Raw genomic sequence first — 57,671 nt, forward strand, 5'->3', positions numbered from 1 at the left:
ATTTATTTGTTTGTTTGTTTGTTTGAAAAACTATCTGGTCGTTTTCGATTTGATAATAAAACTCACACTTTTTTTAAGTGTGTTCTAAGAAGTGAATGATGGAGTAGTAATGAATATTCTAAAAATAAAGAAAAACAGTTCAGGTTTTATTGTGGCTGGAGGTATTGCTTTTTTGTGTTCTGTCCCTGCGCAAGCAATGGATTTTAAAGTTGGTAATACTGAAGCCAGCGCATATGGTTACGTCAAGCTCGATATGACGTATGACGTTGATAGTAAACTTGGAAATTCATCTGGTCTTGGTGCGGCAGCAAGATTAGATAACGTTGATGGTCAGGATGGCCACTTTCAAACACATGTCTATCAAAGCAGGATTGGTTTAAAAACTGTTTCCCCAGTAGAGGGCGGCAACTTGAAGACTGTATTGGAAGGAGATTTCTACGGCAGCGGTGGCGTATTTAGACTACGACATGCGTATGGTGAGTGGAATAACGTTCTAGCCGGTCAAACATGGTCAAACTTCGGTGGTTTCGTAGCAGGTACTCCTCTTGTAGATTTTTCAGGGCCTAGTGGTCGTCCAGTGGCTCATCGTCAACCCCAATTGCGATATACGCAGGGTAATGCATCATTTGCATTGGAAGACTCCAGTGATAAAGGTGGAGTGGTTTCGGGCGCAGGAGCTCAATCCAAGCTACCGGATTTTACAATGCGTTATACTGATAAGTCACAAGCGTTAAAATACTCCGTTTCAGGTGTATTACGCCACTTGAAATTTGATGATAACGTCAATGAGGACAGTGCCTTGGGTTGGGGTGCCGCGTTAGAAACCTCATTAGCGGTCAGTGATTCTTTGACGCTTCGCGCGGGTATTGCGCATGGTAAAGGTGTTGGTGGCTACTTAGATGGTAACCCTAAGAAAAACCCAGCCTACTTTGATACTACTACTAGTAGCTTGGAAACAATTAAAACATCCACAGGTACTATCGGTGCCAGTCTAAAAGTTGGTCCTGGAGCAATTAATGCGGCTTATAGTCAAATTGTAGCTGATCTAGACCCTTCTGCTTTTGCGGCGAGTGATAATGATAAGTTAGCAAACCTTTGGGTTAATTATATTTGGTCTCCGGCTGATAAATTAACGTTTGGTGTTGAGGCTGGGTATCATCAGCGCCGTACTGTGGGTGATGATGAAGGTAAAGCACTTCGTTTACAAGGCATGGTGCAGTATGCATTTTAATCGTTGATGCAATACCGTAGGTGATCTGGCTCTGATATCAGTGCAGAGGAAATAATATTTCCTGATATATCTTATTTGTTAAGAAGAGAACCCCCTTCTTCTCTTTATTAATGAATAGTTATACAGGTCGCCTACAGCCACTTTAATACACTGAAGTTGAATCGACCAGCTTTTCGTAGACGTTTTACTACTTGTTTAACTGCTGTTTTTCAATGTCGATTGGAGACAGGTTGCTAGTGTAACCATGTTTCCTAACTGAGTTATAAAACATTTCAATGTAATCGAAAACGTCTTGTCGTGCTTCTGAGCGTGTTGAGTAACCCCGTCGTTTGATGAGTTCGCGTTTAAGCAGCTGAAAAAATCTTTCAGCTACAGCATTATCATGGCAGTTACCTCGTCGACTCGTGCTAGTCTGAAGATTATGCTGCACACAAAAACGTAAACAAGGATCACTACTGTACTGTGAACCTTTATCTGAATGTATCAGTACCCTTTGCATAGGCCGACGACACCAGACAGCCATCAATAATGCATCTAAGACAATCTCGCTACACAGACGAGGAAAGGTGCGAAAAAATCCAGTTGTCAGCTTTGTAGCTACCTAACTATACGGTCTGTAGAGCACTGATAAGTACTTATTCGCTGGTTCCCTAGTCTCTTCGTAGATTTGCTAAAGACCTCGTGGCGTTGTCTCGCTCTTAACTAATCACTCACTGAGTAAACCTAAACAATGCAGGTTGTGGGCCTAAGATTTTAGTAGCTGGTCCAACTAGTTTTCATAAATCAAGAATAATGGATAAGCGTGAAGAGCCTTATATTGATTGGGTATTACGGACTAGTTTTAACTGTAAGAAATAAAATGCGAACCACTGGTCTAACCAGCGATGAAGTGGACTGATTAAGCTTCAAGATAATTTTCAATTTGTTGACGGTATTTAACAATAGGTCTACAGTGCACTTAACTCTGACACTTTGTGCCTCATTCGGTGTTGTAGAAGAAGGTAAGTGATTGATTAAAAGCCACGAAATAAGTGGGTTCGAATCCCTCCCTCACCGCCATCATTTATAACGAAAGAGCCTGGTCTAACGACTGGGCTTTTTTGTGTCTGAAATTTGAGGGGGAGGGTGAGTTCCCTCGTGGTTCGAGCCGAGCGAAGCGAGACAACGTCGTAGCCCGCTACAACAGCCCGAAGGTAGAGGAGTGAAATGACGAATAATCCTCCCTCACCGCTATCATTTATAACGAAAGAGCCTGATCTAACGATCGGGCTTTTTTGTGGCTGAAATTTGAGGGGAGGGTGTTTACAACAAAAGATACTCGGGGTTCCAGCTGGTCGATTTACTCGTTGCTAATCAGCTATGTACTAGACGGAACTGCATAATGAGGTAAAGGCTCCGGTGAATCTGAATCTTGTATGGGGGAAGAGCAGTCTATTAGGGACGGGAAATTGAAATAATATCTCCAAACGTCATATATTCTGAGCCTCCTAAGCGTGTAATCGGGTCGATTTTATCAGCAGCGATCTTCATGCGACCTTTAGAATCAAGTTCAACCGCACTGTCATCAATATAGAGGTTCTTGATTCGACCAAACACTAGATGATGAGGTGCATTGCCGATCTCTTTTACATCGTAAAGTTCACAGTTCATAGCGATGCGTGCTCCCTCGATTCGGGGTAGCGAACTATTATTGAAAGGTACGAGTGACAGCCCCGCGTGTCCTACTTCGGATTCGTTTGCAGGTAACTCTTGCGACGTCAGAGTTACTTGTTGTGCTTGTTCTCTATGGGCTAAATGAACAACAAAATTCTTGCGTGAAATTATATTGTTATAGGTATCTTTCATAGCCCCATTGGTCTTGCTACCTATAGAGAACATTAGAATGGGAGGGTCATTGCAAACCGCGGTAAAAAAAGAAAACGGCGCAAGGTTGTGGCCCCCATCGACGTTTTCGCTCAGTACCCAGGCAACAGGACGGGGTAAAATTGATTGAGTCATGGTGAAATATGCTTTGTTAGCAGACAACTCAGAAAAATCAATATCCATGAAAGAATCTCTGTTTATGGCTGGTCAGGAAGACTGAGTAGTCAAAGATACAGTAAATAGATGAGGTTTGGTGTTACAGATCAGTGCTTATGTAAAGAATACATAATTATGCTTCAAGTGGGGAATCTTATCTTAGGCTCTTATTTGGTAAGTAGTTCAGTATTTATCTGAATTCCTTCTTTAGCGATAATGCGCCACAGTCCGATCTATGGAAGACCCTTGCTCAGAGGTGGTGGGTTTCGCTGATCGCTATACCGTTAAGTACGAAGCTAATGATTGGCTTTACCCTTGATCGACAATGACACGAGCATCGACCACCGCATAGCCATCGTCGTAAGCAATAACAGGGTTAAGGTCTAGTTCGGATATTTCCGGATGGGCATCGACAATAGCGGAGACTTTCAGCAGCAGTTCCGCTAGTGCTTCTTTATCAATCGCCGCTCCACCCCGGGTGCCTTCCAGAATCTTACGGGCCTTGATCTGATCAATCATGGAAAGGGCGTCATTTCGATTAAGGGGAATAGCACGGAAGGCAACATCTTTGAGGATCTCAACGAAGATTCCACCGAGGCCAAACATCAGTACCGGACCAAAGATCGGGTCGCGGCTCATACCTACGATCACTTCGATACCTTTGCGAGCCATTGGTGTCACTAATACGCCTTCGATCTCCGCTTCGGCATTGTATTGACGACAGGATTCGAGGATATTCAGCCGGGCCTGTTGCATCGCTTCGCTGCCCCTAATATCCAGCTTTACGCCTCCAGCATCAGATTTATGCAGGATATCTTTGGATATGACTTTCATAGCTAATGGGGTATTGCCGAAGGTCTCTGCGGTAGTTTTGATATCGGCATCCTGGCGGATAATCAATTCCACAGGCACATCTACGCCGTAGCTTCGCAGTAGGGATTTAGCTTCAAATTCAAATAGATCTCGGTTTTGATCACAGGCCTGACTGAACAACTGGCTGCATTCTGGAATAACCGTTAGAGCTATTGTTTGTTCTACGCCTGAACATTGCTGGAGATATTCACCTCGTTCGCTCAGTGCGGCCATAATTTTCACCGCATGTTCGATGGAGTCGTAGACTGGTAGGTCTGCTTTGCGTAGTCGTTCCAGCGGCTCAGGCTTAACATGGGCGTATAGGCTGTAGATCACTAATGGTTTATCGGTCATGCTGGCTAGATTGGCGATAGCGTTGGCACAGTTCAGCTCTTCCTGCTGTAGCTCTTTGGCAAAGCGGATTCCGTAGCCACCGAACATGCCTACCAGAAACACTATATCGACATTATCGTCGTTACTCAGGATCTCCATACAGTCAACCAGAAGGCCTGGATTGGCATCGGTACTGCCTGCAACATCAATCGGGTTAACCAGTGAAGCCTGAGGGAATAAAATATCACGCAGGGCATCACGAGTAGCATCACTCAGTTCTACCAGTTCCATACCGGCTTCGGATATACGATCGGATGCGATAGTGGCTTGGCCACCCCCGTCGGCGAGTACGGCTATTTTTTTGCCTTTGGCCTGTTGCAGCAACCCCAGGCCTTCAGCGACCGGCAGAATCTCATCTGAGTTTTCCACCACAGTAACTCCTACCTGGCGTAGCAGGTCGACGGTCATATGGTAGCTGCCAGCCAGAGATCCGGTATGGGAGCTGGCGGCTTTCTGTCCGGCTTCGGTGCTGCCGGATTTATAGACAACGACGGGTTTGAATCTAGATGTTTCGCGAGCTACATCGAGGAAGCGGCGACCGTCCTTAAAGCCTTCCACATAGAAGGTGGCGACTCGTGTGTTCTTTTCTTCACCGAGATATTGTAGATAGTCGGCAAAACCAATATCGATCTGATTACCCGGGCCAACATAGGTACTGAAACCGATATGACCGTTGCTTTCCGCTTCAAGGGCGAGTGCCAGGAGTATATTGCCGGACTGAGAGATAATACCGATGTCACCGGCCTGAACATTATCCAGAGCCAGCAGGTTAACCTTCTTATGCAGATTAAACATACCGGAGGTATTTGGGCCGACCAGGCGTACTCCCGCGTGTTGTGCAGCGCTCAGCACTTCCTGTTCAAGTTGAGCGCCGTCTTCGTCCACCTCACCAAAGCCGCTGGCCAGGATAATAGCGCCTTTGACTCCGTTTTCACCGCACTGTTTCAGCAGGGAAGGGATAGTGTTTGCGGGGGTGCAGATCAGCGCCATATCCGCCGCAGCCGGTAGGGCGGTAACCGATGGATAGGCCTTGATCCCCATGATTTCAGAGGCTCTCGGGTGGATCGGGTAGATGCTACCGGCATAGCCATCATTCAGCAGGCCGGTCATCGCCTTGAAACCGCGTTTGGTTGGATCAGCAGAAGCGCCGATAATAGCGATGGAGTCCGGTGCCAAGATCTTATGCAGTAAGCTTGGCATGCTCAGCACCCCTTAAATTCGGGTAAACGTTTTTCGCGAAAGGCATCAACGCCTTCCTGCCAATCTTGGGTGGTGGTACACATGAATACACCGTCTAGCTCGTGCTGTAACTGAGCATCGATATCATTATAGGAGGAGTTATTGAGCAGCTTCTTCACAAGCTGCATTGAGATAGGTGCTTTGCTAGCCAGTTCAGCGATAAAGGTAGCGGCTTCATTCTGTAGCTGTTCATCGGTAACCGCACGGCTAACCAGCCCGATACGCTCAGCTTCTCTGCCATCAATTTTATTACCTAGGAAAATTAGTTCACGGGCTTTGGCAAGGCCTACCATGCGTGGCAGAAACTGGGTCACGCCACCGCCAACACAGGTGCCGATGCTGACTTCAGGGAAGCCGATCTGGGCCGATTCTGCCATCAGTAGGAAGTCGCAGGAGCAGGCTATCTCAGCTCCGGCACCCAGCGCGTAGCCGTTGATAGCACCAACGACCGGTTTAGTGGATCGGAAAATCGCCTCACAGACGTCATTTCCCAGTTGTAGATACAGGCGACGTTGGTACTGCGTACGCTCGCCTGCACCATGCTCTTTCATATCGGCACCGACGCAAAAAGCGCGACCTTCACCGGTAAGTAAGATGGCCCGAACATCAGTATCAGCTTCTGCCTGTGCCAGGGCCGCCAGCAGCTCGCGATAGAACTGTTCAATGACTGCATTAAGGCGGTGTGGGCGGTTAAAACGGATTTCCACATAACGATTTTTACGATGATAGAGAAGTGTTTCATAGCGGGTTGGTGACATGGGAAAGCTCCGGTTTGTTTTTGAAGGGGGCGTTCAAAATAGAGCGGATATCGCTTGTGAGACAGATGTATCAATACTTGAATAAGAAAACGTTTGAGTCGTTATTTAAGATTAGATGACACAAATGTATCGCGCAACACAAATGTGTCATTAGTGTTTTATTATGTGCTACTCGGTTAAAATTGGCTCATAGCGATCCTGTGTAACAAGATAGCAACAGGCCTGAATGTTGAGGTTTTGTAATAGCTTCTATTGGCAGGTGTATCAGCGTCAAACGAGATCCAAAAAATGAATTCACCTATTCCAGATGCCAGCAGTGTTCTTAAAGAGATCTCTGCGAAATATTCCACGCTTTCCACACAGCTGAAGAAAGCTGCTGACTATGTATTGGAACAACCGGTTAATGTGGCACTGTTATCTATTCGTAAGAGCGCTGTAGAGGCAGGTGTGACGCCATCAACACTGACCCGTTTGGCAAAATCAGCAGGGTTTGACCGGTACGACAGCTTTAGACAACTCTTTAAGGAGGCTGTTAATGCTCGTCAACCAGGGTCCTATTTCAGTGATCGTGTGCAGTATCTGCAGGAGAGGGCGAGTAATAATAATGCAGATAATCAGGTCTTTGTGGAGTTTGCTGATTCAGCCTTTAAAAATCTGGAGCAGCTATTTCAGGATGATATTCACAATAAGCTGCAGGATGCCGCTCATCTGGTAATCGATGCCCGGAAGGTCTTTGCATTAGGATTTCGGGATACTTTTACTTGTGCTTATCATTTCAGCTATGTGGGCAATATCGCTTTCCCCCATATTCAGTTGATCAGGGGTTATCAGGGAACTTTGCTGAGTGAGCTGGGTGAGATTTGCGCAGATGATGTCGTTGTCGCATTCTGCTTCGAGCCCTATACCACAGAAACAGTGCAGGCGATCAGAGTCGCCAGAGATGCCGGTGCTAAGATTATTGCGATTACTGACAGTTTACGGTCACCTATTGCCTTAGGGTCAGACATTGTTTTCAGTTTGAAAAACGACACCCCACATTTCTTTCCATCACTGACATCGTCAATTACTCTTGCGGAAGCTCTATTAGCAGAGTGTGTCTCCATCGGGAGTAAAGAGATGGTCAGTAATATTAACCGTTTTGAAGAGACTCTTCATCGGCTGGGGGGGTATTACGAAGACTGATACAAGCACTACAAAAATGGCAAAGAAACCGGAACTTTAGTGCGTGAGAGAGTCTTAACGGGTCACCAATACCGAACACTCTGCCGCCTGAACAACTTTGGCAGTGACTGATCCCATCATCATATTTTCCATTCGGCCATGCTTCGCTGCACGGATCAGTATCAGGTCAGCATCTATTTCTTTTGCCCGAGCGATAATTCGCTTTGGGGCTTTGCCTGCTGTCACCCATATGGAGACATCAAGCTCTTTTGGAAGGTTAGTGTCAGCAAGCTGGGTGAGTTCAGCCCGCATAGCATCGAGTGCCTCCTGCATAATATTTTCCGGGAGGTAGGATGCCACTAATGGCATCTGGATGTCCGGTACCACCGACAGTAATTCAACCTCCATGCCTGGCGTTATATATTCGTTAAGCGATTGCAGGGTGGCTTCGCTGCCGGGGGTGTCCTGAAGGTCTAGAGCGACCAATATTTTATTATACATAGAGACCTATCCTTGCTCGCGGCGGCGAACCTGTAGCCAACCCAGCAGAAACAGCAGGGCCAGCGTCGGAATGTAAATCAGTTGTTTAGGGGGACGGTCAGTTTTAACTTCAATCCCCGTAATTTCCCAATCAAAGTCGATACCTGCAGCTTCTGCATTACTGCCGAAACCTACCTGATCGACCACGACTCTGCCATTGTCATCCCTTAGGAACAGGCCTGCCGCTTCCACGCGGCCGCTGGTGTTATCTGAATCTGGAAAAGGTAGTTCGATGACCTTGCTCACAAAATCGCCATCAATCGTTTCACCGCTGACCGATAGGCGTAATTTTTCATCAGGCTGCAGGCCCTCAACAACAGCTATCATCTCAGTAGGGGCAATATTTTCTATCGGAGGGTATACCTCATCCCACCAAAAACCAGGCCTGAACATGGAGAAGGCGATCAACAGCAGCATGAGGGTTTCATACCAGCGGGTTCTTACAAGCCAGAACCCCTGAGTTGCCGCCGCAAAAACCAGGATTGCGATTACTGAGCTTACAATGACGATTAGCAGGTGAAAAATTCCCTGTATATCTATCAACAACAACTCGGTGTTGAAAATAAACATAAAGGGCAGAATGGCCGTCCGGATATCGTAGGTAAATCCTTGAATACCCGTCTTGATTGGATCACTTCGGGCGATGGCCGCCGCAGCAAAGGCGGCTAACCCCACGGGAGGGGTATCATCCGCCAGGATGCCGAAGTAGAACACAAACAGGTGGACTGCAATCAGTGGAACAATAAGACCGCTCTGTGCCCCCAGTGTAACGATGACGGGTGCCATTAAAGTCGATACAACAATGTAATTGGCCGTGGTGGGTAACCCCATACCCAGAATCAGGCTGATGATTGCCGTAAAGATAAGCATCAGCATGATGTTCCCGCCGGATATGAATTCTACAAACTCAGTCATTACCAAGCCGATGCCCGTCAGGGTGACCGTGCCTACGATAATGCCTGCAGCCGCTGTGGCGACGCCAATGCCTATCATGTTTCTGGAGCCGGTTACCAAACCCTCAAACAGATCTTCTATCCCCTCTTTGATGCTTAAACTTAGCTGAGTATGGCCCCGAAAATAAGCCTTAATGGGTCTATGGGTCAGGACGATGAATATCATAAACACAGTTGCCCAAAAAGCAGAAAGCCCAGGGGAAAGCCGTTCAACGGTCAGACACCAAACCAGCACGACCACTGGCAACAAGAAATAGAGACCGGATTTTACTGTAGGCCCAGGTTCAGGTAGTTCTAGCACCGGGGAGTCGGGGTCGTCCAGCTCGAGTTCAGGGTAGCCTGAACAGAATTTAAGTAAGCCTAGATAAGCAGCCAGAATAACAACAGCCAGTACGGGGCTGGCCCAGACGCCTAGTGAGTCCTTAGTCCAGCCGACACCGTAATAGACGGCCATTGATAGTATGCAGACCCCTAAAATAATCCCTGTCCAGGTTAATAGGCCTTGTGCCAATGTGGGCTTATAGCGACGTGGTAGTCCCATCATGCCCGCTTTCATCGCTTCCAAATGTACAATATAGATCAATGCAATATATGAGATTAGGGCGGGTAAGATTGCGTGGCGTATGACATCGATATAAGGGATGCCCACATACTCAACCATAAGAAAGGCGGCGGCTCCCATGATCGGTGGTGTTAACTGACCGTTAGTGGATGCCGCTACTTCTACCGCGCCAGCCTTGCTAGCGGGAAATCCCACCCGTTTCATCAGAGGGATGGTAAAGGTGCCTGTTGTTACAACGTTGGCAATGGATGACCCTGAAATAAGCCCACTAAGCCCAGAGGATACAACGGCTGCTTTTGCCGGCCCCCCGCGCATATGCCCCAAGAGGGAGAAAGATACTTTAGTGAAGTAGTTTCCGGCACCGGCTTTTTCCAGTAAGGCACCAAACAGCACAAACAGAAATACGAAGCTGGTGGATACGCCCAGAGCAACACCAAATACCCCTTCAGTCGTGAGCCACTGATGGGACATGGTTTTGTTCAGACTAGCCCCTTTATGGGCGATTACATCGGGCATATATGGACCGCCAAAGGTATACGCCAGAAATACAATGGCGACCACCATGAGTGGTGGCCCCAATGCTCTACGGGTTGCTTCGAGAAGGAGCACCATACCGGTGACGGCAAAGATTAAGTCGCCCGTCGTGGGTGCACCGGCCCTGTTTGCTAGTTCAGTATGAAAAATAACCAGGTATGAGGCGCTAAAAGCACCGAGTAGGGCGAAAATCCAGTCCTGAATCGGTATAGAGTCCCTTGGCGATCGTGATAGGGCAGGATAAGCGGTATAGGCCAGGAAGATGGCAAAGCTCAAGTGAATAGCGCGAGCCTGAGTGTCATTGATCACGCCAAAGTTAAAAACAAAGGGCAGCGGAGAGGCATACCATAGCTGAAACAAAGCCCAGAAAAGGGCGGCTGCCCAAAGTAGGGTTTTAGCAGCCCCTTGGGGAACCCGGGCACCGCTATCTACTTGAGCAACAATATCCTCAGCGGACGACTGCGGCGAGTTGCTATCGGTCTGAATATTTCTATCTGACAAAATATATCTCCACTGCAGTGATGGAAAGTACAACGGTGATCTCAGTTGTTTCCTATTAGAAGAAGGGCCGACTGTTTCAACAGGAGTGTCGGTAATCAAACAAACCTAACAGTGGCCCTAAATGCAGTTGATGTAAGCGCCTGGCTTACATCAGACCGGCTTCTTTGTAGTATTTAGCAGCACCGGGGTGCAGCGGAGCGGACAAACCATCTTTGATCATCTCTTCTTTCTTAAGATTAGAGAAAGCAGGGTGTAGTTTGCGGAATGAGTCGAAGTTCTCAAATACAGCCTTAACGACGGCATAGATAACATTGTCAGGAACATCAGTTGATGTGACAAAAGTTGCACCGACACCAAAGGTTTGAGTGTCAGCGTCATTTCCACGGTACATACCACCCGGGATAGTGGCGGTACGGTAGTAGCTGTTATCAGCAACAAGTGCATCGACGACAGAGCCAGTTACGTTAACGAGCGTACTATCGCAAGAGGTGGTTGCTTCCTTGATAGCGCCGCTAGGGTGGCCCACAGTGTAGATCATGACATCAATTTTATTATCACACAGTGCACTGGCCTGCTCAGACGCTTTCAATTCAGATGCCAGAGAAAAGTCTGCATTCGTCCAGCCAAGAGCGCCCATTAGGACTTCCATGGTGCCGCGCTGACCGGAGCCAGGGTTACCGATGTTTACTCTTTTTCCTTTGATATCTTCAAAGCTTTTGATGCCACTGTCTCCACGGGCAACGACAGTGAAAGGCTCAGGGTGTATGGAGAAAACTGCACGTAATTTTTTATTAGCGCCAGCATCTGTAAACTTACTAGTACCGTTATAAGCGTGGAACTGCCAATCGGACTGAGCAACCCCCATATCCAGTTCACCTGCTCGAATAGTGTTTAAGTTGTACACTGATCCACCGGTACTTTCAGTTGAGCAACGAACCCCGTGTTCTTTGCGGCTCTTATTAACAAGGCGACAGATTGCACCACCAGTTGGATAGTAAACACCTGTAACCCCACCTGTACCGATGGTTATAAATTGCTGGTCAGCTGCTTGAGTGATAACCGGAGCCGTTAGGCCAAGAGTAATAGAGCACGCAAGCGTCACCGCCTTGATCGATTTATTCATTTGAAACACCTATTATTTTTAGGTTTTATTGTTTTTCTAATAGTGCTGAAGCTACGTGCCTATCCTGAACGGCTTAAAACAGAGGTAAGTGGTTCGCTTCTACAAACTACATAGAGTCTATTTTAGCGTAGTACATTATGAGCAATACATATGTATCAATCTGTTAGAAATTTAATTAATTTGTTTTATTTTTCTTTGTAGACATTTTTATGAGTACAAATATTTTAGTTAGAGACACAGCTTCACGCTTCTACTCTGCGGAATTTTTGCCTCGTAAATTGGGCATGTAGATACCTCGTTAAAGTAGATTGTCTACTCTTAACTAGGTGTCCGAAAAATGGGGGTAAAACCAGTGCCAGACTCAGAGATTTCTGAGTGTTCATGGGGTTGTTTATAACTTTTTAAATCTTGGTAGGGGGGGGCAGCATCGAACAATTGGAATATCAGGGGCGGTGGGTTTAATGAATGAAGAGAAGCTACGGCTTAAGGCTGTTCGCTTGAAGATGATTTTGTTGCTGAAGTTAACTTGACGGTACCTTAATCGTATTTTTCTTAGCCAGGTTTCTACAAAAATGTTAAATGGATGCGAGTGAAATACTCAAGCGCAAGCACTGCATTGTTCTTTAAACTTTGATAACTTGGCTGTTCTGCTTTTTTGGCCAACTGCTCAGAATGTTTGTGCATTTTTATAGAGATCAGGAGTCACGATGACTGTTTATGAAAATATAAAATTCGAGATCAGTGATGGTGTGGCGACTGTTACCCTTAATCGCCCGGATGATGCCAATGGTATCAATATCCCTCTTGCAAAGGAGCTGCTAAATGCCGCTATTCTATGTGAGAGTTCAGAGGCGGTTCGGGTGGTCATTATCACCGGACAGGGGCGGTTTTTCTGTGGCGGCGGCGATGTAAATAGTTTAGCCGAATCACGTGACAATATCGGTGAAATGCTTACCGAGCTTACCGGCTATCTACACTCTGCTATTGCCCGCTTTCGGCATATGAGAGCGCCTGTGATTGTGGCGGTTAATGGCACTGCAGCGGGAGCTGGCCTGAGTCTGTCGATGATTGGCGATTACGTAGTGGCTTCTGAAAAGGCTAAGTTCACAATGGCTTATACAGGTATTGGCCTGTCACCGGATGGCAGTGCCAGTCACTTTCTACCTCGTCTTATCGGTTTACGTAAGACTCAGGAGCTGATGATTACTAATCGATTACTCTCTGCCCAAGAGGCATTAGACTGGGGGATGGTGAATAAACTGGTTGCGCCTGAGAGTGTCTTGGATGAAGCCCAGTCGCTGGCAGCGGGTCTTGCTAAAGGGCCAACCAATGCCTACGGCGCTATTAAGGAACTGTTGAATCAGACCTATCTCAATGGCCTGGAAACTCAGATGGATCTGGAGACACGTCTCATTGCTAAGATGGGGCGTTCAGAGGATGGCTTAGAGGGCGTTGCCGCTTATCTAGAAAATCGTCCACCAGAGTATAAAGGTTAACTTGGTAAACAATCTGATCAGCACAGTAACGAGTCATATGATGAACATCCTCTTGCCTTTGTCAAAAGGGGAATGGGGTAGAATCCGATAGCCTTTAGCATTGCTGCGTATATCAGTAGTACTTACATCACGATCGATATAGTGTCATCGTTCTAGCTTAATACCGCGATCATATATGATTGCGATGTTTGTGTTTCAGTAAGGAGTATAAATGACAAACTTGGGTATCCTTGGTGTCGGCCATCTGGCAGGCTATTGTGTTAAAGGATTGCGAAATGGTGGCGACCAGCGGCCTATAATGCTCTCTTCCAGAGGCCGGGAAATGGCTCGCCAACTGGCTTCAGAGTGTGGCTGTAGCATTGTCGATAGCAACCAGCTGTTGGTAGATCAGTGCGATATTATTTTACTGGCAGTTCGTCCAGCTCACCTTGACGAATTACTCCAAACTATCAACTTTAGGCCCGGGCAGACAGTTATATCAGTTATCGCAGGGGTCAGCCTGAAACAGCTTAGGCAGCATCCGGAATTACGACAGACCGAACTGGTACGCGCACTCCCATCTACTAGCGCAGAGGTGAATGCAGGACCGATTCCGCTCTTTCCAAGCAATCCAATCGCTGAGGGGTTATTTGCCCCGCTTGGCCAGGTTGTAACCCTGTCATCTGAAGAGCTATTTGATACAGCACTGGCTCATGCCTGTTTACACGGCTGGAGCTACTTTTTGATTCAAGCTTTAATTGATTGGAGTGCTGAACAAGGTATGGACCCAACCACCGCCCGGCAGATGGTCGCTCATTCCATCGGCAGCGCCATCACATTTGCTGAAGCAAATCCGAAACTAAGTTATAAAGAGATCGGTGACTCCATTGCTACCGAAGGAACCTTTACCCAAAAAGGAATTCAGCAGATTGAGTCTGGTAATGGCATCCAGAGTTGGATAGATGCAATGGAATCTATAAAATAATTAAGCCAAGCGAATAGGTGATCCCTTCGGGGGGACTGGCACTTTGTGCATCGTGTTACTTAGCTCGGGATGTTCCCAAGACTTATTATTAGCCTAGTAACAAGTTTCTGTTCCCGGCTATTCTTCTGACTAAAGCGCCGTAGTCTGCAGCGGCATCTCCATCAGGACGAAACTCAAAGATGGTTTTGCCATGGGATGGAATCTTGCTCAGTTCTTCGTCGTAACGAATTGGCGTACAGACTTTATCACCATAAATACCCTGCAGTTTTCTGTAGATATCTTTAGGTTGTTCAACCCGGGTATCCATAAATGTGGGTAGAACATATTTAAGATCTATCTCTTTATACTTCTTGATGGCGTGCAGATTCTTAGTGAACTCAGCAAGGCCATGAAGCGATAAAACCTCTAATGAAACAGGCGTCAGTATCTCATCAGCATAGAAGAGAACATTCACGGTTAGCTGGTCCCAGCCTGGTGAGGTATCTATAATGACAAAGTCATAATCTTTATCGACCTTCTCCAGCGCTTCAGACAAGGTCCATTCAGAGCCAAAACTTTTCTTATCAATAATTCGTTTAGCGCCAGCGAGCGAACGACCTCCACTTAGCAGGTCAAGATTTGGTCTTGCTTGAGTGATAGTTTCTCTCGGAGGAAGCTCTCCGGTCAGTAACTCTGTCAGACCGGCAGCGGGTCTTTTTCCTAAGAGAAAAGAGGACTGACCCTGTGTGTCAGTATCGATAAGTAGGACTTTGAAGCCTGACATCGCCAGCCCGGCGCTTAGGTTCACCGCCGTTGTTGTTTTACCGACACCTCCTTTGCTGAGAGTGACGCAGATCTTACGCGGGGTTTTAGTACCGCTTGTCTGGACTACAGAGGGAGTCTGCACTTCTGGCTGAGGAGGCGTAACCGGCTGAGCCGCCTCGCCATTATCAAGGTTTACTACAAATTTATGCTCACAGGCTTTACAGCGCACGAGAAATTTTTTCTTGGCTACTATCCGGCTGGTATCTGCTCGATGTTTTTTGGAGCATTTTGGGCAAACAATAATAGTCATGGTTTAGCCTTCTCTAGATCTTCCAGAATCGCTTTTAAAGCAACCTTTGCTAATCTTTCTACAGAGCAGTCAGAATGAGGTTTAGGGATAAATTTTAAACTGACTTTTCCTTTGATTTTCCATACATGAATCGCAAATTTGTCATTGTCAGTTTGCCATATGAGCTTTCCCTTATTTTGCTCAGTACCATTCATAGGCAGATTTTCTGTATCACAGAAAATGATGTCGTTGAGTTGTTGTAACTCTTCTATGTTGTCGGTGACCTCTTCACTCAACAATAAACTCATGAGGTCTATGTTTTCGCTATTAGACATTTTCAAAAAACTCTCTCCGAAGATGAGCTAACATCTCTTCTAAATCCGGGTGAATCTGCTGATCGATTAAAGTCCACTTTATCCCGCTGATCCAGTTTCCATCGCCATCGACCGACATGTGAACGATTTCACCCTCAAGATTATCAAAACTCCTATCACCTAAGATAAGCTCACAGCCTTTAAGAATTGCGTCTTGGGGGAACTCAGTATCGGCTTGTACTTCGATACAAATACCGCTATCACTGATATCAACTAATGGAAAACAGCGCTCATCTATCTTTAGAAAGAACTGCTTTTTGTGTTTAACTGGCAACCGGTATGACTTACGGGTTACTTGCTCCGACTCTGAGTCACTAGGGATCTCCTCGAGTTCTATGGAGTCATCACTAATTATTTCCATGTACCAGCCTCATTGAGCATTGCTTCGCTTACCCTTCATGATGGAGTAAAACAGGCTGTTTCACCATTTTTTGGCAAAGAAAAATGATCGTATGCCATTGGATATTTTCAACCTTGGTTCTTATTAAAACAGCTGTTCCACCCAAAGCTCAATGATCTACCTCTTATAATGGGTAATAAAGATCTAACAAAGGGGAATTTAACTATATAGCTGTAGAGCCAACTGGCCACTGACAAGTTAATTTCAACACTCAAATCAGAATTAATCGAGAAACTTTAAGCAGTGGTTTATCCCTATCTGTTAAATACTCTTTATCTGAAATTAGTTTCTAGCTGTAACTCGAGTCACAAAAACTATGTAAATTACTGTAAAGTTTTCCAGCATAAAAATTGGTTACTATATACTGCTAATAGTGACTTATTTATCCTCCTGTCTGGACTTCATCCATGAAATCACTCTTTCAAAAACCGTTGATCTTTTTTGTAGTTATCGCACTGGCTGCGCTTATTGTTGCAATGATGATGCGTAATCAAGCGCCAGTAGAGCATCAGAAGATCGGATTGGTACCCAAACAGGTGGGCGTGATTGAGGTTGTCTCGCAAAAAATACACCCGACGACGACGGCTTATGGCAGCGTTGAGCACGGGGTGGCATTGCAAAATAGGGCCGAGGTGAGTGGCAAAATAAGCTACATGCATCCAGATTTGAAGCAGGGTGGCAGTATTGCTGCCGGGGTATTGGTGTTGCGAATTGATCCTGAGGATGTGGAGGTCTCTCTGAAGCAGAGTGAAGCTGATCTACAATCTAACATGTCGTCACTGCAGCAGTTAGATGAAGAGGAAAAAACCAGCCGACGTTCACTGCGATTGGCTCAGGACAGTCTAAATGTTGGCCGAAAGGAGCTGCAGCGGATCCAGGATATGTGGGATAAACGCCTGATAGCCCGCTCTGTATTAGATACAGAAAAACAGAGTTTGTTACAGTTGCAACAGACTGTCTCTGATCTGCAGGGGCAGCTAAATACCTACGTTAGCCGCAGGGCATCAGCACAGGCTCAGATTGAACGGGCATCACAACAGGTGCGTAGTCAGCAAACCAGTCTGGGCCGTACCGAACTTTATATGCCGTTTGATGCGCGAATTGGCTCTGTACCTGTGGATAAAGGGGAGTATGTTTCTGTCGGTACTGCACTATTTGAAGCGTTGGCAACCGATCGGGTTGAGATCACTGCACAGCTGCCGATTCAGCAGATGGCAAAGTTGGTCAGTGGGGCATCATTGTCGACGGCAAAAATGGGGGAGGTGCTGCAACAACTCGGTTTGAAAGCAAAAGTCAGCCTGGTTGGTGGGCAGAAGCAGGCTGTTTGGCAGGCTGAAGTAATACGTTTTTCTGAAGCGATCGATCCGGTACGCAGAACGTTGGGCATTGTGGTTGCAGTAGACAACCCGTACGAAAAAATCATTCCGGGCAAGCGGCCACCCCTGATTAAGGGAATGTATACCGCAGTGGATCTGTATGCTCCGGCCATTGATGCGCTGGTGATTCCCCGTAAAGCCATCCATGAAGGACGGGTTTATCTGGTAGGTGTTGAGCAGAAGTTGGAAATAAGGGCAGTAGAAGTATTATTTACCCAGGGAGATTTTGCGCTTATTTCAGAGGGGCTGTCAGTGGGTGACAAGGTGATCGTGAATGATCTGATTCCGGTCATAAAAGGTATGCCACTGGCCCCGGTAACGGATCAGCAATATCAGGATGAGCTTAAAGCAGTCTCCTTTGATGCTGACCTGGTGTTTAGCGGGAGTGCTGAATAATGATTCGCTTCTTTGCCGGCCATCCAACCGCTGGAAACATCCTTATGGTGGCGATTATCTTGCTGGGGCTGGTAGCACTACCAACGCTTAAGAAAGAGACATTCCCCGAAGTAGATCTGAACCGGGTTAGTGTTACGGTAGCCTATCCGGGGGCTAGTCCGTCCGATGTGGAAGATGGCATATGTAATCGACTCGAAGATGCTACCGATGGCATCAGCTTCATGGATGAGCAGCAGTGCGAAGCCCGCGATAACTTAGGTACGCTAACGCTGGATATGCAAGAGTCGGGTGACATTAAACAGTTTGTTGATGATGTGACTGCAGCGGTTGATGCGATAACGGATTTCCCCTCTGACGCTGAAGATGCCGTTATTAAGGAATTGGGTCGTACCGAGCCGGTGGTTAGCGTGGCGATCTCTTCGGATGCCACCATGGTGGAGCTGAAAGCACTGGCCGAATACTACCGCAATAAGCTGCTGGCACTGCCGGGCGTTCCAATTGCCACCGTGACCGGGTTTTCTGAACACGAACTTAGCGTCAGTGTAAAACCCTATGCCCTGCGGCAATATAAACTCAGTATCGATGATATCGCTAACCTTATTCGAACCCAGGCGCTGGACCTGCCCGCGGGAGATATCGACGCACGGCATGGTACTTATCAGGTTCGAATTGAAAATGCCCGCCGTAGCGTATCCGAGCTGGAAGACCTGGTTATTCTCACCACTGAGCAGGGTGGGCAACTACGGTTGGGAGATATCGCGACGGTAGAAGACCTGTTTGAGGTACCGGAACAGCGTATAGAGCTTAATGGTCTTCCGGCTGCGCTAATTGAGATAAGTAAGAATAGCAGTGATGATTCGCTCACTGTCTTTAATGCAGTTAAACAATTTACCGATCAGGAAAACAGCCGTTTACCGGAAGGCACTTCCCTGGTGATTACCCAGGATTCGGCTTCTATTGTAAAAGACCGTTTATCGCTGCTGTTAACTAATGGCTGGCAAGGGCTGCTATTGGCAACTCTGGCACTGTTTATGTTTTTTGGCTGGCGCTACACCTTCTGGGTCGCGATGGGGTTACCGATCTCGTTCCTCGGTGGCTTGGTGGTGATGTCAGCGTTCGGCATTAGTATCAATATGATATCGCTGGTTGCTCTGCTGATGGCGATCGGCATCCTGATGGATGATGCGATCGTATTGTCTGAAAGTATCGAAACCGAGTTTCGCAAGGGGAAAACCCCTTTTCAGGCAGCGGTTGATGGCATCCAGAAAGTCGCCCGGGGAATCGCTTCTTCTTTTATAACATCGGCCATTCTGTTTGGTAGTTTGCTATTTTTAAAAGGGGATATGGGGCAAATTCTTGGCGTATTGCCGGTGGTATTACTGGCGGTACTCACGGTTAGTCTGATTGAGGCTTTTTTGATATTACCGCACCACCTGCATCACTCGCTGAGCCGTCAGTCTGAGTCCGATGAAGCGGGTTGGCGGAATCGATTTGAAGTTGGCTTTGCAAAGCTCACAGAACGAGTGGGTAAGATGGCGGACTGGTCGATTCGCTATCGCTATTTTAGTGTTGGATTAGCGATCTTTATGCTGATCATTTCTATCGGCATGATGGCGGCCGGCGTCGTTAAATTTAAAGGCTTCCCCGATATTGAAGGTAATCAGTTACAGGCGCGTATTTTGCTGCCTCAGGGAACGCCGTTTCAACGTACGGAAGAGGTAGTGAGTCAGCTATTAGTCAGTCTCGATCAATCACTGGCCAGCCTTCCGCCTGAAACGGATGGTAAGCTGGTGCGCAATACCTTAGTGACCTTCAGCAGTAATGCGGATGCCCATGAAGAGGGTGAGCATCTGGCAACGATCAGCCTGGATCTGCTGGATGCCGAGAAGCGTCATACGTCACTGGTAGAGTTGAAACGATTGTGGCTGGAAAATTCACCAGAGTTTAGCGACGCGATTGCTGTGCAGTTTAAGGAGCCTTCCATGGGGCCGGCTGGGCAGGCGATTTCCATCCGTTTGCAGGGTGAAGACCTTGATCAACTGTACCAGGCATCATGGCAATTACAGGGCTGGATAACCGGTTATACCGGTGTCAGTAATGTGATGTCAGATCTGCGCCCGGGTAAACCTCAATTACGGGTCGAATTACAGGCGGGGGCGCTTAATTCAGGTTTGAATGCCCAACAACTTGCGTCTCAGCTTCGGGCAGCTTACCAAGGCGTGAAAGTCAGTGATGTGTACCGTGGTAATGAAGCGTATGAGATTAGTGTCAAACTGGATAATGATGCGTCTCAGGCGTTGTCTGAGTTTGAAAATCTGACTATTTTTAATTCAGCCGGTGAAGATATCCCGTTAACGGCCATTGCTAATGTGACGTCACAGCGAGAGTACTCCCGTATTGTCCGGGTGAATCATCAGCGAACGGTGACAGTAACCGGCGATGTTGATTCGACGCTGGCGAATACCTCTGCAGTCATTAATGATATTAAACTTAACTACCTAACACTCCTGACAGAACGCTACCCTGGTATCAGCTTTAGCCTCGAAGGAGAGGTAAAGAATGATCAGGAAACCAGTGGTTCTGTTGTTAGCGGTTTTTTATTGGGGCTTGCCGGTGTCTATTTACTGTTGAGCTTTCAGTTTGCCAATTACAAAGAGCCGGTAATTGTATTGCTGAATATTCCATTAGCACTTATCGGTGTGGTATGGGGGCATATGCTGATGGGGCTGGACCTGAGTTTGCCCAGTATGATTGGCTTTGTAGCGCTGGCTGGCGTAGTGGTTAATGATTCGATCTTGCTGGTGGAGTTTGTAAAAAGCCGCAGCCTGGAAGGGATGAGCTTGCATGATGCTGCGGGCCAAGCTGTGCGGGACCGGTTTCGAGCGATTTTCCTGACGTCAGTAACGACGGTGGCGGGTATGTTGCCGTTACTATCTGAAACGAGTCTTCAGGCGCAGGTACTGGTACCACTGGTTTGTAGCCTGGTGTTTGGCATGATGACGGCGACGGTGCTGTTGTTGATGGTGTTGCCTGCGGCGTACAGCATCCTGGAAGATTTTGGCTTTACAGAACTCGAAACTTTACCTGATGAGCCATCGGGAAGTCTGCCTGTACTGGAGGCTAGAGTGTAAAAATGGCTGATAGCCCGGTTGAAATGATAATGAATAAGGATGCCGGCGAAGGGGTCGACATCTTTATTCAGCGGAAGTATTAAGTGTTAGAACTTATACATCGTCATTAGTTCTATCTGGGCGCCTGCTGGGCGGATTGAGCTGCCTGCTGAAGCAGGTGGCAGTGAGTTAGGTGTATGATTACCTTAGCCAGGGCGCTTAAGCATTAGGGAGAATACGAATAAGGCCCTGTTGTGAAAGAATTTGGCATGATCATTGATTAGGTGAGAATATGGAAGTTATTAGCATCTTTCTTAGGCTACTCAGTACCCAACTTTAAATCTTATCTTCATTGTCTCGGTAAATTCTTACCTTTTCGTAATTTACCTGAAAAAGGTCAATGTCATAACCAAGAAAATAAATCTCGCCTTTCAAGATGTCTAGATTGATGTTTTCGCCGTATTCGTCTGTTCGTAAGGCGGAGCCGTGTTTTACTATAGAGAGCATAAGGAGCATATCTATGCCCTTCACATTCCGATATTCGTTATTAAATGAATACCTAAACGTATGAATGTTCTTGTGAGCTCTGTTTGGCATTCGTCGTTACCAGTTGGCATGAAAAGCAATATATGTCAGAGCAAAAACGAGCAGTCGCTGCCACCTCAGCTTATTTCTTCGATGTCATCCCTTTCATACCGCCCTAAGGTGATTCATTCAAATGATCCTTAAACGTAGTTCAAGAGAAAATCAGAATAACTTATTTTTAAGATCTATACTGTGGGTGTTTATTCTGGATCGTAGTTGTTTCTATACCTAATTTTTCTTAGCAAAATTCAAGTGTAATGCATTCTAAGCGCCATTTTTAGATTAATGGTGAAAGACGAAAATTAGTTGTTTCGAGGTCTTTAATTGATGTGCGAAAGAGGTAGTTCAGTGCGACTGATCACCTGACGCATGACAAAGCTGGTTCTAATGCTGGACACGCCTTCTATCTGATTCAGTTCTTTGAGCAGGAATTTTTCATAGTAAGACATATCCGGCATTAGTACTTTAAGAAGATAATCGGCGTCGCTGCCGGTAATGAGCGCACACTCTAATACTTCATTATAGCCAGAGATACTGTGCTCAAAGTTATCCAGGGTTTTAGGGAGTTGTTTCTCTAGACTAACATGGATATAAACGGTTAAAGGCAGGCCCAAAGCATCCTGATTAAGTAGTGTTACCTGTCGGTCTATAATCCCCGCATCTTGCAGTTGGCGCACGCGACGGGAGCAGGGAGAGGGAGATAGATTAACCTTCTCTGCCAGCTCTAGATTACTTATGTTGCCGTTACGTTGAATTTCCTCGAGTATTTTTCGATCTATTCGGTCTAATTTCTTTATTGGCATAATTCACTACTTTTTTTGTATTTTTTAAGTTTCTGTACCATTTATTCTATTTAAAGTATTTATAAAGAACATTTTGGCTACCCATTAGTAGCTATTCTAACCATGTGATTTTTTTTAATTCAACTGTTTTATTCCGAACCCTTAAGGCGCTAGGTCTCGATATAAAACGTACATGCTTGTTAGGGCAGTTCTAAGTGGAGAAAACAATGAACAAAAATAAGAGCCAGTCATTTTCAACCCGTGCTATTCATTTGGGATACAATGCCGCCGAAAATGAGGGAGCGCTTAACCCCCCTGTGTATATGACCTCCACCTTCTGTTTTGACAGTGTAGAGCAGGGGGCTGCTCGTTTCGCTGGCGAAGAAAGTGGTCATTTTTATAGCCGTATTTCTAATCCTACTCAAGAGTTACTTGAAGTACGGCTAGCAGACCTTGAAGAAGGTGAAGCTTGCCTAGCGACCGCTTCTGGAATAGGGGCGATCACGGCCACAATGTGGACATTGCTGGCACAGGGGGACAAGGTAGTTGCTGATAAAACGTTGTATGGCTGTACCTTTGCTTATCTGCAACACGGTTTGAAGAAGTTTGGTGTTGAGGTTGAGTTTGTTGATTGTACGGATATTGTTGCGGTTAAGGCGGCGCTTACAAAGAATACTCGAGTTGTGTATTTCGAAAGCCCGGTAAACCCTAATATGCGGGTTATGGATATAGCAGCGATCAGCCAGTTAGCACATGACTATAACCCAGAGATTAAAGTTATCGTGGATAACACTTATTGCACACCGGCTCTACAGCGTCCTCTAACACTGGGTGCTGATCTGGTTGTGCATTCTGCAACAAAGTATTTGGGTGGGCATGGTGACCTGATTGCCGGAGCAGTCGTTGGTAGTAAGGCCGTTATTGATCAAGTGCGAGTGTTTGGTCTGAAAGATATGACGGGTGCGGTTATTGCACCACTGACCGCATTTCTTATCTTAAGGGGCTTGAAAACACTGGAGCTGAGAATGGAGCGGCACTGTAAAAATGCTACTGAACTGGCTCAGCGTATACAGCAACATACAGCGGTTGAATCGGTCTACTATCCAGGTCTTAAAGACAATCCATTTCATGTGTTAGCTAAAGCGCAGATGAGTGACAGTGGTGGCATGATCGCGTTTGAATTAAAAGGGGGTTATCAGTCAGCAGTTATATTCATGAATAAACTAGAGATGATCAAACGTGCCGTGAGTCTGGGCGATGCTGAAACGCTATGTCAGCATCCGGCGAGCATGACCCACGCGACGTATACACCTGAAGAGCGCGCAAAGCATGGGATTAGTGAAGGTCTTGTAAGAATTTCGGTAGGACTTGAGTCGATAGAAGATATCTTTGCCGATGTATCGCAGGCTCTGCAGCATGTTTAGTCGGCACGATCTTAAGATACTGTCTATGTGTTAATACGTGGCTTAGTGCGGCGTATTATTCTAATGTGATGCCGTATTTCTTGAGCTTAATGGCGATAGTGTTGTGTGAAACCGATAAGCGTTGAGCTAATTTTCGAGATGAAGAGTAGCGGGGATACAGTGACTCAAGAAGATTTTTTTCAAAATCTTCTTGAGCCGCTTTCCAGCTGTCGAAGGATTGCTCTGAAGTGCTATCAGTATGGGAGTCAGGGTTTAGATCAATAGGAATGTGATGCTGTTCTAGTACCGCATCGTCTGACATTGCTACGCTTCTGAAGAGCACGTTTTGTAGTTCCCGAATATTTCCCGGCCAGTTGTAACTCATCAACATATCCATGCCCGATTCTGATATTTGCGGCGTGGGACGATTGACCTGTTCAGCTGCGCGGGTAGTGAAATGCTTACTCAGTGCCGGAATATCGGCGCGGCGTTGGCGTAGAGCAGGGACTTGAAGATTCAGCACATTCAGTCGATAGAACAAGTCTTCACGAAATAACTTCTCTTCCACCATGGTTAATAAGTCTCGATGAGTAGCGCTGATGATTCTTACGTTGACTGATATCTCCTTCTCACCACCAATTCTGCGAAAGCTATATTCCTGTAAAAAACGCAATAACTTGGCTTGCAGATAAGTCGACATTTCGCCAATTTCATCCAATAAAATTGAGCCGCCATCTGCAAGTTCAAATAGGCCTGGTTTTCCACTTTTTCGTGCACCAGAAAAGGCTCCAGGGGCATAACCAAAGAGCTCACTTTCTAGTAGGTTTTCTGGCAATGCGGCGCAGTTTATCGCCATAAAGGGCGCTTTCCCGCGGCTGCCATTGTCGTGAAGAACATGTGCTAATAGTTCTTTGCCTGTTCCAGTTTCACCCTGAATAAGTACCGGCATATCGAGTTGTGAGAAACGTTGGGTGTTCTTAAGAAGCACCTGCATTACCTCAGATGAGCCAATTAACGAGGTTATGTTATCGGTGGGTGTGTGGCTGACAGCCGAAATTTGCTGGCCTAAGCGGCGCAGACTTTGAAGAAGTAGAACCGAACCGGTGATAGATTTTTCACCTCTGTTGTAAGAAAAAACAGGGGTTATATCGGCAAGAAAAGATTGCCCCGCACAGTTTAGATCAATTGTTGTAGGGGTTTCAGGTAGAAGTGATTGTAGGGGACGGTCAACAAATTGGGTTAGGGACAGGCCTTGTAGGGAGGCTTTGTCCTGTCCCAGTAACGCTGCCGAAGCGCTATTGGCAAGGAGAATATGACCGCCACTATCGATGTCTAGTATGGGGTCCTGCAGCTTAGATAAGACAGCATCAAGATGCTGGCTTCGACGTTCACCTGGCAGCAGATCAATTTCTATAATTTCGGTGACGTTTGCAATATTTAGTAAGGTTGCTTTTAGCTCATCCAATGTGGCGGTTGTGTTTTCATCGAGCTGAACGAATGTATGGTAAAGGTGCATTTCTACTGCAGCAAGGCTTAGGCGTTGTTGCGATAGCGCCGTAAGAATTTCCTGGGTAATACCGATCCTGTCTTTATCAGATCTTATATCAAATCGCATAGCGCAGCCGTGTGTGTATTTATTTCATTACAGTGTAATTTTTATATTACATCATGTATATATTACTGTTTTATAGATGATTTACTAGAAAAATAAGCATTTAGCGGTGATCTGCTGTAATAAAATAATTACAACATTGCTGCTTTATTTACAAGAAGGTACAAGTTTTTAAATGTAACCATATGATTTAAAAAGAATTTTGAATAGTTGGTTCGCCATTTGCTATCCCTGTACAGACAATAAAAATGTAACAGGGCATAAGAATGACAAAAGAACATGGGTTAATAAAAGGTGACTCTGTCGGGCAGAGTGCACTTGCGCCAGACATGCGCTGGACTTCAGAGCTCAAGCGTACGCGCCAAGCTGGACCTTCACAAATACATAAAGATTGGTCTGCAGCCGGTTTCTCTACTGCGGCGGTGCATGCTGGTACAACCGATGATCCTATTTCAGGCGCTGTGGGCACACCAATCTATCAAACGTCCACCTTTCTGCTAGACGATGAGCAATATCGTTCAGTGGAAGAAGGTTATGCCCGGGACCGGTTCATCTATACCCGATATGGTAATCCAAACCAGTGGGCACTACAGACTAAACTAGCAGCGCTAGAAGGCGCTGAATCTGCACTGGTGTTTAGCTCAGGCATGGCTGCAATTACTGCAACAGTGATGGCTATGATGGATAAAGGCGCGCACATAGTCGCATCGAATGAGCTCTATGGAGGCACCTACAATCTGTTTAATCAAGAGTTGCCGACATTGAATATGAGTGTCAGCTATGTTGATCCAAGGGATTATGAAGCAATAGAAGCAGCCATTCAGCCAAACACTCAGATATTGTATTTCGAAGCACTAACCAATCCTTTGCTCAAGCTGGTAGATATAAAACGACTATCTCAAATTGCCAAGCGCAATAAAATTAGATTGATCATTGACGGCACTTTCCTGACACCAATTAGCTGTCGCATCGTTGAGATGGGGGCAGATCTAGTTATTCATTCTGCGTCTAAATATCTGAACGGACATAGTGACCTTATTGCCGGTGCTGTAATGGGTAGTCGCAAGTTGGTGGATATGGTTTGGCCTCGTTTGCTGGCTTATGGTGGAAGTTTAGATCCTCATGCATGTTTTCTGTTTGAACGTGGTTTAAAAACGCTGGCAATTCGTATGGCAGCGCATGAAAACTCTGCATTGCAGCTAGCTCAATACCTTGAGCAGCATCCGACAGTTAAGCGTGTTTTTTACCCATTATTGGAAAGTCATCCTGATAACTCACTCGCCGTAAGTGTCTTGAAAAACGGTGGAGGCATGATTTCTTTTGAAATTATGGGAGGAGACAAGGCTGCCCTTAAGCTACTTAAATGCTTAAACATTCCAAAACAGGCAACTAGCCTAGGGGGAGTGGAATCTCTGGTTAGTTTGCCATTTAACACCTCTCACGCCGGTTATACCTCCAAGCAGCGCCAAGACATGGGTATTAACCCAGGTTGTATCCGTTTGTCTGTCGGTATTGAAGATGCGGCAGACTTAATTAACGACTTCGAACAAGCACTAAATTCAATTTAACTGGAGATAATAATGCGTAATGGAATTGCTGTTTCAGCACTGAGTGAATTTGTAAATGAGATCAAAAATGATCCTGCAGAAGGTATTGCCCAATACGGTGTAGAGCTTAATTGGCAAAGTGGCACTCGTTCAAAAGTAACGGCGTTACCGATGAGTGTGGGGCCCCATACAGTAAGCCGGGACTTTAGCTGGGAAATTGATGAGCCAAGGCAGTTGCTGGGTTGTAATCATGCTCCGAATCCACAGGAATACCTTTTGTCGGGTGTGGGCGCCTGCATTTTAGTTGGATTTGCGGTTGGTGCTTCAGTAATGGAGATTCAGCTGGAAATGCTGAAAGTGACGGTACGAGGAGAACTGAATTTGTCGGGATTCTTAGATATTGATCCTGAAGCGTCAGTTCCATTTACTGAGATTCAATACTGCATTGAGGTGACGGGTGATGGTACTGAAGAGCAGTTTGAAACTCTGCGTCAGACTGCGTTACGACAAAGCCCAAATGCGATGACCATTATGAAAGGTGCAGCAGTAGAGGGTGAGTTGATTATCAATAACTGAATGCTTATTGGGGCTTGCTAATAGTGTGTTTATTAGCAGGTTTCCATCGTTGATGTTTAGGTAAAAGTAAGAACATTTATAAATGATGAACCGCGTTAATTTAATTATAAATATAAAAGGCGAAATGCGATGAAAAAACTAAATAGATTGTTCACCAGTATTATTTTAATGGTTGCCAGTTCGTTAACATTCGCTAGCTCTTCTGAGCTGTGGGAGCAGTCAACGCTGAATAAAATTATCAATGATAATGAGTTGCGAGTGTGTTTTGAGGCCGGCTACATGCCGTTCGAAATGAAAGCAAAAAATGGCGACTACATAGGGTTTGATATTGATATTGCTAAGTTGCTTGCAAAATCAATGGGCGTTAAACATACCCCAGTCAATACCGCATGGGATGGAATTATTCCTGCGTTACTGACTGATAAATGTGACATTCTTATTGGTGGTATGACTATCACTTCACAGCGAAACTTGAAAGTTAACTTTGCTGATCCATATATTGTTGTAGGCCAGTCACTCCTTATTAAACCAGAACATAAGGGTGTGATTAACAGCTATCGGGATCTCAATGATCCAAAATATGTTATTGCGGCTAAGTTAGGTACTACCGGTGAAATTTCGGCTAAAAAATTGATACCTAATGCGACTATCCGTTTATTTGAATCGGAAGCTGAAGGCGCTCTTGAAGTTGCGAATGGTAATGCTGATGCTCTGGTTTATGACCTGCCATCGAATGCTATTTTCTTTTCTCAGAATAAGGCTCGTGTAGCTCATCTGGACACTGCGTTCACCTATGAGCCACTGGGTTGGGCAATTCGTAAAGGTGATCCAGATTTTACAAGCTTCCTAAACACTTTCTTGCGTCAGATTAAGGGCGATGGCACATATGATCGCATCTATGACAAGTGGTTCAACAACGACTCCTGGTTAAAGAAAATCCAATAACAATAAAGTAACTAATTTAGGCAGGTGCGAATTAAGTTCAATGCACTCTCTGAAGGTTATTGGATGACCAATACGCAAAGATAGCGTAAATGCAAAGGACTCACTCGCATCTTCCCTACAGGGGTTGAGTAAAAATGGAAAAAACATCGAGTAATCTGTTATGGCACGGCGTGCTGTTAGCGGTTTTGTTGAGTTTTGGCTATTCCATTGTTTTGGCTAGTCAAAGCATTGAGTACAACTGGAGATGGGAGCGTGTTGTTCCATATTTAGTGAATATGGAACCCAAGTCTGCGGTTGCTCCTTTTGATGGTGTCGCCAAAGTAAGCGCAGATGGTTTATCTGTTGTGGTTACATCTGACAACGGTGAGCCCGATCGAGCGTATCAGGAGTTTTCTCATTTAATCGTGGGGGATGGTGATCTGGTATTTGAAGGTGATGTCATTGTTACCCGTGAAGATTGGCGTATGGGGCCAATTATGAATGGTTTGGTAGTGACATTGAAAATCTCGATCGTTTCACTGTTTTTTGCTGTCATTATTGGTTTATTTGTCGGGCTGGCAAGGATCTCCTCAAATCCGTTACTGAAGCACCTATCTTTGCTTTATGTAGAGATTGTGCGAGGTACGCCATTGCTGGTGCAGATCTTTATCTTCTACTTCTTTATCGGGACAGTTCTCGGGCTTGATAGGTTTACTGCAGGGGCAGCAGCCTTGTCGATATTTGCGGCGGCCTATGTTGCTGAAATTATACGATCTGGTATTCAGTCTATTCCTGCGGGGCAGATGGAAGCCGCCCGAAGCCTCGGTATGAACTATTCTAAGGCGATGATTCATATCATCTTACCGCAAGCTTTTAAGCGTACTTTACCGCCGATGGCGGGCCAGTTTATCAATCTTATTAAAGATTCATCGTTGGTTTCTGTTATCTCAATAACCGATTTGACGAAAGCAGGCCGTGAAGTTGTCAGTGGTACTTTTGCTCCATTTGAAGTGTGGTTCACCGTTGCATTGTTGTATCTCGTCCTGACTGGCACTTTGTCCTGGATGGTGAAGCTATTAGAAAAGAGGTTAGCGACCAGTGATTAAAGAATATCAAGGCAACGATATGATCGTTGCAACGCAGATAGACAAATTTTATGGCAACGGCTGCCATGCTTTGAAAGCCGTATCAGCGATAGTTCATCGTGCAGAAGTGGTTGTTGTTATTGGGCCATCAGGGTCGGGTAAGTCAACTTTTCTACGCACCTTGAACCAGCTTGAAACTATCAGTAGCGGATCAATTTCCATCGATGGAACTGATATGTATGACAAAGACACTGATATTAACAAGCTTCGTGAAGAAGTGGGGATGGTGTTCCAGGGTTTCAACCTGTTTCCGCATATGAGTGTGCTTGAAAATGTGATGCTAGCACCGTTGAAAGTCTCTAAGCGCAATCGCCAGGAAGTGGAAAGCCATGCTCGCCAGTTACTTTGTAAGGTAGGGCTGGAGACACGTATAGATAATTATCCATCACAACTCTCAGGTGGTCAGATGCAGCGTGTGGCAATCGCCCGAGCGTTGGCAATGAAACCTAATATTATGCTGTTTGATGAGCCTACATCTGCCCTGGATCCCGAAATGGTCGGTGAAGTGTTGGATGTAATGAAAGGTCTCGCTGAGGACGGTATGACGATGGTGGTGGTAACACACGAGATGGGGTTCGCTCGGGAAGTTGCTGATCGAGTGCTCTTTATGGAAGAAGGACAGTTGCTGGTTGATGATACACCAACTACTTTTTTTGATAATCCTCCCCACTCTAGATTGGCTGAATTCTTGTCTCAGGTGTTGTAAGGGTTAGCGATTAAATCCCTAATTATTATGAATAATTGAATGCTGGGTTAGTGCTGCCAATTGTGGGTTTTAATTTAGCTAAGTTCACTAAGAAATCAGTTTTTTTCAAAAGAAATAGCAATTTGTAACTCATTGTTAGGTGCTAAATTATTTAAAAAAACGAATGAAGGGTGAGCTGTATCTTTCGTTAGATATCGGCTCACACAACCACTTTTATCGTCCTCATTGGGACTTAATATAGTGGTAGTAGGGGAGTTTTGATAATCCTGCCTTCTAGTCCTTTGGGAAAGATATTATGAATACCATCAATAAAATGACTGAGTCTATAAATAGTGAAGATCTGACTCAGGAGAATCAAGAGTGGACTGAAGCTCTGCAGGATATATTAAGTTCCCAGGGTGGTCAGCGTGGGCGGGATGTTTTGCGTATGCTGCAGAATTATCTTTTGAGTAAGAACATTGACCTTACCGAAGCGACATTAAATACCCCATACAGAAATACTATCTCGATTAATGACCAGCCTGCTTATCCGAGTAATCACGGATTAGAACAAGAGCTTGAAAATATTATTCGCTGGAATGCCTTGGCAATGGTGCTAAGGGCAAATGACAAGGGTACTGGGGTAGGCGGTCATATTGCGACATATCAGTCAGCAGCGACAATGCTTGAAGTGGGATTCAACCATTTTTTCAAAAAGAAATCTGCAGGCTATGGGGGGGATCAATTGTTGGTTCAGGCGCATGCTGCGCCAGGGCTTTATGCCCGCGCTTATGTTGAAGGGCGTCTTTCTGATCAACAGTTAGAAAACTTCAGACGAGAGCTGCAGTCTGGTGGTGGTCTGAGTTCTTATCCTCACCCACGACGGATGCCTGATTTCTGGCAGGGGCCAACCGCGTCTATGGGGTTATCTACCCCATCTGCGATCTATCAGGCCCGGTTTATGAAATACCTGGAAAACCGGGGCCTTAAAGATCCGGATGGTGGAAAGATCTGGTGCTTTATCGGTGATGGTGAGTCGGATGAGCCGGAGGTGCTAGGCACCATCAATATGGCCACTCGGGATAATCTGGATAACTTAGTGATGGTTATCAACTGTAATCTGCAGCGTTTGGATGGCCCGGTACGAGGTAACGGAAAAATCATTCAAGAGCTGGAAAGTAGTTATCGCGGTGCTGGTTGGAATGTTATTAAGGTGATTTGGGGCAGTGAATGGGATGAGCTGTTTTCTCGTGATCAGGATGGTGTCTTACAGGCTCGGATGGATCGTGCTGTTGATGGTGATTATCAGTTTTATACAGTCTCTGATGGCCCCGCAGTACGTGATCATTGGACTGAAGGCGATCCAAAACTTGAAGCGCTGATGAAAACGCTGAGTGACGAACAGATCCGCTGCATTAAGCGCGGAGGGCAGGATCGTCGCAAGATCTTTGCGGCCTTTAATCAGGCGCTACAGAATACCGGTAAACCTACTGTGATCTTAATGAAAACAGTTAAAGGTGATGGTATGGGGGCTTCAGCTGAAGGGCAGAATACGAGTCACCAGAAAAAGCAATTTACCGCAGAGGAACGGATTGAAATTGGCCGTCGTTTCGGAATTCCCCTGAGTGACGAAGCCTTAGCTGAAGGGCAGTTGTATAAGCCTGCAGATGACAGCCCGGCAATGAAGTATATGCATCTACAACGTCAGCAATTGGGCGGATATCTTCCTTCGCGTAAGGTGGAATTCCCGGCAATTGTCGCACCTGAACTCGCGCTGTTTAAAGAAGCGATTAATGGTACTACGCGTGAACAGTCGACCACTATGTCATTTGTTCGAATGTTATCGCGGTTGTTGAAGGATGCTGAATTAGGCAAGTATATCGTGCCGATCGTACCGGATGAAGCGCGTACATTTGGTATGGAATCGCTGTTTAAGCAGTTTGGTATCTATTCAAGTGTTGGGCAGAAATACAATCCGGTAGATTCCAGCAGCTTACTGCCTTACAACGAAGCGAAAGATGGCCAGTTACTACAGGAAGGAATCTGTGAAACCGGTGCTATGGCGTCTTTCCTGGCGGCAGGTACGTCTTACGCAAATTACGGAGTGCCAACCATTCCGTTCTATATATTCTATTCCATATTCGGCTTCCAGCGAGTCGGCGATATGATTTGGGCTTGTGCTGACAGTTTGGCAAAAGGCTTTTTGCTGGGGGGCACTGCGGGCCGTACCACTCTTAATGGTGAAGGACTGCAACATCAGGATGGCCACTCACATGCCGTGGCGGCAACAGTACCTAATATGTACAGCTATGATCCGGCTTTCGCTTATGAACTGGCGGTGATTGTCCGTGATGGTATCAAACGGATGTATCAGCAGAATGAAAATATTTTCTACTACATCACTCTCTATAACGAAAACTATCTGATGCCGGCCATGCCTGAAGGGGTAGAAGAGGGCGTTTTACAAGGGATGTACCGCTTCAAACAAAACCCTAGTGAGGGCTATAAAGTTCATCTGCTGGGTAGTGGCAGCCTCATGCAGGAAGTATTGCAAGCTGCAGAGTTACTGTCTGGCTACGGATGCAGTGCTGATATCTGGAGCGTGACTAGTTATAACCAACTGGCTCGTCAGGCTCTCTCTATCGAGCGCCACAATCTGCTCAATCCAGAGCAGCCGCAGCAGAACTACATAGAGCAACTACTGGACGGTGAAAAAGGGGTGTTTGTCGCGGTTAGCGATTTTGTTAAATCTCTACCAAATGGTATTGCCCGCTGGTTCCCTGAAGGGTTGATTGCTCTTGGAACTGATGGTTTTGGACTTAGTGAGAGCAGGCCAACATTGCGTGACCATTTTGAGGTAGATGCGCGCTATATCGCTTGGGCTGCATTGACCCGCTTGTATCGTCAAGGTCAGTTCTCCAAAAGTGAGTTGGATAACGCGCGAGAATCGTTAGCTATCCCTTATGAAAAAGTTGATCCAGCACTGCTGTAAAACTAAGCGCTCGCGACACTTTTTTTAAATATTCGTAATAGCTATTCGTAAGTGCTTGAGCTGCTATGCGGCACGAAGCACCCGATTTTGTAGGAGTTATGCATGGCTACGGAAATAGTTTTGATGCCTGATGTTGATGGTGCTGGCGATATTGTTGAGTACTGTATTGAACTCGGAGATGAGGTTTCTGCAGGCGATCCAATTCTGGTAATTGAGTCTGATAAAGCTTCAATGGAGGTGCCTTCTTCAGTGAAAGGAACCGTCACCGAATGGCTGGTTCAATTGGGTGATAGTGTGGCTAAGGATGATCCTTTGGCTGTAATAAGTGTATCAGAAGAGAACGCTACTAAAGAGTCTGTTGCTGAAGATGATTGTGACAGTGAAACTGAGACAGTCACCGAGATTAAGGCTGCTGAGAGTAAAACGCAGCCCGATTCTGTTGTGATTCAAAGCACCGCAATGGATGAAATTGTGAAGATGCCAGAGGCTGGCGGACAAGGCGATATCATCGAATTCTATGTTGCAGTGGGTGATGTCTTCGCAGAGGGTGATGCGCTGGTGCTGGTTGAATCTGATAAGGCTGCGATGGATGTTCCCGCGTCCTTCAGCGGTGAGGTTGTCGAGATAATTGCGGCACTGGGGCAAACGGTAGAAGAGGGAGTGCCACTTCTACGTGTGCTGCGCACAGACGATAGTGCTAGTGAGGAACTTCAGGCCAATGTTGCTTCAGTTACCTCTGAAAAAGCACCCGCTATTGCGCAGATACAATCTGCCGCTGAGAGGCAACCAGTAGCGAAGGTTCAGGCGAAACCTGAAATAGTCACCGCTGAGAGTAGCGGACGAACATCTGAGAGGATTGGAGCATCTTATGCGGGACCCGCGACGCGAAAACTCGCCAGAGAACTGGGTGCGGACCTTTCCGTCATTAAAGGGAGCGGGCCGCGGGGGAGAATTCTCAAAGAGGACCTTAAAGGGTTTGTTAAACAACAAATGAGCAAAGAAACAGGTTTAGCCAGTTCTGGAACGGCTATTCCTGCTTTCCCGGAAGTGGACTTTTCCCGCTTTGGAGCGACTGAGACTAAGGCCTTGTCGGGTATCGCTAAAGTGACCTCAGCGCATATGACCCGTTGCTGGCTGAACATTCCCCATGTAACGCTGTTTGATGAAGTGGATATTACAGAGCTGGAAAGTTTCCGTTCGACAATTAATCCGGATGGGTACGGCTTAGTTAATAAGCCAACAATACTCCCCTTTATTGTCATGGTGGTTGCTAAAGCATTACGCAAGTATCCGCAATTTAACAGTTCGTTGCACCCTGATGGTGAACGGATCATCTATAAGGACTACGTCAATATAGGCATAGCGGTCGATACTTCGGCAGGTCTTGTGGTGCCCGTAATCAGGGATGCGGACAAGAAGTCTGTCAGTGAACTGATGTTGGATATCAATGAGCTGGCAGCTAAGGCTAAAGCTAGAAAGCTTAAAGTGGAAGATATGCAGGGTGGCTGCTTTACTGTCTCAAGTCTGGGGGCTACGGGAGGCACTGGTTTTACTCCCATTATTAACGGACCTGAGGTTGCGATTCTGGGGGTTGCGAAAGCAGATATAAAGCCGGTCTGGATAGGGCAGGAATTTCAGCCCCGGAAGAAGCTTCCGCTCTGTTTGTCATTCGATCATCGGGTGATTAATGGTGCTGAAGCGGGACATTTCATGGCGCTGCTGAATCAATGCTTGTCGCAGGTAGCCAGCATACTGCTTTGATTCTCGAAATATGATGCCGGCACTTCTCTGAATCAGTCTAAAGCTTGGTTGAGAGGCGTACCGGTGCATAGAAACTTTAGGTCAGCTTCTCCCCGGCCTTTCTGTTGCAGTGTTACCAATAAAATAAGAAGAGAGTTAGTGATGAATAAATATGTAGCGGACCAGAGTTCTAAGTTATCTGGTGCACAAGCCGTTGTCCGCTATTTGGCTGAGAGAGGCGTCAAATATATATATGGTTATCCGGGTGGCTCATTACTCCATATATATGATGCCCTCTATAAACAGGATGCAGTAAATCATGTTTTGGTACGTCATGAGCAATCCGCCACGCATATGGCCGATGCTTATGCACGGGCGACCGGCATCCCGGGAGTTGTATTGGTGACATCTGGCCCCGGTGTTACTAATACCGTGACGGGTATTGCAACTGCGTACATGGATTCAATCCCTATGATTGTTATCGCAGGGCAAGTTGTCAGTGATGAAATTGGTAGCGATGCTTTTCAGGAAACCGATGTTATTGGCTTAACCCTGCCGATTGTTAAACATAGTCTTGTTGTCGATGCCCCTCAGAACATAGCGAATATTTTAGAAAAAGCATTCCATATTGCCTCTACGGGGCGACCAGGGCCCGTGGTTGTAGTGATTCCAAAAGACATGACCGTTCCCGGCGAGCGTTTTCAATATGTTTCACCTAAGCCCGTTACGCTAAGGTCATATAAGCCAAATGTAAGTGGCCACATGGGGCAGATAAAGAAAGCATTTGAACTGATTAAAAAAGCACAGCGACCGGTGATCTTGGCTGGAGGAGGTGTTGTATCTGACGATGCATCTAAAAGCTTATATCAGTTTGCAAAGGCACTGGGATTTCCCGTAGTCAATACCTTAATGGGCCTCGGCTCCTTTCCAGGGAGTGATCCACAGTTTTTAGGCATGCTGGGTTTGCATGGTAGTTATACGGCCAATATGGCAATGCATCAAAGTGATTTGGTTATCAATATCGGTTCGAGATTGGACGATAGAATCACGAATGCCACAGATAAGTTCTGTCCATATGCCAAAATTATTCATGTTGATATTGATCCCGCATCAATTTCAAAAACTATCAGGGCTGATATTCCTATTGTCAGTACTGCAGCCTCATTTCTTGAAGAGATTCTGTTTCTTGTTGCCAAGGAGATGGAAGGCCGAATAGCTATTGATATTGTGGACTGGTTACAGAAAATTGACGCTTGGAAGGCGGAGCAGGAGCAAATTGGAATTTATCGCCCTGATACAAGTATAAAGCCTCAACAGGTTATTGAGTCGGTATACAAGGCTACCAAGGGGAATGCCTTTATCTGCTCGGATGTTGGCCAGCATCAGATGTTTACTGCACAGCATTATAAGTTTGATTTGCCCCGAAGATGGATTAACTCAGGTGGCTTGGGGACGATGGGTTTTGGGTTTCCTGCTGCTATGGGTGTTAAATTGAATTTCCAAGATCAGGATGTTGTATGTATTACCGGAGATGGAAGTATCCAGATGAATATTCAGGAGCTGTCGACCTGTTCGGAATACAATATTCCTGTAAAAATAATATGTCTGAACAATAATTCACTTGGTATGGTGCGTCAGCTACAGGATCTTAACTATGAAGGCAGGCATTCTAACTCCTATATGGAGTCTCTCCCTGACTTTGTGAAGCTTGTTGAGGCCTATGGCCATGTTGGTCTGGAGGTGTCGAGATTAGACCAATTAGATAGCATCATTGAAAAGGCATTCAGCATGACTGACCGCCTGGTTTTCGTGAATGTATTAGTTGACCCTGAAGAGCATGTGTATCCGATTCAAGTGCCACGGGGGGCCATGTGTGATATGTGGGTTAGTAAAACGGAAAGAACAAATTGAACATATGCTTACATGTCTGAAAAATTAGAGGGTAAGTAGTGGTAGATGAATTTATATTTTTTGCATTGATATGAAAATGTTATAGTCGCGCATAGACACTTTCTTGAGCTCGATGCAATGATGACAGATACTTCATTACCCTCCTTTTTCTTCAAAGACCTACCCTCTAGACAAGCGATAACGTTGAAAGCAGCTCTGTTCTTGTTTACAGAGAAAGGTTTTTTTAAAACATCGGTTCATGATGTGGCTGCTGAGGCCGGAGTTTCAATAGGGTTTATTTACCATCACTTTAAAGACAAAGAGGGTATTGCTCGAGCGCTTTACAACTGCTTGTTGGAAAGAATAAATACTTTGATCGACGAAGTGGAAATGAAACACAAAAAGGTGAATGACCGTTGTTACGCTGTCATCAAAACGCTTTTTGTACTGACAGAAAATGAGCCACAAGTGATGCACTTCATCATACATGCGCGGCATAAAGAGTTCCTTCCGGAGGAGAAATCGATATGTTCTACGTCTGCTTTTGTGAGAATGAGAGGCTTTGTTTTTCTTGGTATAGAGAACGGTGAGATTAGAGATATGGATCCGTTAGTAGCCGCCATGATTGTATATGGTGGAGCAATCAGAATGATCTGTCTAAGACTTGATGATGTAATTGAAACTCCGTTACCTGATATGTTGGATAGTCTTTGGGAAAATACATGGCGTGGGCTTGACCCGTAAGTTTTTCTTTCCTAAGATCAAGAACGAATGTTCGTTCTGTTTTTAAATAAGTACTAATTTCGCTATCTCTGGATAGGCTATATCAAAAATTGCCAGTAAAGAGGTAAAGGGTATTTACAGAATGAACCTTCGTTCTGTTTTTGTTGGGTAGAAGAAATCCGTAATAAATATAAAAAGCTGGAGCTTTACAAATGGCAAAGCGCATTTTGATTATAGGAGGGGGGATTGGTGGAACAATGACCGCTAATCACCTTGTTTCCAAACTTTATCCTGAGGTTAGTTCGAAAAAAGTAGAAGTCATGATGTTGTCCAATTCACCGTGGCACTACTATAAACCTGCGTTTATGTATGTGGCCTTTAATAAGTTCTTTAAAGATGAATTAAGGCGACCACAGCAGAGCCTTTTACGGCCAGAAATAAAGTTTGTAGTGGATGAGGTTGCAGAGTTCGATTTCAGCGGTAGTCGGGTTAATTGTAGTAGTGGGCAATCATTTGATTATGATTACCTGATTATTTCTACCGGTTGTGTTCCATCTCCTGAACGTATCGAAGGTTTGAAAGAAGCGGGTGATCATTTCTATCAATACGATCCTGCAAGAAACTTAGCCAAAAAATTGATGACCATAGAAAAAGGTCGAATCTTTATTACGGTTAATTTCCCTAAAATGGCCAACGTTCCTCACCAGTGTGGTATCGCTCCTATCGAGACAACGTTGATGGTTGATGACTTGCTACGTAAACGTGGTGTGCGTGACAAAGTCGAGATTGTGTATACCTACCCAACGGTTGCTCAGCTATTACGTAACTGTCTCTTCTTACAAAAAGATACTTGCGATGTATTACCTACAGTGTTTGAACAGCGCGATATTAAGTTCCAGCGTAGCTTTACATTGGATCATGTTGATCCAGACAAGAAAATAGCAGTATCGGAAGAAGGGAAAGAAGAGGACTTTGACATTCTGATGGCGACTCCGCCTATCAGGGCTGTTGATGCAGTTATAAATTCTGGCGTTTCTAAGGCACCAAATAATGAAGGCTGGCTGCCAACCAATCATGAAACGATGGAAGTGTATGGCTTGGAAAATGTCTTTGTGATGGGAGATACAGTGGATCTGCCGGTTAGTAAGGCGGGAGGATCATGCCACAGCCAGTCCCCGGTCATTGTAAATAATATAGCGTCGCTGATTCGTCTAGGTCATCTATTTGACACTTACGATGGTCGGGTTGTTGCGATTGCACAGATGGGCTTGGAAGATGGCATGCCGCTTTGGTATGACTATGAGTCTGATGTGCAACCGACACCGCCAAATAAGTTAGGAGGGCTGATGCGAAAAAGCTTTAATCGAGGCGTCTATTGGTCTGTCGCCCGTGGACTTGTTTAGGAGTGAATTGAAATGAATATAACAAATAATACTGAATTACCTCTTGAACAGACAAATAGCATTCGTGAATTAAGTCCAGCCGCTCAAGCAGGTTTGGAAGAGTTGATTGATAAGGTTGAACCACTGTTGGCAGGGCGGCGCTTAAATCGCATTGTTGATGTTATGTCTATTACAGCAGATGTCGTTGATATGACTGACGATTATATGATCGAAAAACTCTGTAAAGTTTATGAAGAAGCGATTGGCGGCATTTGGAATGCCGGCAACCTGGCTCGTATGGCGGGGAGTGAAGTGCGCAACATGGAAGAGCCCCCGTCAACATGGGGATTAGTAAAAATGGCCCGTGATCCGGAAGTGCGTCGGGGATTGGCATTTATGATCATGATGGCAAAAGGGCTTGGTCGACAAACAAGCGAGCCATTACCAGAAGAATAACCCCATAAGTATGTTCCGAAAGGAATTTACTCCAACCTTTTAGCCCTGTTTACAGGGCTTTTTTTAATTAGGCCCTGAAATGATTAATAACCAACTTATCTATGTAACTGACCCTTTATGCCTTTGGTGTTATGGCATTGCACCTGACCTGGATGCTTTTTTTGATTCTCTACCAGATGACCTTGAGAGCATTACAATTAACGGCGGTTTGTTTCCTGGGGCAGAGGCAAAGCTGGCAGATAAAAACTTTCAGAACTATCTGAAAAATGCAGCTGAGCAGGTAACAGAAAGAACCGGGCAAATTTTTAGTGAATCGTTTTGGGAATTACTGGCTTCGGATAACTTTTATTATGACACTGAGCCCGCAGCTCGGGCATCCGTAGTGGTGAAGGAACTGGCTGGAGATAACAAAATGCGTAGCTTTATTCATAAGCTGCAAAAAGCAGTATTCGTTGATGGCCATAACCCTAACCTGGAGGATACCCTGAGTGAATTAGCGCACTCTTGTGGCGTTGATAAAGCAGAGTTTTTGGAAAAGTATCGCTCCGACTCAAGCCTGGAAATGACCCGTGGTGAATATGCCTTGGCGAAGACCATGAATGTGCGAGGCTTTCCTGCGCTAATTTATGCCGGTGAAGGAAAAGGTTTTCAAATTGCCGCTGGATACGCAACGCTTAAAGACCTCACCCAGGCATTTGATTATGCGAGAGAACAATGTGGTCAGCCTATATTGAATGATTCAGCAGCGGTTTGCGGAATGAATGGATGCCAATGACGGTTGATTCAGTTGATAACCTTTTCTGTCTTGGTAGGGAAAGTGTTTTTGATGCCTGGGAAGAAGTAACTGTCTAAGGCTTTTTACGTGATTCTCATTTGGTGGGTGATGAAGTTAACTTTTAACCCACCCCCTTTTTTTTCTGACTTAAATGTTGGGAAAAGGCGATTAATGAAAACTTGATTCGACCCTCTTAAAAAAAACGGTCGAAATGTATTTTTGAAAATGAAACCCCATTTTCGACCATTAAAAGCTTTTGCATAGCATTTATCATTACCGGAGGGCCGCATAGGTAGAACTCGGTAGAAGTAAGGTCATCCAAATATTTAGGTAAAACGTCATGTATATAGCCAGTTTCTCCCTGCCAGTCGGATCCGGGCAAACTATCAGATAATACATTGATTAAGGTGAGGTTTGTGGCTTCCCCAAATAGCTCTTTAGCTACAATTAATTCATCTTCTATACGTGAGCCATAAAACACAAAAATTGGTTTCTCATATTCTTGTCTTATCAATGTCTGAACCATTGATAGCATGGGAGCAATTCCTGATCCGCCAGCAATGAAAACTGATTTCTCTTCATCAGCAAGTGTTAAGCCTGATGTGCCATAAGGGCCATCAATATTAAGATCTACTACATCGGAGTATGCAAGTTGCTGTGAAACTTTCCCATCAGGAACTGTTTTAATAATAAATGTAAGTTTATTCCCGTTAACAGGGTTTGCCGCAGAGTAGGCTCTTGTACCAATCCCTGCGAGTTTCACCATAAAAAATTGGCCGGGTATAAATGAGGTTTCAGAATCTGTGTGTAGGTGTAGGGCAAACATCTCCTCAGATAAAAATTGTCTCTCTATTACTTTCGCGCTGAAATTAGTGGGCTTGTACGCTGGTTGTTCCATCGTCAAGTTTGAGATCGATATCTCAAGATCGCTCGTAGGTTTACATTGGCAGGCTAGTAGTTTTCCTTTGCGGCGATCGCGAATAGATAAACCCGGGGCTTTAGGCCATAGTTCTTCAACTTCGCCTTCGATTAATTCAAATTTACAAGCGCCGCAACCACCTGAATTACATTCATAAGGGAATCCAATATTAGAGCGTAAGGCCGCGCTTAGTAACGTATCCTTAGAATCATTGTTATAGGAATAGCCGATATTGTTGTAGTTAATTTTGTACATGAATAACTCCTGAAAAAGCCCCTTCAGGTTGCCCTGAAGGGGAAACTCCCTTGGAAAGGGAGGGGTCAAGCGACCGCGAGGTGCGCCTGAAGGGTTGTGTTGTTATCCAGATATGCACGGGAATAATCAGGCCCCATAAGCATTGATAAATATCCTTGTGCGGCCTGATCTGCTAACGGCTGCCATTTATCAAGCCAAGCTTGAATAACATCATTATTTTCAGCGTTGGAAAGAGCTTGTTTTGCTAGTTCTTTAGCCCAACGGTTATGGCGTTCAGCGTCTTTTAACTGGCTATCGATCAGAAGAGGGAGAAGCGTATCGTTATTCTCGTGAGCCATTGCTTGTAAGGGTTTTAATACACTCTCCATAATAGTGGGTTTTATAACTAGATTGAGACTGACAAATGCTTCGCCCCAGTCAAACGCGCAGAGTTGTTTTTCCATTAACTCACGTAACCCTTGCCATCCGGCCTCCTGTTCCCAAAGCTGGCGCTCATTTTCACCAAAACCGACACTAGGGTAAGTGAGTCCTAATTCGTAAGTTCTGTAAGCTGTATGGGTAACCCAGCGTAAGCTATCTGCTGTTTGTAAAATGCAGCAATTAGAGATAGTGCTGGCAGGGGCCATCTGCTGAACATAAGCGGAAGAAATCTGCAAGCAATGAAATAGGTACCGAAGAGGTGCGTAACATTGAGCTTGTTTGTTTTGCCATCCCTCGTTAATCATAAGGTCATGTTCGCGCTCATTAAATTGATCGAACAAGCTTTGAACATGAGTTTCTTGACCATCTTGCATCATGTTATAGGTGCGATAAACTAGCTGGTCAGGATCAGTAAATGCATCCCAATCGTCATGCTGTAAGGGTGACGCATTTCTATACTGTTTGTACCATAGGTTCATAGGGCAATCAGGGCTTAGTTCCCAGGGAGCATCGGGATTGTTGGTACTGTAATGTAGCTTACGGGAGACGATGTCATATTCACTTGGCTTCTTGCGCATTTCTGCCAAGTGGCTCCATGTACGTAGCGGTTTTTTAGATTCAAAGCTCATGGTGCTCTCCTTTTAAAGTGATTTCTCGAAATAGAAACGGACTTGATCTTCATCAGCCATAATCTGTCCGGCAAACGATGCAAGGTTGATCTCTAACTCCTGCATGTTAAAAGGACGCCCAAGCTGTTCTTCTAGTGTTTTATGGGTAAGGATCAGTTCATCATTGGCCTCGATGCGTACATAAGCGCCTTTATCGGCAACTCTGATCTCTTTACCTGGGTTATCAATTTCTGCTGTTTCTATTACTGCTTCAACCATATCGCCAGAGCGAATGATTGGGCCGACGTTATTATTGTGTAAAGTTTTATCGCCTAGCGTTGTCATTTTGTTATCCTTATTCTTTACAACTGTAAGGCCTTAGTTACTTTCAACATAGGCTTCTAATGTGGTTGCTTGCTTAGATGTGCGCCATATTCGGCGTAACCCCTTCCGTATGGACGTAAACATCATCGTCTTTAATCTCTACGGGATACTCTGCTAAGCAACAGTCCTCTGGATTGATCCCTTTTCCTGTTTTATCATCAAAGGTCCAGAGATGAGCCCGGCAAGTGATAACACCACTTTCATAGCTACCTTCAGATAATAGAATTTCTTGATGTGGGCACATCGCTTGATATGCTTTAACCCCTTTGTCTTCACAGTTTACGATGAGGACTTCTGTGCCATCGGACGCCTCAAAGGTTCCCATTTCACCTTCCCAGATATCATCCATGGAACATATTTTTTCAAAGTTCATGGGAGACTCCTTACTCAAATATCACATCAATAATTTCAGTGGGTTTGAGCCCACTTTCGGCAACCGTCATTGAACGAGGAAAAGGGACAGTAGTTTGGTGTCGGCAAACGCGCATCACACCATCACGAGGTTTAACACGACGATTGATACAGTGATAAGCAACTTTCTCGGCAACCTGATCCATAGTGTCAGCATCATCTACAGGAATTAGTTGTACCAAGAAGTCTTTTTCTAGGGCTGCGTGTAAAGGAAATAGTGACATCTTATTGCTCCTTCGTTGGCTAAGCGGATTAAGCCGACTTTGTGTTTGAGGGTTTGCATTTCTCTGCCCAAGCGAAGTCATGGGCATCTTTTCCTAGTTCTTCAACAGACTGGAAACCCATATAATGCAGCGCACCATCAAGGTCCATTGGTTGAATATGGCCAGCAAGGAAACGATCAACGAAATTCAGGTGATTCTGATATTGCTCAGGCTCTTGCTCAAAGACCCAACGATCGACTTCGGAACCAAAATGATAAAGGCGATCATTATGTTCAAGGCTATAGACCTTCACATCCCAGTTATCACCAGGAATACCTACCAGAGGGATCTGGCTCATATTGCATACAGTAGGCAGTGTTTCAGGTGAAACTAGTTCCATGCGATCATTAATAACGTTATCGGTAATAACGTCCCAACACTCACCCCAATGGCTGTTCCAGCCAGGATATTTCTCTTCCAACCACTCACGTTCCTCAGGGGTAACACCAGCTGCGGGGTTCCACCATGCTGTTGATCGCCAGTACCAAACACCCATGTGGTAACTGTGGTGAAGTTCATCGATATCTTTCAGAAAGGTTTCCCAGTACCAAGGCTTCTCTAAACCTAAGTCGATTAGAGCTCGCTCAAACTGGCCAACAATCCACTCATACATAAACTCTTTAAAGGATTGTTTACGATGTTCCAGTGGTGTGTAATAATCCATAATCGGGCCCGTTAACACTGCAAAGAGCCTCCAAGCACGCCAGATAGCAATATCAACTTTCTGTTGAGCTTCCTTTTTCTTACCGTTTTCGATCAATATTTTAAGTGCAGGCCCTCCTTGTTGTGCATGACGTGATTCATCAGTTTGAATACTTGAGATTAAGTTAGCGAAGGTATAATCCCCTGCATCCGCGGCATCCGCCGCCAAGCCAAGGAATTGCATATTGGTAAAACCGGTTTCAAAAGAGAAAGTCAGCATGATGGCCACGCTTATAGCATCACGCCCAGTGATGATGTCATCAAAGAAGTGCTTTGCGGCAATCGCAGCCCACTCATTGCTGTGGTAAGCACGCCAAGCCCAGTCGAACTGACGATCTTTTTTACAATATTCATGTGGAAAAAATAGCTGAATCTGGCCATGACGAAGCTCGTCCATCATGCCAAACGTAGCCATGTTGCGGTTGCCAGGTGCTTTTGAAAAGCGAGCCATACGGCCTTCACCAGTTACTGCAGCGTATTCACCTAGAGCAATTGCACCGTAGTGTGCTTTCAAGATGCTGATCCAGCCGGGATCAGAATTTTCATAAATTTTTGCGCGTTCTAATGCAGCTTTAACTGAATAAGCTCCGGAATCTTTTTCACGCTGAATAGATACATATTCGGGATAAGATGTTTTATAGGGCTCGTCATAACCTTCCCAGTTCTGTAATGGGATACCCATATGGCCGGACATTTGTTCGGGGAATAACTCTTCCTCAGTGACATAGCTAGGTGTCCAATTGGTTGTTCTGGTTAGTTCGTACCAATTCTTACGTGGGTGTATAGCCATTTTATTGTTCTCCAGAATTGTTATGAATCATTAAAAACGTTGTGTATAAGAGACGACAGCATTGCTCTGGCTGTGACTTTGAGTAAGTAGTTCATTGCCGCTGAGATAGGATGGTGTTTGAACCTCCTCTTTTAAGCCAAAAGAGAGAGCAACATTAAGGGCTGAATCTTCACTAAAACGATATTCGCCCCCCAAAGAGAAGTGCTTTTTTAGGTAGGCTGGAATAACGGGCAGAATCAGGTTGTTATCTTGTGCCTGCTCGGCATAGCTAAACCCTGTTCTTAAAGTTAGTTGATCGTTATAGCGGTACGCTGCACCGATAGAGGCTATGGTAATATCCTGATAGTTATGAGGAAGTGCTATATCGATTGCGCCGCCAGAGTTAGCGCTAAAGCTAACATTGATATCTTCCATTACATCACTCCAGTAACTTCGTTTGACGTCAGCTGTGAGTAATAATTTTTTACTGAATTGATGTGCTAAGCCAAGGGTTAAGCTGGCAGGCATATCAAAGTTTTTAATGCGTATATCACCTGCTAACGGAAGCAGATTTCCACTACTATCAACACCGGATAGCGTTGCCCGACCCTCAAGATCACCAACTGATGTTTTTAGGTTGTACATAGCTCCGACGGTGGTATTGTCGCTAATGCGGTAGGTCAGACCTAGCCTGCCTCCTAAACCAAGAGCATCGACTCCGCCACCAATAGGATTATTCCGGCTTAAACTGAAATGGGCTGCACCTCCAGCGCCAACAAAACCAGCCAAAGGACCTACTAAACTACCTGTAAGGCGGCCTTCGCCTGCTAAAGCGCCGACTTGCGATGCGGGTAACAGAAGTTCCAGATTGAGGGACGTCCATACCAGATCAGCACTAGCACCGATAGAAAAGTCTGGAGTGACTTGATAACTGAACCCTATAGGGGCTCTGAGAACTAATAGGCGGCTACTGTTTTCGAGATCTGTTTGTGTGCCGTTTTCAGTTTTAGATAAAAAACTGTTAGTACCGAATTCGGTACCTAACCCACCGTTAGCAAACATACCTGCACCGAAACGCCAGCTACCATGTTGGGAGACATAGCTAACTTGTGGCGCGTAATAAGGCCCTCGGTTGTTCGATGCATTTCTAGAATTTGCGGTATTGCCATTATTCTGTGCTTTGATATTAGTGGTAATAAGGTCTAACCCAACTTCTAACTGTCCCCCATCGGGAGCATATGTCAGCGTTGCAGGATTTGATATCAGTGCTGTATTACCGGTGTAATAGGCTGCGCTAGTACCTCCCATAGAACGAGAAATAGCACCAAAGCCTTCCAAGTCGAAAACCTGAGTTGCACTTGTATTACAGGCATAACTTGCAAGTATTAATGAGCCCGTACTTATTATTTTTTTCATATTAATACCCATCTCTATTTTTAAATGGATTGATGTGTCTGTATCGCCTATATAATATCTATTATTTGAAGTGATAATTAAATTGGAGTATGGTTTATTTAACTAAACATAATAGTTATTTAAATAAACTAAGGTTTAGTTTTTGTTGAGGTTTTATAAGGTTCAAAACAAGCTGTGGTTTTTAAAATGGTCTATAATTAGCCATAAACAGAATATTTCGAGATGGCTTTTATGAGTTATGATGATAAAAAAATGTTTAAAAGCAAATCATCTGTAAAGATTCAAGAGATAGAGTTGAATGTTAAAGATTCATTCCATCTTCATCGTGAAAAAATTGCACGTATAATTTTCGATGAGCTTTATGAATTTGTTGGCCTGTTAGATCCTCAGGGTAATGTTTTGGAAATAAATCGAGCTGCGCTGAAAGGTGCGGGGATTGCTTTAGAAGAGATCCAGGGAAAACCTTTTTGGGAGGCTCAGTGGTGGCAGGTTTCGCAAGAAGCGGTTTCATATCAACATCATTTAGTTCAGGCAGCATCTCAGGGTGAATTTGTCCGCTGTGACATAGAAATACTAGGGAAATCAGCTGGTTCAGAACTCATTTCGGTCGATTATTCTTTGCTTCCTATTCGGGATGAAAAGGGAGAGATTGTTTTTTTATTGGCCGAAGGTCGAAATATAACAGATAAGAAAAAGGCAGAGGCTCAATTAGCTTTAAAAAATAAAAAATTAGAATCCCTGGTGGAAAGAATTCGTCAATTAGATAATGAGAAAAGTGATTTTTTTGCCAAAGTAAGTCATGAGTTACGCACGCCGTTATCTTTGATTCTCGGACCGCTTGAGTCCGTAATAGAGTCTGGAGCTGTAAAGGATTTAAAGCAAAAGCAACAATTGGAAGTTATTCAACGCAATTCATTAACCTTATTAAAGCAGGTTAATGCATTATTAGATTTAGCCAAAATTGATGCTCAGAAAATGCAATTAACCTATCGAGAGGTTAATCTTTCATTGTTAACAAAAACACTGTGTTCTAACTTTGAAGGTGTTGCATTAGAACAATCGATTAGTTACAACATACAAGTTCCTGAGGAAATGGTTGGCGAAGTTGATGTAGATAAATTTGAGAGGATAATTTTAAATTTGCTGTCAAATGCTTTTAAATTCACCCCGGCTGGTGGTTATGTTCGTTGTTATCTTACTGTTAACCGAGAGCAAAGAGTATTAATCAGTATTCATGATAGTGGGCCTGGAATTCCAAAGGAGCAACGTACTGATGTCTTTGAACGGTTTCATCAGGTTAACCAAGAATCTAACCAACAGGGAACGGGGCTTGGTTTATCTATAGTGAAAGAGTTTGTAGTGCTTCATCAAGGTACTATCTCTATAAGCGAAGCGTCAGGAGGTGGTGCTCTTTTTCAAGTAGAATTGCCACTTAAAGCGCCAGCTGGTGCATATATTGCTAAACAAACAGGCACTGAAGCGAGCGGAGTTCAGGCCATAAACCCTAGTGGGTATCTAATATCTAATCAGTTACAGAGAACACAGATAAAACAAGTGTCATCATCTGATCTACGACCAAGGTTAATGATTGTGGAAGATAACTTTGATATGAGTTTCTTTATCGAGGAGTGTTTAAGTGATGACTATCAAGTATTGGTTTCGGAAAATGGTGCGCAAGCGCTAAGCTTAATGAAGCAGTTTCCTCCTGATCTATTGATAACGGACCTTATGATGCCAGTATTAAGTGGTGATCAATTAGTATCAAAGGTACGTGAGGATCGGGAGCTCTCTCAAATACCAATTATGGTTCTTTCGGCTAAATCAGATGATACGTTACGGGTGAAGTTACTTACGGAATCTGTACAGGATTATCTAGTAAAACCATTCTCTGCACAGGAACTTCGTGCCAGAGTTAAAAACTTGGTTTCATTGAAAGTGGCAAGGGATGCATTACAAAGTGAATTATCGGACCAAAATGAAGATATATCATTACTCACCCGACGTTTGATTAAGAGCCGTAGAAAACTCCAAGAAAGTCACAATAATTTACAGATATCTGAAGCACGTTGGAAAGCAGTGTATGAAAATTCTGCTGCAGGTATCGCAGTAACAGATACCGTAGGGAATATTTTAGCTACTAATCCCGCCTTCCAAAGAATTACCAACTATTCTAAAAATGAATTAACACAACTAAATATGGTAGATCTAACCTTTTCAGAGGAAAGGGAATCTATGCAATATCGCCTCAACCGATTATGTGTGCATGAAGGTGGTGAATACAACATTGAACGTCGATATGTGTGCAAGGGAGGCGGATATATTTGGGCGATTGCCAGTGTTTCATTGATACCCGCTCGGAGTGATGATCCTCCGGTAGTATTACAGATTATTGATGATATTACAGAGAGGAAAAATGCCCAGGATGCGCGTGATCAACTTCAACAGGAGTTAGTTCATGTTTCAAGATCGACCACTATGGGAGAACTTGCAGCATATATAGCGCATGAGGTAAATCAACCACTTTCTGCAATAATGACAAATGCAAATGCAGGACTCCGTTGGTTACGGGCAACGCCACCCAATCTTAAGGAAAGTGAAGATGCCTGGACGAGAATTATACGTGAATCAGACCGTGCTGCAGAGATAATTAGAATGATTCGATCATTTTTGAAACGAAATGATCCGATTGAAGAACTAATTGATTTTAAAAGTCTTTTTTCTGACATTCAGCTGATTTTAAGTTCAAAAACAGAATCAGCTGATGTGCAGCAAATACTAGACATAGCTGATAACCTGCCTGTTATTCGTGGAGATTCAGTACAGTTACAGCAACTGCTTATTAATCTTGCTGTTAATGGTATTGAAGCGATGATATCAAGCGAATGCTTAAAGCGGGTATTAACTTTAGCCGTGCGATTTAATGAGATAACACATGGAGTTACTCTTATTGTCTCAGATACAGGTATAGGTATTGATGTCGAACAGCTTGAAGCAGTATTTAATGCTTTTCATACGACTAAAAAAGAGGGGTTAGGAATGGGCCTAGCTATCTGCCGAACCATTGCTGAAGCGCATGATGGTAGTATTGAAGTGGTGAATAATCTATCAGGTGGCGGAGTAACCTTTTCTGTTGAACTACCCAGTGGGTCACGGGATATTAAATATGAATGAGAATGATACTGTTATTTACTTAGTGGATGATGATCAGTCAGTGTTGGAGGCTCTTGGAAGTTTGGTACGTTCAATCGGATTGAAAGTAGCCTGTTTTTCATCAGCTTACGAGTTTTTTGATGCAGTTTCGACACGAGCACGTGGTTGTTTGATTCTGGATGTGCGTATGCCTGAGATGAGTGGTTTGGATGTACAAAAAAAATTATCTGAGTTGGGTGATGAGCTACCGATAATTTTTATTAGTGGTCATGGTGATATCCCAATGGCAGTGAAAGCGATTAAAGCAGGGGCAGTTGATTTTCTTACTAAACCTTTTCGTGAAGAGGAGCTATTAAGCGCAATAAGAACAGCCCTTCAGATCGATATAGAAGCATCTGAGAACCTAAATGAAATTGAAGATATAAAAACACACTACGCTACCTTAAGCTTTCGTGAGAAACAGGTTTTACCTTTTATCTTAAAAGGTTTATTAAATAAGCAAACAGCTGTTGAACTGGGGATAAGTGAAGCAACAGTAAAGGTTCATCGGCATAATCTTATGAAAAAAATGTCTGTAAACACTTTACCTGATCTAGTTCGTATCACCCAGAGGCTAGACTTGCCAAGCCACAAAATTTAAAAGTTGTGAATTGACCAACTTATAGTGTCGTTCTATATTTGAGGTTGATTTTAAACGACCGTTTTTGAATTAAGGGTCGCTTTGTTTTAGCTTACATTACTCATCTCGTTAAGTGACTTTATGTGCTTAACGAGGTGCCTAGCAATGATAGGACTATTAACAACTCCACAGTCTAGTGGCCTCGGAGCTGACAAGGACTCCATGTTCAGTCAACAGATCCTCTATCCTCTACATATCAATAGTTGAGCTTACAACGATGATATAACTAAATCGAAATTGGATGATTGCTGACGAAAAATGTTGTCGTTTGTTACTTCACAGAGATGAATGTATCTCTACATTATCTACAGCACAAGATAATTTTTCAGTACCACATTCTGGTACCGGGCAAGTCGAGTATTGAGCTGAAGAGCGTATTGAACTCTGGTTATTTAAAGTTAGATTAAGATCACCACAGGTATTGGAGGGCTAACCACTTTCTCTACTCAATTTAGTCTCATAATAAAATATTGATATCATTAGGCTTGAACAAGAGGATAAGATTAGTTAGCCCAGCTTAGGTAATGGTATTAACCATCATGGATTTTCCAGAAATAGCGTTCAATTATCAGAAAGCCGGTAATATCGGTATCGAATCGATCAGGCTCAAAGATCTGTATACCCGAGCGCAGGCTCTTGAATCAACTCCGATAAAGCCTCATCGCTTGAATTTCTACAATCTTATCTTTGTAAAGCAGGGTTCGGGTAAACATCTAATCGATTTTATTGAATACCGTTTTGAGGCAGGTAGTTTTATTTTGGTTCATCCTGATCAAGTACATGCCTATGATCTTGATGCTGACACTGTAGGGGAGGTATTACTTTTCACAGAATCGTTTGTTGATCAGGTTCTGAATAACATACGTATGCCTGGCTTTTCACCGAACCATCTGGGTGTTAACTACCAGCCAGTGATCAAACCAAATGATGCAGGGTTGTCCAGTTGTATAGGGTTGATGGACGAATTATCTAAGGAGTTATCTAACTCTGACAGAGATGAACTTATTTTGATGCATCTGTTTTCTTGTTTGCTGTTGATGCTAAGAAGAGAGCGGAATGAAACCGATCAAAACACACTATCATCTGGACAGATGGATAAACTTAATCGGTTTCTGGATCTGCTGTATAACAATTTCACAACTATTCGGGATGCGAGTCTTTATGCCGATAAACTTCACACTACCTATAAAACACTGAATCAGGTCTGTAAAAAAGGCACAGGTCAAACCGCTAAACAGTTGATAGATGCCTACACATTGTTGGAGGCTAAGCGCCGCTTGGTCATAGATAGCTGTACCACTCAGCAACTGGCGTGGGATCTTGGCTTTAATGACGCTAGCAATTTCGTCAAGTATTTCAAAAAACATACGCACTACACGCCTTCCGGTTTTCGCAAGCATTATAGTCGCTCCAATTCTTAGTTAGTCGTATTAAAAATTTAGCATTTAAAAGAAAAAGGTTCGATATTTACCATTTTTAGTCTCTTCCTCACCGCGCCAGAGTGATCGTTCGTCAGTAATCTATCTCTATCTTATTTGGAGATAACGATGAATAAAAAAATCACAAAATTAATGACGGGTGCAGCAATGACAACTGCAATTTTGGCATCTGCAGGATGCTTTGCAACGATGGAGGATAAAGAGATGAATCTGACTAATACCGAAAAAGCAGTTAGCCTGATTCGGAGTATTGAAACCGGCGATCAGGCGCCTGTTTCCTATATAAATCCTGAGAAATACATTCAGCATAATCTTGCGGTAGGTGATGGTTTAGCCGGCTTTGGGGCCGTACTTCAAGCGTTACCTGTAGGCAGTGCTAAAGCGGATGTTAAGCGTGCCTTTCAGGATGGTGAATACGTTGTACTGCATACCAGTTATAACTTCTTTGGCCCTAAGGTCGGGTTTGATGTATTCCGGTTTGAAGAGGGAGTAATCGTAGAGCATTGGGATAATCTAACTGAAAAGGCAAAGCCGAATACAAGTGGTCGTACTCAAATTGATGGACCGACCGATATTTTGGATCTGGATAAGACTTCTGAAAATAAACAGACCGTTTCTGATTTTGTTGTAACTATTCTGATCAACGGCGAAATGGATAAAATTACTGATTTTATTGGTACCGGTGAGCAGGATTATCTACAGCATAATACTGCGGTGGGTGATGGTTTAGGAGCTTTGGGTGCAGCGTTGGGCGCTTTGGCAGAGCAAGGCATGCCAATGGTCTATAGTCGAAACCATAAAGTATTAGGGCAAGGTAACTTTGTTTTAAGTATTAGCGAAGGTCAGTTCCTAAATGAACATGTTGCGTTCTATGATCTGTTCCGATTGCAAGAGGGAAGAATTGTTGAACACTGGGATACTATTGAAACCATTCCAGCGAAGGCTGAATGGCAAAACGACAACGGTAAATTTGGCTTCTGAGTTTTAGTCGGAATGCTGGAAACGTAGCTTCCTGAATAAGGCAGCTTCGTTTTTTCAATTTGAATATTGCGATAGGGCTGAGGTAATAAAGAAGCGGATGCTCAAACCCTACAGCAGACTGTATTCAAGACCTGTCCACATATAGTTATTCGTTGTAGAGGGGCTGCGATAACGCTTGTATACTAACCGCAATTTTGTATCAAACTCACTATGGGTTCATTATTTTGCATACACTTTCTCAGTTAAAATCTGGCGAATTAGCAGGCATTCAGCACTTAAAGTTGTCGGAAAATTTAACTTCATTCCCCTTAGAGATTTTATCTCTGGCTGAGAGCTTAGAAATTCTTGATTTATCCAACAACCAATTAGCTTCATTGCCAGAAGAGCTAGCGCAGCTTAAAAACCTAAAAATTATTTTTGCATCAAACAACCATTTTGAAATGCTGCCAGAAGTACTAGGTCAATGCGCGAACTTAGAAATGGTGGGGTTCAAATCAAATAAAATTAATCAGGTTTCAGAAAACTCACTACCCCCCAAGTTACGTTGGCTCATCTTAACGGATAACCATATTGAAGCCTTGCCTGATGCTTTGGGCGAACGGCCACGATTACAAAAGTTAGCCTTAGCGGGCAATCGCTTAACTCATTTGCCACAAACCTTAGCTCAGTCTACAAACCTTGAATTAGTGCGTATTTCAGCCAACCAACTAGTTGAGTGTCCAGACCAATTACTGGGCCTGCCTAAACTTGCTTGGGTTGCGTTTTCAGGTAATCCATTTAGTCAGTCAGATGTTAAAGTTCAATCAGTCCCCGAAATACAGTCGTCCAGCTTCAGGTTACAACAAGTGCTTGGACAAGGCGCGTCAGGGGTTATTTCAAAGGCTGTTTGGAATACAGATCAAGTCTCTTTCCCTGATGATATTGCGGTTAAAGTATTTAAAGGCGAGGTTACTTCCGATGGGTATCCAGAAGACGAATTACAAGCGTGTTTAAAAGTGGGGAATCATCCAAATCTAGTGCAGTCTTTGGCGCAAGTGAATGAAGAAGGCTGTTTAGCGTTAATCATGAACCTTATTCCATCTCACTATAGTAACTTAGGGCTTCCGCCGTGCTTTCAAAGTTGCACCCGTGATAACTTTGCACAGGGATTGGCACTATCCATTGAGCAAATTGATAAAATTGTTTTACAAATGGAAGGTGTTTTTGCTCATTTACACTCCAAGCAGGTATGCCATGGAGACTTATACGCACATAACACGCTGTTTGACGAACAAGCCAATATCATTTTTGGGGACTTTGGTGCTGCAACCATGTACCACATGCTGACTAAAAAGCAGCAGGAACAAATTAAGCAGATTGAACTTCGAGCACTCCATCATTTTATTGATGACCTGTTGAGTATTTGTACGGAAGAAGATCAGAATAGTAGTAAGTTCAATCTTCTCAAGCAGAAAGTTATTCATTAGTGCATCAGTAGAAAAACAAAAATTGCGATAACACCCACGTAGATACGCTCCCGATATTAATTTAGAACAAATGAGCCTGGTCTGTCGATCGGGCTTTTTTGTGTCTGAAATATGAGGGCGAGTATCGAGGGGAATGAGACAACGTAGAGTTAGTCTCATTCCCTCTAAATACCAGCCCTGAATCGGCCCATGGCCCAAGGTAGATTTGGTTACACTACTGCTTGTTGGCAACCGTTAAGATTTCTTGCGAAATGTACTCCAGAGATAGACGCAGATGGATAGTATGATCAGAGTGAGTAGTGTCAGGCTGATTGGACGGGTTACAAAGATACTAATATCGCCATCAGCAACCCCCATGGCCTGTCGGAAGCGAGTCAGAAATAATGGGCCTAGCACCAGACCAAGAATAATAGGTACTGCCGGAATATCATTACGCCGTAGCACATAACCAAATATTGCAAAGCCAAGGGCTATCAGAGCATCGGATAACTGATAGTTTTGACTGTAACTACCAATAAAGCCTAGTACCAAAATGAAAGCACCAATGAAGCGTCCACGGATGCGGGTGAGGTTGACGATCCATTTGGTTGCCACAGATAGATACACGAAAACGACAATGTTCATCAGGAATAGTGAGATATAAAGACCCGAGATGAATTCAGGACGCTCAGCAAACAAGGCAGGGCCTGGAACATAGTTATGCACCATGAACACCGCCAGTAGCATCGCCATCAATGCATCTGCCGGAATACCGAAAGCGAGTAAAGGTATCAGCACCGATGCCGTCACGGCATTGTTTGACGTTTCTGATGCGATTAGTCCTTCGGGAGCTCCATCGCCAAATTTTTCTGGCGTCTTAGAGAACTTCTGAGCCAGGGTGTAGGAAAAAAACTGCGAGCCGAACTCGCCAACACCCGGTAGTAGCCCCATAACAACGCCAAGAGCAGCTGAACGGATAACGGTGACTTTATGTTTCAGCAGCGTCAGAGCGCCTGAGAACATACCCTCGCCTTCAAGCTTAGTTACATGGGAATCGTTACCTTTCTGGTCTAGTAATACGAAGGCTTGAGACATAGCAAACAGACCGATAACAGCTGGAACAAGAGGTATGCCGTTAAGCAGCCAGCTCTGGTCAAAGGTATAGACTTGTGTGCTGAATGAACGATCAATACCGATAGTACCGAGAAAGATTCCAACCCCCAGCATCATCGCTGCTTCAACAACATGTTTGCGGTGTGCCAACACCACAAAGATCATACCGAGTGCTGCCAGCATGGCGAATTCTGCCGAACCAAATAGACGGGCAACCTGAGATAGCGTTGGTGCCAGAAGTATCAATGAAGAAACACTGATAATGCCACCAACAAAGGATGATGTGTAAGCGATGGACAGAGCGCGCTTACCTTCTCCCCGTTGAGCCATAGGGTAACCGTCATAGGTGGTTAAAACGGCCACCGGAGTGCCCGGTGTGTTCATCAGAATGGCGGGTATTGCACCGCCATACCAAGCCCCTCCGTAAACCCCCAGCAGAAGGGATACCCCGGCGAGTGGTTCCATAGAGAAACTAAGGGGTAACAGGATAGCAATAACGCCCGCAGGTTCCAGACCGGGAATTGAACCGATAGTGACCCCGACCAGCGCGCCGATAACGATGGCCATCAGGACGTTAAACGTGCCGACTTCTTGAAGGCCTAATAATAAAATATCCACAGTTAATGTCCTTTGAATTATAGGTTTTGGTTGGCGAAGTCAGCCCAATTATCCGGCAGTAAACCATACAGCCAGGCGTCGGGTAGCCAGACACTAACGCCGACTCTGAAGATCAGTACCATAGCTACCACGGTGAATAGGGTCGCTATGAACCAGGTCCTGTTCAGTAAACGGCAAAGCCATAGCAGAGTAGTAACGAACATCAGAGTCGCAAGGACAAAACCAAAGATGGAGAGAGTATTAATGTAGAGAAAAAACAGGGCTGAAGAAAAAAGGGCAGTACGGTAACTACTGAGGTTTTCAGCCAGGCTTTCAATTATATTAAGCTGCGCCAGGTAGTTGCAGCGTAGGGATTGTATGACGCGTACCAATGCAAAAATAGCGACGATAAAAAGGCCAAAGCCAGTACCGAACATTGGCTGGATAAACCAGCCGCGTCGGGTTGTTACCCATGATGCTTCAACAGGCAGCAGACAGAGCAAGGTGAGAGCGGCAAAAAGGATGAACCAGTAGATTCCGAAGTGTCGGGTTTCAGATTGAAGATCGATATCTTCAAGGACTGATTCCGGCGTTAATGTCTTATTATTCATGATATTTCAGACCAGTTTTATAGTTATTTTATTTGGCAATAATGTGTTTATACGCTGCCGCATTGTTTAGGCTTTGTGAGGCATGCCCTCATCTGAATCGATTAAGTTGAATGTCGCGTAAGCGGTACGATTAGAATCGGGACGTTACTCTGGTGTATTACTTTCTGAGCGGTGGAGCCTAAAAACATACGTGATGCGGCGGAACTTTCGTGATCACCCATCACTATCATGCTGGCTTTGAGTTTATCTGCGGCCTGAAGAATGACTTTGTCAGGTTTGCCCACTAAAACTTTTATTTCTGGAGCATGACTCAGCTTGCAGCCTGCTTTGAGTTCAGCTTTTAGAAAGCGCTGAATTCGATGCTCAATTCGCTCTTTATAGCTAACCATTAACTGGTCGTTATGTTTAAGGTTTGCAGAATCAGGTAGGTAATCTTCCATAACATCAAACATCGGTTGGATTGCGTGCAGGAAAATAATTCTGGCATCATTTTTTAAAGCTTGTTTGACGGCCATCCGAAAAGCAGGCCTGCTGCCCTCTGTAATATCAGACGCATAAAGAATGGTAGAGATTTCAGGTAGCATAAGTCGAACCTTCGGATTTGTTTTACTTATACCGATTACACTAGAAAGGGCTTTCGCTGAGAATCAATCTTATGGTTTAGAGCGGCGATTTGTATTGCTAGTAGGAGTCTGACAAGCTTGTAACATCACTAATTTACATGCTGCAGTTGGTAACAGGTAAATGTCACAGAACAAGAATAAGATCCCAAACGACTTTCAGAGGAAAGGACTGGAGCTGATTAATAGCCTGGTGTCTCTCAGTGAATCCGTATTTTTCCTGGTTGAACCAGATATGCAGCATCGGGGAGCCGTAGTGTTCGACAGTCGGTCGGATATTGAGAAACAGTACACTACGACGTACGGGCGGATGGATCCTCTCAATCCTGAAAGATTTAGTGATACTGATGATCTGGTGGTAACTCTGGATTCGCAGATGGCCGCGCATCTGTTAAAGCAGACGATCTACTATCAGGAGTTTATGGTGCCCAATAATCATCGCTATGTGGCCGATATGTTTTTTCGCCATGAAGGTCAGATTATTGCGGTACTGAGTATGCTGCGTGAGGAGAGGCTGGGTAACTATTCCGAGGAAGAATTGCAGCTGTTGCGCAAGCTGCAACCGTTTTTGGAATACAGTCTGAAGTCGGTCTATCTGCCTAAACGCCACAAAGAGCGTCTTTCGATCTACGAGAAATACGGCTTAACTGAGCGTGA

General features: G+C 44.7%; 46 protein-coding genes, 1 other RNA gene and 1 pseudogene (1 of these 48 running past the window's edge). 26 read left to right on the forward strand and 22 right to left on the reverse strand.

Translation table 11 applies throughout. From position 1 onward, the window contains the following. Positions 1-109 precede the first annotated feature (109 nt). Entirely contained in the window at positions 110-1,231 is a 1,122-nt protein-coding gene (locus QZZ54_RS15535; RefSeq protein ID WP_290703858.1) for a DcaP family trimeric outer membrane transporter, read from the forward strand. A 187-nt stretch (positions 1,232-1,418) separates the two neighbouring features. On the opposite strand, the pseudogene QZZ54_RS15540 reads toward QZZ54_RS15535, so the two are convergent. Then, positions 1,419-1,793 (reverse strand): annotated as a pseudogene (locus tag QZZ54_RS15540) (IS3 family transposase); the annotation flags it as partial. Positions 1,794-2,335: 542 nt separating this feature from the next. Between QZZ54_RS15540 and QZZ54_RS15545 the strand changes: the two are divergent. Then, positions 2,336-2,464: non-coding RNA, RtT sRNA (locus QZZ54_RS15545), on the forward strand. Positions 2,465-2,665: 201 nt separating this feature from the next. Here the strand turns inward: QZZ54_RS15545 and QZZ54_RS15550 are convergent. The 3 genes from QZZ54_RS15550 to QZZ54_RS15560 form a co-directional block, all read right to left on the reverse strand. Then, on the reverse strand, positions 2,666-3,229 hold the full coding sequence (locus QZZ54_RS15550) for a flavin reductase family protein (RefSeq protein ID WP_290703861.1): 564 nt from the start codon (positions 3,227-3,229) through the stop codon (positions 2,666-2,668). Between the two features lie 330 nt (positions 3,230-3,559). After that, positions 3,560-5,695: an acetate--CoA ligase family protein gene (locus QZZ54_RS15555; protein WP_290703864.1), complete on the reverse strand. Its 2,136-nt coding sequence runs from the start codon at positions 5,693-5,695 to the stop codon at positions 3,560-3,562. A gap of 2 nt (positions 5,696-5,697) precedes the next feature. Further along, a complete protein-coding gene (locus QZZ54_RS15560) occupies positions 5,698-6,492 on the reverse strand; it encodes an enoyl-CoA hydratase-related protein (RefSeq protein WP_290703867.1) in 795 nt (264 codons plus the stop codon). 288 nt (positions 6,493-6,780) lie between these two features. Between QZZ54_RS15560 and QZZ54_RS15565 the strand changes: the two genes are divergently transcribed. Continuing rightward, complete coding sequence (locus QZZ54_RS15565) at positions 6,781-7,674, forward strand: MurR/RpiR family transcriptional regulator (RefSeq protein WP_290703870.1); 894 nt, start codon at positions 6,781-6,783, stop codon at positions 7,672-7,674. Between the two features lie 54 nt (positions 7,675-7,728). On the opposite strand, the gene QZZ54_RS15570 is transcribed toward QZZ54_RS15565, so the two are convergent. The 3 genes from QZZ54_RS15570 to QZZ54_RS15580 all read right to left on the reverse strand — a co-directional run bounded on the left by QZZ54_RS15570 (position 7,729) and on the right by QZZ54_RS15580 (position 11,866). Beyond that, on the reverse strand, positions 7,729-8,154 hold the full coding sequence (locus tag QZZ54_RS15570) for a universal stress protein (RefSeq protein ID WP_290703872.1): 426 nt from the start codon (positions 8,152-8,154) through the stop codon (positions 7,729-7,731). Positions 8,155-8,160: 6 nt separating this feature from the next. Next, positions 8,161-10,743 (reverse strand): TRAP transporter permease, encoded by a 2,583-nt coding sequence (locus QZZ54_RS15575; protein ID WP_290703875.1) that lies wholly within the window; start codon positions 10,741-10,743, stop codon positions 8,161-8,163. A gap of 145 nt (positions 10,744-10,888) precedes the next feature. After that, positions 10,889-11,866: a TAXI family TRAP transporter solute-binding subunit gene (locus QZZ54_RS15580; protein WP_290703878.1), complete on the reverse strand. Its 978-nt coding sequence runs from the start codon at positions 11,864-11,866 to the stop codon at positions 10,889-10,891. Positions 11,867-12,573: 707 nt separating this feature from the next. On the opposite strand from QZZ54_RS15580, the gene QZZ54_RS15585 reads away from it, so the two are divergent. Further along, complete coding sequence (locus QZZ54_RS15585) at positions 12,574-13,362, forward strand: enoyl-CoA hydratase/isomerase family protein (protein ID WP_290703880.1); 789 nt, start codon at positions 12,574-12,576, stop codon at positions 13,360-13,362. A gap of 211 nt (positions 13,363-13,573) precedes the next feature. Further along, a complete protein-coding gene (locus QZZ54_RS15590) occupies positions 13,574-14,326 on the forward strand; it encodes an NAD(P)-binding domain-containing protein (RefSeq protein WP_290703883.1) in 753 nt (250 codons plus the stop codon). Between the two features lie 88 nt (positions 14,327-14,414). On the opposite strand, the gene QZZ54_RS15595 is transcribed toward QZZ54_RS15590, so the two are convergent. The 3 genes from QZZ54_RS15595 to QZZ54_RS15605 are packed head-to-tail and all read right to left on the reverse strand — an operon-like array spanning position 14,415 to position 16,094. Next, positions 14,415-15,380 carry an AAA family ATPase gene (locus QZZ54_RS15595; RefSeq protein WP_290703886.1) on the reverse strand — a complete coding sequence of 322 codons (966 nt, stop codon included), beginning with the start codon at positions 15,378-15,380 and terminating at the stop codon, positions 14,415-14,417. Continuing rightward, a complete protein-coding gene (locus QZZ54_RS15600; protein ID WP_290703889.1) occupies positions 15,377-15,700 on the reverse strand; it encodes a hypothetical protein in 324 nt (107 codons plus the stop codon). The genes QZZ54_RS15595 and QZZ54_RS15600 overlap by 4 nt, the downstream gene beginning before the upstream one ends. Continuing rightward, positions 15,687-16,094 carry a PilZ domain-containing protein gene (locus QZZ54_RS15605; protein ID WP_290703892.1) on the reverse strand — a complete coding sequence of 136 codons (408 nt, stop codon included), beginning with the start codon at positions 16,092-16,094 and terminating at the stop codon, positions 15,687-15,689. The genes QZZ54_RS15600 and QZZ54_RS15605 overlap by 14 nt, the downstream gene beginning before the upstream one ends. Before the next feature lie 446 nt (positions 16,095-16,540). Between QZZ54_RS15605 and QZZ54_RS15610 the strand changes: the two genes are divergently transcribed. Together QZZ54_RS15610 and QZZ54_RS15615 are read left to right on the forward strand one after the other, a co-directional pair. Continuing rightward, complete coding sequence (locus QZZ54_RS15610) at positions 16,541-17,905, forward strand: HlyD family efflux transporter periplasmic adaptor subunit (RefSeq protein WP_290703895.1); 1,365 nt, start codon at positions 16,541-16,543, stop codon at positions 17,903-17,905. Next, the gene (locus QZZ54_RS15615; RefSeq protein WP_290703897.1) at positions 17,905-21,036 is read left to right on the forward strand and encodes an efflux RND transporter permease subunit; all 3,132 of its coding nucleotides are present in this window, start codon (positions 17,905-17,907) and stop codon (positions 21,034-21,036) included. The genes QZZ54_RS15610 and QZZ54_RS15615 overlap by 1 nt, the downstream gene beginning before the upstream one ends. Positions 21,037-21,920: 884 nt before the next feature. Here QZZ54_RS15615 and QZZ54_RS15620 read toward each other — a convergent pair. Further along, a complete protein-coding gene (locus QZZ54_RS15620; protein WP_290704015.1) occupies positions 21,921-22,397 on the reverse strand; it encodes an Lrp/AsnC family transcriptional regulator in 477 nt (158 codons plus the stop codon). Between the two features lie 212 nt (positions 22,398-22,609). Here QZZ54_RS15620 and megL point away from each other — a divergent pair, with 212 nt between their 5' ends. Continuing rightward, positions 22,610-23,806: a methionine gamma-lyase gene (megL, locus tag QZZ54_RS15625; RefSeq protein WP_290703900.1), complete on the forward strand. Its 1,197-nt coding sequence runs from the start codon at positions 22,610-22,612 to the stop codon at positions 23,804-23,806. 55 nt (positions 23,807-23,861) lie between these two features. On the opposite strand, the gene QZZ54_RS15630 is transcribed toward megL, so the two are convergent. After that, positions 23,862-25,400, reverse strand: coding sequence for a sigma 54-interacting transcriptional regulator (locus QZZ54_RS15630; protein ID WP_290703903.1), 1,539 nt, complete (start codon positions 25,398-25,400; stop codon positions 23,862-23,864). 263 nt (positions 25,401-25,663) lie between these two features. Here QZZ54_RS15630 and QZZ54_RS15635 point away from each other — a divergent pair, with 263 nt between their 5' ends. The 12 genes from QZZ54_RS15635 (at position 25,664) to QZZ54_RS15690 (ending at position 40,232) form a co-directional block, all read left to right on the forward strand. Then, entirely contained in the window at positions 25,664-26,965 is a 1,302-nt protein-coding gene (locus tag QZZ54_RS15635) for an aminotransferase class I/II-fold pyridoxal phosphate-dependent enzyme (protein ID WP_290703906.1), read from the forward strand. 12 nt (positions 26,966-26,977) lie between these two features. Beyond that, positions 26,978-27,520, forward strand: a complete 543-nt coding sequence (locus QZZ54_RS15640) for an OsmC family protein (protein WP_290703910.1) — start codon at positions 26,978-26,980, stop codon at positions 27,518-27,520. A gap of 129 nt (positions 27,521-27,649) precedes the next feature. Further along, a complete protein-coding gene (locus QZZ54_RS15645; protein WP_290703913.1) occupies positions 27,650-28,465 on the forward strand; it encodes a transporter substrate-binding domain-containing protein in 816 nt (271 codons plus the stop codon). A 134-nt stretch (positions 28,466-28,599) separates the two neighbouring features. Continuing rightward, positions 28,600-29,550 carry an amino acid ABC transporter permease gene (locus tag QZZ54_RS15650; RefSeq protein WP_290703916.1) on the forward strand — a complete coding sequence of 317 codons (951 nt, stop codon included), beginning with the start codon at positions 28,600-28,602 and terminating at the stop codon, positions 29,548-29,550. A 19-nt stretch (positions 29,551-29,569) separates the two neighbouring features. Next, on the forward strand, positions 29,570-30,295 hold the full coding sequence (locus QZZ54_RS15655) for an amino acid ABC transporter ATP-binding protein (protein ID WP_290704018.1): 726 nt from the start codon (positions 29,570-29,572) through the stop codon (positions 30,293-30,295). A gap of 295 nt (positions 30,296-30,590) precedes the next feature. Beyond that, the gene (aceE, locus tag QZZ54_RS15660) at positions 30,591-33,266 is read left to right on the forward strand and encodes a pyruvate dehydrogenase (acetyl-transferring), homodimeric type (protein ID WP_290703919.1); all 2,676 of its coding nucleotides are present in this window, start codon (positions 30,591-30,593) and stop codon (positions 33,264-33,266) included. 102 nt (positions 33,267-33,368) lie between these two features. Beyond that, a complete protein-coding gene (locus QZZ54_RS15665) occupies positions 33,369-35,027 on the forward strand; it encodes a 2-oxo acid dehydrogenase subunit E2 (protein WP_290703922.1) in 1,659 nt (552 codons plus the stop codon). Between the two features lie 141 nt (positions 35,028-35,168). Beyond that, positions 35,169-36,917: a biosynthetic-type acetolactate synthase large subunit gene (ilvB, locus tag QZZ54_RS15670; RefSeq protein ID WP_290703924.1), complete on the forward strand. Its 1,749-nt coding sequence runs from the start codon at positions 35,169-35,171 to the stop codon at positions 36,915-36,917. A gap of 117 nt (positions 36,918-37,034) precedes the next feature. Beyond that, a complete protein-coding gene (locus QZZ54_RS15675; protein WP_290703927.1) occupies positions 37,035-37,640 on the forward strand; it encodes a TetR/AcrR family transcriptional regulator in 606 nt (201 codons plus the stop codon). 191 nt (positions 37,641-37,831) lie between these two features. Then, a complete protein-coding gene (locus QZZ54_RS15680) occupies positions 37,832-39,022 on the forward strand; it encodes an FAD/NAD(P)-binding oxidoreductase (protein ID WP_290703930.1) in 1,191 nt (396 codons plus the stop codon). 12 nt (positions 39,023-39,034) lie between these two features. Further along, positions 39,035-39,457, forward strand: coding sequence for a DUF1641 domain-containing protein (locus QZZ54_RS15685; protein WP_290703933.1), 423 nt, complete (start codon positions 39,035-39,037; stop codon positions 39,455-39,457). A gap of 79 nt (positions 39,458-39,536) precedes the next feature. After that, complete coding sequence (locus QZZ54_RS15690; protein ID WP_290703936.1) at positions 39,537-40,232, forward strand: DsbA family protein; 696 nt, start codon at positions 39,537-39,539, stop codon at positions 40,230-40,232. 193 nt (positions 40,233-40,425) lie between these two features. On the opposite strand, the gene QZZ54_RS15695 is transcribed toward QZZ54_RS15690, so the two are convergent. The 7 genes from QZZ54_RS15695 to QZZ54_RS15725 form a co-directional block, all read right to left on the reverse strand. Next, the gene (locus QZZ54_RS15695; protein ID WP_290703939.1) at positions 40,426-41,406 is read right to left on the reverse strand and encodes a 2Fe-2S iron-sulfur cluster binding domain-containing protein; all 981 of its coding nucleotides are present in this window, start codon (positions 41,404-41,406) and stop codon (positions 40,426-40,428) included. Between the two features lie 65 nt (positions 41,407-41,471). Beyond that, positions 41,472-42,455 (reverse strand): aromatic/alkene monooxygenase hydroxylase subunit beta, encoded by a 984-nt coding sequence (locus tag QZZ54_RS15700; RefSeq protein ID WP_290703941.1) that lies wholly within the window; start codon positions 42,453-42,455, stop codon positions 41,472-41,474. Between the two features lie 12 nt (positions 42,456-42,467). Next, a complete protein-coding gene (tmoD, locus tag QZZ54_RS15705; protein ID WP_290703944.1) occupies positions 42,468-42,779 on the reverse strand; it encodes a toluene-4-monooxygenase system effector TmoD in 312 nt (103 codons plus the stop codon). A 73-nt stretch (positions 42,780-42,852) separates the two neighbouring features. After that, positions 42,853-43,191, reverse strand: a complete 339-nt coding sequence (tmoC, locus tag QZZ54_RS15710) for a toluene-4-monooxygenase system ferredoxin TmoC (protein WP_290703946.1) — start codon at positions 43,189-43,191, stop codon at positions 42,853-42,855. Positions 43,192-43,201: 10 nt separating this feature from the next. Further along, positions 43,202-43,453, reverse strand: coding sequence for a toluene-4-monooxygenase system B family protein (locus QZZ54_RS15715; protein WP_290703948.1), 252 nt, complete (start codon positions 43,451-43,453; stop codon positions 43,202-43,204). Positions 43,454-43,481: 28 nt separating this feature from the next. Further along, positions 43,482-44,984 carry an aromatic/alkene/methane monooxygenase hydroxylase/oxygenase subunit alpha gene (locus tag QZZ54_RS15720; RefSeq protein ID WP_290703951.1) on the reverse strand — a complete coding sequence of 501 codons (1,503 nt, stop codon included), beginning with the start codon at positions 44,982-44,984 and terminating at the stop codon, positions 43,482-43,484. 30 nt (positions 44,985-45,014) lie between these two features. Then, complete coding sequence (locus QZZ54_RS15725; RefSeq protein ID WP_290703953.1) at positions 45,015-46,379, reverse strand: outer membrane protein transport protein; 1,365 nt, start codon at positions 46,377-46,379, stop codon at positions 45,015-45,017. Between the two features lie 231 nt (positions 46,380-46,610). Between QZZ54_RS15725 and QZZ54_RS15730 the strand changes: the two genes are divergently transcribed. The 5 genes from QZZ54_RS15730 (at position 46,611) to QZZ54_RS15750 (ending at position 54,094) form a co-directional block, all read left to right on the forward strand. Then, a complete protein-coding gene (locus QZZ54_RS15730; RefSeq protein ID WP_290703955.1) occupies positions 46,611-49,550 on the forward strand; it encodes an ATP-binding protein in 2,940 nt (979 codons plus the stop codon). Beyond that, positions 49,543-50,169 carry a response regulator transcription factor gene (locus QZZ54_RS15735; protein ID WP_290703958.1) on the forward strand — a complete coding sequence of 209 codons (627 nt, stop codon included), beginning with the start codon at positions 49,543-49,545 and terminating at the stop codon, positions 50,167-50,169. Before QZZ54_RS15730 ends, QZZ54_RS15735 begins: the two co-directional genes overlap by 8 nt. A gap of 578 nt (positions 50,170-50,747) precedes the next feature. Further along, positions 50,748-51,629 (forward strand): helix-turn-helix transcriptional regulator, encoded by an 882-nt coding sequence (locus QZZ54_RS15740; protein WP_290703961.1) that lies wholly within the window; start codon positions 50,748-50,750, stop codon positions 51,627-51,629. Positions 51,630-51,755: 126 nt separating this feature from the next. Then, a complete protein-coding gene (locus QZZ54_RS15745; protein WP_290703964.1) occupies positions 51,756-52,628 on the forward strand; it encodes a hypothetical protein in 873 nt (290 codons plus the stop codon). Between the two features lie 224 nt (positions 52,629-52,852). Then, positions 52,853-54,094, forward strand: coding sequence for a leucine-rich repeat-containing protein kinase family protein (locus QZZ54_RS15750; RefSeq protein WP_290703967.1), 1,242 nt, complete (start codon positions 52,853-52,855; stop codon positions 54,092-54,094). A 234-nt stretch (positions 54,095-54,328) separates the two neighbouring features. Here the strand turns inward: QZZ54_RS15750 and QZZ54_RS15755 are convergent, their stop codons facing one another. From QZZ54_RS15755 to QZZ54_RS15765, 3 genes are all read right to left on the reverse strand, one after another. Beyond that, positions 54,329-55,804: a tripartite tricarboxylate transporter permease gene (locus QZZ54_RS15755; protein ID WP_290703970.1), complete on the reverse strand. Its 1,476-nt coding sequence runs from the start codon at positions 55,802-55,804 to the stop codon at positions 54,329-54,331. Positions 55,805-55,821: 17 nt separating this feature from the next. Next, complete coding sequence (locus tag QZZ54_RS15760) at positions 55,822-56,394, reverse strand: hypothetical protein (protein WP_290703973.1); 573 nt, start codon at positions 56,392-56,394, stop codon at positions 55,822-55,824. A 101-nt stretch (positions 56,395-56,495) separates the two neighbouring features. Then, positions 56,496-56,978: a universal stress protein gene (locus tag QZZ54_RS15765; protein ID WP_290703976.1), complete on the reverse strand. Its 483-nt coding sequence runs from the start codon at positions 56,976-56,978 to the stop codon at positions 56,496-56,498. A gap of 160 nt (positions 56,979-57,138) precedes the next feature. Here QZZ54_RS15765 and QZZ54_RS15770 point away from each other — a divergent pair, with 160 nt between their 5' ends. Next, positions 57,139-57,671, forward strand: partial view of a LuxR C-terminal-related transcriptional regulator gene (locus QZZ54_RS15770; RefSeq protein WP_290703979.1) — the 5' portion only. The gene runs 172 nt beyond the window's last position; 533 of the gene's 705 nt are visible here — the first part of the coding sequence; the start codon lies at positions 57,139-57,141; its stop codon lies off the right edge, out of view.

This window comes from Amphritea sp., from assembly GCF_016744155.1.
In the GTDB taxonomy this organism is placed as follows: Bacteria; Pseudomonadota; Gammaproteobacteria; order Pseudomonadales; family Balneatricaceae; genus Amphritea.

What these genes read in the sequence shown, in the direction of transcription:
- QZZ54_RS15645 (WP_290703913.1), top strand. Translation starts at nt 27,650, where the DNA reads ATGAAAAAACTAAATAGATTGTTCACCAGTATTATTTTAATGGTTGCC.
- QZZ54_RS15715 (WP_290703948.1), bottom strand. Translation starts at nt 43,453, where the DNA reads ATGTCACTATTTCCTTTACACGCAGCCCTAGAAAAAGACTTCTTGGTA.
- QZZ54_RS15765 (WP_290703976.1), bottom strand. Translation starts at nt 56,978, where the DNA reads ATGCTACCTGAAATCTCTACCATTCTTTATGCGTCTGATATTACAGAG.
- QZZ54_RS15550 (WP_290703861.1), bottom strand. Translation starts at nt 3,229, where the DNA reads ATGACTCAATCAATTTTACCCCGTCCTGTTGCCTGGGTACTGAGCGAA.
- QZZ54_RS15640 (WP_290703910.1), top strand. Translation starts at nt 26,978, where the DNA reads ATGCGTAATGGAATTGCTGTTTCAGCACTGAGTGAATTTGTAAATGAG.
- megL (WP_290703900.1), top strand. Translation starts at nt 22,610, where the DNA reads ATGAACAAAAATAAGAGCCAGTCATTTTCAACCCGTGCTATTCATTTG.
- QZZ54_RS15720 (WP_290703951.1), bottom strand. Translation starts at nt 44,984, where the DNA reads ATGGCTATACACCCACGTAAGAATTGGTACGAACTAACCAGAACAACC.
- QZZ54_RS15565 (WP_290703870.1), top strand. Translation starts at nt 6,781, where the DNA reads ATGAATTCACCTATTCCAGATGCCAGCAGTGTTCTTAAAGAGATCTCT.
- QZZ54_RS15570 (WP_290703872.1), bottom strand. Translation starts at nt 8,154, where the DNA reads ATGTATAATAAAATATTGGTCGCTCTAGACCTTCAGGACACCCCCGGC.
- QZZ54_RS15725 (WP_290703953.1), bottom strand. Translation starts at nt 46,379, where the DNA reads ATGAAAAAAATAATAAGTACGGGCTCATTAATACTTGCAAGTTATGCC.
- QZZ54_RS15635 (WP_290703906.1), top strand. Translation starts at nt 25,664, where the DNA reads ATGACAAAAGAACATGGGTTAATAAAAGGTGACTCTGTCGGGCAGAGT.
- QZZ54_RS15735 (WP_290703958.1), top strand. Translation starts at nt 49,543, where the DNA reads ATGAATGAGAATGATACTGTTATTTACTTAGTGGATGATGATCAGTCA.
- QZZ54_RS15615 (WP_290703897.1), top strand. Translation starts at nt 17,905, where the DNA reads ATGATTCGCTTCTTTGCCGGCCATCCAACCGCTGGAAACATCCTTATG.
- QZZ54_RS15630 (WP_290703903.1), bottom strand. Translation starts at nt 25,400, where the DNA reads ATGCGATTTGATATAAGATCTGATAAAGACAGGATCGGTATTACCCAG.
- QZZ54_RS15555 (WP_290703864.1), bottom strand. Translation starts at nt 5,695, where the DNA reads ATGCCAAGCTTACTGCATAAGATCTTGGCACCGGACTCCATCGCTATT.
- tmoD (WP_290703944.1), bottom strand. Translation starts at nt 42,779, where the DNA reads ATGACAACGCTAGGCGATAAAACTTTACACAATAATAACGTCGGCCCA.
- QZZ54_RS15760 (WP_290703973.1), bottom strand. Translation starts at nt 56,394, where the DNA reads ATGAATAATAAGACATTAACGCCGGAATCAGTCCTTGAAGATATCGAT.
- QZZ54_RS15730 (WP_290703955.1), top strand. Translation starts at nt 46,611, where the DNA reads ATGAGTTATGATGATAAAAAAATGTTTAAAAGCAAATCATCTGTAAAG.
- QZZ54_RS15745 (WP_290703964.1), top strand. Translation starts at nt 51,756, where the DNA reads ATGAATAAAAAAATCACAAAATTAATGACGGGTGCAGCAATGACAACT.
- QZZ54_RS15695 (WP_290703939.1), bottom strand. Translation starts at nt 41,406, where the DNA reads ATGTACAAAATTAACTACAACAATATCGGCTATTCCTATAACAATGAT.
- QZZ54_RS15655 (WP_290704018.1), top strand. Translation starts at nt 29,570, where the DNA reads ATGATCGTTGCAACGCAGATAGACAAATTTTATGGCAACGGCTGCCAT.
- QZZ54_RS15700 (WP_290703941.1), bottom strand. Translation starts at nt 42,455, where the DNA reads ATGAGCTTTGAATCTAAAAAACCGCTACGTACATGGAGCCACTTGGCA.
- QZZ54_RS15595 (WP_290703886.1), bottom strand. Translation starts at nt 15,380, where the DNA reads ATGACTATTATTGTTTGCCCAAAATGCTCCAAAAAACATCGAGCAGAT.
- tmoC (WP_290703946.1), bottom strand. Translation starts at nt 43,191, where the DNA reads ATGAACTTTGAAAAAATATGTTCCATGGATGATATCTGGGAAGGTGAA.
- QZZ54_RS15535 (WP_290703858.1), top strand. Translation starts at nt 110, where the DNA reads ATGAATATTCTAAAAATAAAGAAAAACAGTTCAGGTTTTATTGTGGCT.
- ilvB (WP_290703924.1), top strand. Translation starts at nt 35,169, where the DNA reads ATGAATAAATATGTAGCGGACCAGAGTTCTAAGTTATCTGGTGCACAA.
- QZZ54_RS15680 (WP_290703930.1), top strand. Translation starts at nt 37,832, where the DNA reads ATGGCAAAGCGCATTTTGATTATAGGAGGGGGGATTGGTGGAACAATG.
- QZZ54_RS15580 (WP_290703878.1), bottom strand. Translation starts at nt 11,866, where the DNA reads ATGAATAAATCGATCAAGGCGGTGACGCTTGCGTGCTCTATTACTCTT.
- QZZ54_RS15690 (WP_290703936.1), top strand. Translation starts at nt 39,537, where the DNA reads ATGATTAATAACCAACTTATCTATGTAACTGACCCTTTATGCCTTTGG.
- QZZ54_RS15665 (WP_290703922.1), top strand. Translation starts at nt 33,369, where the DNA reads ATGGCTACGGAAATAGTTTTGATGCCTGATGTTGATGGTGCTGGCGAT.
- aceE (WP_290703919.1), top strand. Translation starts at nt 30,591, where the DNA reads ATGAATACCATCAATAAAATGACTGAGTCTATAAATAGTGAAGATCTG.
- QZZ54_RS15585 (WP_290703880.1), top strand. Translation starts at nt 12,574, where the DNA reads ATGACTGTTTATGAAAATATAAAATTCGAGATCAGTGATGGTGTGGCG.
- QZZ54_RS15685 (WP_290703933.1), top strand. Translation starts at nt 39,035, where the DNA reads ATGAATATAACAAATAATACTGAATTACCTCTTGAACAGACAAATAGC.
- QZZ54_RS15650 (WP_290703916.1), top strand. Translation starts at nt 28,600, where the DNA reads ATGGAAAAAACATCGAGTAATCTGTTATGGCACGGCGTGCTGTTAGCG.
- QZZ54_RS15610 (WP_290703895.1), top strand. Translation starts at nt 16,541, where the DNA reads ATGAAATCACTCTTTCAAAAACCGTTGATCTTTTTTGTAGTTATCGCA.
- QZZ54_RS15675 (WP_290703927.1), top strand. Translation starts at nt 37,035, where the DNA reads ATGATGACAGATACTTCATTACCCTCCTTTTTCTTCAAAGACCTACCC.
- QZZ54_RS15560 (WP_290703867.1), bottom strand. Translation starts at nt 6,492, where the DNA reads ATGTCACCAACCCGCTATGAAACACTTCTCTATCATCGTAAAAATCGT.
- QZZ54_RS15590 (WP_290703883.1), top strand. Translation starts at nt 13,574, where the DNA reads ATGACAAACTTGGGTATCCTTGGTGTCGGCCATCTGGCAGGCTATTGT.
- QZZ54_RS15740 (WP_290703961.1), top strand. Translation starts at nt 50,748, where the DNA reads ATGGATTTTCCAGAAATAGCGTTCAATTATCAGAAAGCCGGTAATATC.
- QZZ54_RS15605 (WP_290703892.1), bottom strand. Translation starts at nt 16,094, where the DNA reads ATGGAAATAATTAGTGATGACTCCATAGAACTCGAGGAGATCCCTAGT.